The sequence below is a fragment of the Kineosporia rhizophila genome (genome assembly GCF_021277265.1).
In the GTDB taxonomy this organism is placed as follows: domain Bacteria; phylum Actinomycetota; class Actinomycetes; order Actinomycetales; family Kineosporiaceae; genus Kineosporia; species Kineosporia rhizophila.
Genome location: NZ_JAJSOH010000015.1, coordinates 114,671 through 172,341, shown reverse-complemented (window position 1 = coordinate 172,341; position 57,671 = coordinate 114,671). Strand labels below are relative to the sequence as shown.

At 70.6% G+C, this 57,671-nt stretch carries 46 protein-coding genes and 1 pseudogene (2 of these 47 running past the window's edge); 21 read left to right on the top strand and 26 right to left on the bottom strand.

The features are described from left to right. Both LWF15_RS21335 and LWF15_RS21330 read left to right on the top strand, forming a co-directional pair. Positions 1-168: the final stretch of a CBS domain-containing protein gene (locus LWF15_RS21335; protein WP_232812644.1), read on the top strand. The gene continues 327 nt to the left of window position 1, outside the view; 168 of the gene's 495 nt are visible here — the last part of the coding sequence; its start codon lies off the left edge, out of view; it ends in the stop codon at positions 166-168. A gap of 36 nt (positions 169-204) precedes the next feature. Continuing rightward, entirely contained in the window at positions 205-1,137 is a 933-nt protein-coding gene (locus tag LWF15_RS21330; RefSeq protein ID WP_232812643.1) for a TIGR03619 family F420-dependent LLM class oxidoreductase, read from the top strand. 27 nt (positions 1,138-1,164) lie between these two features. Here the strand turns inward: LWF15_RS21330 and LWF15_RS21325 are convergent, their stop codons facing one another. From LWF15_RS21325 to LWF15_RS21310, 4 genes are all read right to left on the bottom strand, one after another. Next, complete coding sequence (locus LWF15_RS21325) at positions 1,165-2,070, bottom strand: heme-dependent oxidative N-demethylase family protein (protein WP_232812642.1); 906 nt, start codon at positions 2,068-2,070, stop codon at positions 1,165-1,167. A 21-nt stretch (positions 2,071-2,091) separates the two neighbouring features. After that, complete coding sequence (locus LWF15_RS21320; RefSeq protein WP_269810565.1) at positions 2,092-3,846, bottom strand: long-chain-fatty-acid--CoA ligase; 1,755 nt, start codon at positions 3,844-3,846, stop codon at positions 2,092-2,094. 21 nt (positions 3,847-3,867) lie between these two features. Then, on the bottom strand, positions 3,868-4,812 hold the full coding sequence (locus LWF15_RS21315; RefSeq protein WP_232812640.1) for an alpha/beta hydrolase: 945 nt from the start codon (positions 4,810-4,812) through the stop codon (positions 3,868-3,870). Positions 4,813-4,884: 72 nt separating this feature from the next. After that, entirely contained in the window at positions 4,885-5,739 is an 855-nt protein-coding gene (locus tag LWF15_RS21310) for a helix-turn-helix domain-containing protein (protein ID WP_232812639.1), read from the bottom strand. A 141-nt stretch (positions 5,740-5,880) separates the two neighbouring features. Between LWF15_RS21310 and LWF15_RS21305 the strand changes: the two genes are divergently transcribed. After that, positions 5,881-6,558: an SDR family NAD(P)-dependent oxidoreductase gene (locus LWF15_RS21305; protein WP_232812638.1), complete on the top strand. Its 678-nt coding sequence runs from the start codon at positions 5,881-5,883 to the stop codon at positions 6,556-6,558. 3 nt (positions 6,559-6,561) lie between these two features. Here the strand turns inward: LWF15_RS21305 and LWF15_RS21300 are convergent, their stop codons facing one another. Continuing rightward, entirely contained in the window at positions 6,562-7,014 is a 453-nt protein-coding gene (locus LWF15_RS21300; RefSeq protein WP_232812637.1) for a nuclear transport factor 2 family protein, read from the bottom strand. 76 nt (positions 7,015-7,090) lie between these two features. On the opposite strand from LWF15_RS21300, the gene LWF15_RS21295 reads away from it, so the two are divergent. Together LWF15_RS21295 and LWF15_RS21290 are read left to right on the top strand one after the other, a co-directional pair. Further along, entirely contained in the window at positions 7,091-7,471 is a 381-nt protein-coding gene (locus tag LWF15_RS21295) for a winged helix-turn-helix transcriptional regulator (RefSeq protein WP_232812636.1), read from the top strand. Between the two features lie 68 nt (positions 7,472-7,539). Next, a complete protein-coding gene (locus LWF15_RS21290; protein ID WP_232812635.1) occupies positions 7,540-7,995 on the top strand; it encodes a lysozyme inhibitor LprI family protein in 456 nt (151 codons plus the stop codon). Between the two features lie 46 nt (positions 7,996-8,041). On the opposite strand, the gene LWF15_RS21285 is transcribed toward LWF15_RS21290, so the two are convergent. The 3 genes from LWF15_RS21285 to acnA form a co-directional block, all read right to left on the bottom strand. Then, positions 8,042-9,676 carry an FGGY-family carbohydrate kinase gene (locus LWF15_RS21285; RefSeq protein ID WP_232812634.1) on the bottom strand — a complete coding sequence of 545 codons (1,635 nt, stop codon included), beginning with the start codon at positions 9,674-9,676 and terminating at the stop codon, positions 8,042-8,044. 77 nt (positions 9,677-9,753) lie between these two features. Then, on the bottom strand, positions 9,754-11,214 hold the full coding sequence (locus LWF15_RS21280) for a hypothetical protein (RefSeq protein WP_232812633.1): 1,461 nt from the start codon (positions 11,212-11,214) through the stop codon (positions 9,754-9,756). Positions 11,215-11,221: 7 nt separating this feature from the next. Continuing rightward, positions 11,222-13,861, bottom strand: coding sequence for an aconitate hydratase AcnA (acnA, locus tag LWF15_RS21275; protein WP_232812632.1), 2,640 nt, complete (start codon positions 13,859-13,861; stop codon positions 11,222-11,224). A gap of 168 nt (positions 13,862-14,029) precedes the next feature. Between acnA and LWF15_RS21270 the strand changes: the two genes are divergently transcribed. Next, the gene (locus LWF15_RS21270) at positions 14,030-14,731 is read left to right on the top strand and encodes a GntR family transcriptional regulator (RefSeq protein WP_232812631.1); all 702 of its coding nucleotides are present in this window, start codon (positions 14,030-14,032) and stop codon (positions 14,729-14,731) included. After that, positions 14,728-15,198, top strand: a complete 471-nt coding sequence (gene rraA / locus LWF15_RS21265) for a ribonuclease E activity regulator RraA (RefSeq protein WP_232812630.1) — start codon at positions 14,728-14,730, stop codon at positions 15,196-15,198. The genes LWF15_RS21270 and rraA overlap by 4 nt, the downstream gene beginning before the upstream one ends. Positions 15,199-15,200: 2 nt before the next feature. Here rraA and LWF15_RS21260 read toward each other — a convergent pair whose 3' ends face one another. Beyond that, positions 15,201-15,794: a hypothetical protein gene (locus LWF15_RS21260; protein ID WP_232812629.1), complete on the bottom strand. Its 594-nt coding sequence runs from the start codon at positions 15,792-15,794 to the stop codon at positions 15,201-15,203. Positions 15,795-15,899: 105 nt separating this feature from the next. On the opposite strand from LWF15_RS21260, the pseudogene LWF15_RS38180 reads away from it, so the two are divergent. Continuing rightward, positions 15,900-16,294 (top strand): annotated as a pseudogene (locus LWF15_RS38180) (nuclear transport factor 2 family protein). A 9-nt stretch (positions 16,295-16,303) separates the two neighbouring features. Here LWF15_RS38180 and LWF15_RS21255 read toward each other — a convergent pair. Further along, positions 16,304-16,780, bottom strand: coding sequence for a MarR family winged helix-turn-helix transcriptional regulator (locus LWF15_RS21255; RefSeq protein ID WP_232812628.1), 477 nt, complete (start codon positions 16,778-16,780; stop codon positions 16,304-16,306). Between the two features lie 31 nt (positions 16,781-16,811). On the opposite strand from LWF15_RS21255, the gene LWF15_RS21250 reads away from it, so the two are divergent. Beyond that, positions 16,812-17,231 (top strand): nuclear transport factor 2 family protein, encoded by a 420-nt coding sequence (locus LWF15_RS21250; protein ID WP_232812627.1) that lies wholly within the window; start codon positions 16,812-16,814, stop codon positions 17,229-17,231. A 151-nt stretch (positions 17,232-17,382) separates the two neighbouring features. Beyond that, on the top strand, positions 17,383-18,561 hold the full coding sequence (locus LWF15_RS21245; protein WP_232812626.1) for a sensor domain-containing phosphodiesterase: 1,179 nt from the start codon (positions 17,383-17,385) through the stop codon (positions 18,559-18,561). Between the two features lie 22 nt (positions 18,562-18,583). Here the strand turns inward: LWF15_RS21245 and LWF15_RS21240 are convergent, their stop codons facing one another. From LWF15_RS21240 to LWF15_RS21215, 6 genes are read right to left on the bottom strand one after another with little or no spacing between them, the layout of a single operon-like run. Continuing rightward, positions 18,584-20,278, bottom strand: coding sequence for an ABC transporter ATP-binding protein (locus tag LWF15_RS21240; RefSeq protein ID WP_232812625.1), 1,695 nt, complete (start codon positions 20,276-20,278; stop codon positions 18,584-18,586). Beyond that, a complete protein-coding gene (locus LWF15_RS21235) occupies positions 20,278-21,999 on the bottom strand; it encodes an ABC transporter ATP-binding protein (protein WP_232812624.1) in 1,722 nt (573 codons plus the stop codon). Before LWF15_RS21235 ends, LWF15_RS21240 begins: the two co-directional genes overlap by 1 nt. Then, positions 21,996-23,384, bottom strand: a complete 1,389-nt coding sequence (locus LWF15_RS21230; protein ID WP_232812623.1) for an ABC transporter ATP-binding protein — start codon at positions 23,382-23,384, stop codon at positions 21,996-21,998. Before LWF15_RS21230 ends, LWF15_RS21235 begins: the two co-directional genes overlap by 4 nt. Beyond that, the gene (locus tag LWF15_RS21225) at positions 23,381-24,172 is read right to left on the bottom strand and encodes an ABC transporter permease (RefSeq protein WP_232812622.1); all 792 of its coding nucleotides are present in this window, start codon (positions 24,170-24,172) and stop codon (positions 23,381-23,383) included. Before LWF15_RS21225 ends, LWF15_RS21230 begins: the two co-directional genes overlap by 4 nt. Then, positions 24,169-25,122 (bottom strand): ABC transporter permease, encoded by a 954-nt coding sequence (locus LWF15_RS21220; protein ID WP_232812621.1) that lies wholly within the window; start codon positions 25,120-25,122, stop codon positions 24,169-24,171. The genes LWF15_RS21225 and LWF15_RS21220 overlap by 4 nt, the downstream gene beginning before the upstream one ends. Then, positions 25,119-26,633 (bottom strand): ABC transporter substrate-binding protein, encoded by a 1,515-nt coding sequence (locus LWF15_RS21215; RefSeq protein ID WP_408623696.1) that lies wholly within the window; start codon positions 26,631-26,633, stop codon positions 25,119-25,121. The genes LWF15_RS21220 and LWF15_RS21215 overlap by 4 nt, the downstream gene beginning before the upstream one ends. A 119-nt stretch (positions 26,634-26,752) precedes the next feature. Between LWF15_RS21215 and LWF15_RS21210 the strand changes: the two genes are divergently transcribed. Next, positions 26,753-27,388, top strand: coding sequence for a TetR/AcrR family transcriptional regulator (locus LWF15_RS21210; protein WP_232812619.1), 636 nt, complete (start codon positions 26,753-26,755; stop codon positions 27,386-27,388). Here the strand turns inward: LWF15_RS21210 and LWF15_RS21205 are convergent. The 7 genes from LWF15_RS21205 to LWF15_RS21175 are packed head-to-tail and all read right to left on the bottom strand — an operon-like array spanning position 27,366 to position 39,847. After that, complete coding sequence (locus tag LWF15_RS21205; protein WP_232812618.1) at positions 27,366-28,622, bottom strand: salicylate synthase; 1,257 nt, start codon at positions 28,620-28,622, stop codon at positions 27,366-27,368. The two genes, LWF15_RS21210 and LWF15_RS21205, sit on opposite strands and share 23 nt — an antisense overlap. Beyond that, positions 28,622-29,374: a class I SAM-dependent methyltransferase gene (locus tag LWF15_RS21200; protein WP_232812617.1), complete on the bottom strand. Its 753-nt coding sequence runs from the start codon at positions 29,372-29,374 to the stop codon at positions 28,622-28,624. The genes LWF15_RS21205 and LWF15_RS21200 overlap by 1 nt, the downstream gene beginning before the upstream one ends. Continuing rightward, complete coding sequence (locus LWF15_RS21195) at positions 29,371-30,150, bottom strand: thioesterase II family protein (protein ID WP_232812616.1); 780 nt, start codon at positions 30,148-30,150, stop codon at positions 29,371-29,373. The genes LWF15_RS21200 and LWF15_RS21195 overlap by 4 nt, the downstream gene beginning before the upstream one ends. Next, positions 30,147-31,376 (bottom strand): cytochrome P450, encoded by a 1,230-nt coding sequence (locus tag LWF15_RS21190; RefSeq protein ID WP_232812615.1) that lies wholly within the window; start codon positions 31,374-31,376, stop codon positions 30,147-30,149. Before LWF15_RS21190 ends, LWF15_RS21195 begins: the two co-directional genes overlap by 4 nt. A gap of 7 nt (positions 31,377-31,383) precedes the next feature. Next, positions 31,384-33,213: a Gfo/Idh/MocA family oxidoreductase gene (locus tag LWF15_RS37720; protein ID WP_232812614.1), complete on the bottom strand. Its 1,830-nt coding sequence runs from the start codon at positions 33,211-33,213 to the stop codon at positions 31,384-31,386. Further along, on the bottom strand, positions 33,210-34,373 hold the full coding sequence (locus LWF15_RS21180; protein ID WP_232812613.1) for an SDR family oxidoreductase: 1,164 nt from the start codon (positions 34,371-34,373) through the stop codon (positions 33,210-33,212). The genes LWF15_RS37720 and LWF15_RS21180 overlap by 4 nt, the downstream gene beginning before the upstream one ends. Continuing rightward, complete coding sequence (locus tag LWF15_RS21175; protein WP_232812612.1) at positions 34,370-39,847, bottom strand: non-ribosomal peptide synthetase; 5,478 nt, start codon at positions 39,845-39,847, stop codon at positions 34,370-34,372. The genes LWF15_RS21180 and LWF15_RS21175 overlap by 4 nt, the downstream gene beginning before the upstream one ends. 180 nt (positions 39,848-40,027) lie before the next feature. Here LWF15_RS21175 and LWF15_RS21170 point away from each other — a divergent pair, with 180 nt between their 5' ends. Together LWF15_RS21170 and LWF15_RS21165 are read left to right on the top strand one after the other, a co-directional pair. After that, positions 40,028-41,707: a (2,3-dihydroxybenzoyl)adenylate synthase gene (locus tag LWF15_RS21170; protein ID WP_269810564.1), complete on the top strand. Its 1,680-nt coding sequence runs from the start codon at positions 40,028-40,030 to the stop codon at positions 41,705-41,707. 17 nt (positions 41,708-41,724) lie between these two features. Next, complete coding sequence (locus LWF15_RS21165) at positions 41,725-48,237, top strand: non-ribosomal peptide synthetase (RefSeq protein ID WP_232812610.1); 6,513 nt, start codon at positions 41,725-41,727, stop codon at positions 48,235-48,237. Between the two features lie 55 nt (positions 48,238-48,292). On the opposite strand, the gene LWF15_RS21160 is transcribed toward LWF15_RS21165, so the two are convergent. Together LWF15_RS21160 and LWF15_RS21155 are read right to left on the bottom strand one after the other, a co-directional pair. Next, on the bottom strand, positions 48,293-48,484 hold the full coding sequence (locus tag LWF15_RS21160) for a ferredoxin (RefSeq protein WP_232812609.1): 192 nt from the start codon (positions 48,482-48,484) through the stop codon (positions 48,293-48,295). Further along, the gene (locus tag LWF15_RS21155; protein WP_232812608.1) at positions 48,481-49,209 is read right to left on the bottom strand and encodes a class I SAM-dependent methyltransferase; all 729 of its coding nucleotides are present in this window, start codon (positions 49,207-49,209) and stop codon (positions 48,481-48,483) included. Before LWF15_RS21155 ends, LWF15_RS21160 begins: the two co-directional genes overlap by 4 nt. Before the next feature lie 151 nt (positions 49,210-49,360). Here LWF15_RS21155 and LWF15_RS21150 point away from each other — a divergent pair, with 151 nt between their 5' ends. After that, complete coding sequence (locus LWF15_RS21150) at positions 49,361-49,669, top strand: ArsR/SmtB family transcription factor (RefSeq protein WP_232812607.1); 309 nt, start codon at positions 49,361-49,363, stop codon at positions 49,667-49,669. Between the two features lie 53 nt (positions 49,670-49,722). On the opposite strand, the gene LWF15_RS21145 is transcribed toward LWF15_RS21150, so the two are convergent. After that, on the bottom strand, positions 49,723-50,019 hold the full coding sequence (locus LWF15_RS21145) for a hypothetical protein (protein ID WP_232812606.1): 297 nt from the start codon (positions 50,017-50,019) through the stop codon (positions 49,723-49,725). A 214-nt stretch (positions 50,020-50,233) separates the two neighbouring features. Between LWF15_RS21145 and LWF15_RS21140 the strand changes: the two genes are divergently transcribed. The 7 genes from LWF15_RS21140 to LWF15_RS21110 form a co-directional block, all read left to right on the top strand. Next, positions 50,234-50,752 carry a PadR family transcriptional regulator gene (locus LWF15_RS21140; RefSeq protein WP_352396598.1) on the top strand — a complete coding sequence of 173 codons (519 nt, stop codon included), beginning with the start codon at positions 50,234-50,236 and terminating at the stop codon, positions 50,750-50,752. After that, positions 50,749-51,471: an ABC transporter ATP-binding protein gene (locus LWF15_RS21135; RefSeq protein ID WP_232812604.1), complete on the top strand. Its 723-nt coding sequence runs from the start codon at positions 50,749-50,751 to the stop codon at positions 51,469-51,471. The genes LWF15_RS21140 and LWF15_RS21135 overlap by 4 nt, the downstream gene beginning before the upstream one ends. Next, positions 51,468-52,940, top strand: a complete 1,473-nt coding sequence (locus LWF15_RS21130) for an FtsX-like permease family protein (RefSeq protein ID WP_232812603.1) — start codon at positions 51,468-51,470, stop codon at positions 52,938-52,940. Before LWF15_RS21135 ends, LWF15_RS21130 begins: the two co-directional genes overlap by 4 nt. 85 nt (positions 52,941-53,025) lie before the next feature. Next, the gene (locus LWF15_RS21125; protein ID WP_232812602.1) at positions 53,026-54,504 is read left to right on the top strand and encodes an AAA family ATPase; all 1,479 of its coding nucleotides are present in this window, start codon (positions 53,026-53,028) and stop codon (positions 54,502-54,504) included. 83 nt (positions 54,505-54,587) lie between these two features. After that, on the top strand, positions 54,588-55,670 hold the full coding sequence (locus LWF15_RS21120) for a Gfo/Idh/MocA family protein (protein WP_232812601.1): 1,083 nt from the start codon (positions 54,588-54,590) through the stop codon (positions 55,668-55,670). A gap of 170 nt (positions 55,671-55,840) precedes the next feature. After that, complete coding sequence (locus LWF15_RS21115) at positions 55,841-56,590, top strand: hypothetical protein (RefSeq protein ID WP_232812600.1); 750 nt, start codon at positions 55,841-55,843, stop codon at positions 56,588-56,590. 26 nt (positions 56,591-56,616) lie between these two features. Beyond that, on the top strand, positions 56,617-57,671 hold the 5' portion of the coding sequence (locus LWF15_RS21110) for a sensor histidine kinase (protein ID WP_232812599.1). It continues 160 nt past the right edge of the window; 1,055 of the gene's 1,215 nt are visible here — the first part of the coding sequence; its start codon is at positions 56,617-56,619; the stop codon falls past the right edge of the window.

Genomic DNA, 57,671 nt, shown 5'->3' with positions numbered 1-57,671 from the left:
CGGCGGCGGGCAGTGGTCGATACCGATGGACGACTGGTCGGGCTTCTGTGTCTGAAGCGCCGGCTCACGGGGTTCTGTTCGGACCGGGACGTCGCCTCCCGGGCTGCGGAGCGGGGCGAACGACCCTGTGCTCCGGCCACCGTTCAGAATTCCGGACATTCCGGATAGCCTGCGGCTTCCGTCCCCGGTCAGGAGGGGCCGCTGGTGATCAAGCTCGGGATGAGCCTTCCGCAGTTGCACTGGTACGACCTGCGCACCGACGTCGCCGCGGTGGCCCGGGGCTACGAGGAGATCGGGCTGGACAGCGCCTGGGCGTTCGAGCGTCTGCTGGTGCCCGAAGACCAGAGCGGGGCCCACGGGCTGTTCCAGATGCCGGACGTGCCCTGGCCGGACTACTACCGCGACGCCCCCGAGCCGCTGACCGTGCTGACCACCGCCGGGGCCGTGACCTCGCGCATCGAGCTCGGCACCAATGTGCTCGTGGCTCCCCTGCACCTGCCCGTGCGCCTGGCCAAGACCCTGGCCAGCGTCGACGAGATCATCGGCGGCCGGCTGATCGCCGGGCTAGGCACCGGCTGGTCGATCGACGAGTACCAGGCCACCGCGCCGCGGCCGTTCGCCGAGCGGGGCGCCGCCCTCGACGAGTTCCTCGACGTGGCCGAGGCGGTGTGGGGCCCGGACCCGGTCAAGTTCCACAACGAGCGCTACGAGATCACGCCGGCCACCGTCGGGCCCAAGCCCGCCCGCCGGATCCCGGTGGTGCTGGGTGGCGGCCGGGGCAGGGCGCTGGACCGGATCGCCCGGCGCGCCGACGGCTGGCTCCCGACCAACCTCACGCCCGCACAGATCGGCACCCAGCTCGCCCAGCTACGGCAGACGGCCGCCGACCACGGGCGCGACCCGGGCGAGATCGGCTGCATCACCCAGGTGATCAAGCGCGACTTCGAGCGGGTCACCACCGCCGGGCGGGCCGCCTACGCAGGCGACTTCGAGCAGCTCACCGAGGACGTGGCCGCACTGGCCGAGGCCGGGGTGGACCACGTCTTCCTGGCCTCGTCCAGCGCTGCCCGTGACCGGGCCGAGCTGCTGGACTGGGCCGCCGCGTTCCACTCCGCCGTGCGCGCGGCCGGACTGTAGCGCGGCCTCCCCCGAGCGATCGGTGCGCTACACCCGTCCATTGTTCGAAAACTGCTGCAACAAGGCCAGAACCGGCTCGCGATAGGGCAGCACACCCTTGTACTCCAGGTCGGCCGCGGGCATGACCTCGATCGTGGAGGCCAGGTCGGCGGCCACCGCCGGACGGTCGGCGAGCGCCGAGAGCGGTTCGTGCGCGGTGCGAATGGTGAACAGCACGCTGTTGCGAGCCGGCGCCGGAAGCAGGCGAAGGGTCTGGTACTCCACCCGAACGTGCAGGGCCTCGGCCGCTTCCTGCGCGGTGCGCACCCGGATCCCCTGCCGGGCGCGGGAATCGGCGGCCGGCTGGTACAGGCGCGGGTCGTCGGTGATCGCCCAGTTGGCCCGGGTCATGATCCGGTTCTCCCGCAGCGAGGTGAGGAACTTGTCCACCGCGGCCGAGAGCTGGTCGGCGTAACCGGGCACCGGCACGTGGATCCCGACCATGTCCTGGCCCAGCTTCTCGGCCAGCAGCCAGCGGTTCGGCATGGCCAGGCTGGCGCCCACCAGCCGGGGGCGGCCGTCGCCGATGTCCACCAGGCACAGGTCCTCGGCCACCAGCCGCCCGGCCACGTCGAGCGGATGCCCCGACGGCGAGGGCGGATCCGGTTCCTCACCCAGCATCGGGCGCAGCAGGTCGAGCAGCACCTGCCCGGCGACCTCGGTGCCCGGCAACGCTGCGAACGCCCGCTCGCCCTCGGCATCGAGCAGCGCCCGGCGCCAGCGCACCAACGGCGCATCCAGCGGCCGAGGGCGCAGCCACTGCTGCGGGGGCAGGGTGCGCGCGCCGACCACGTGCCGGAACGGGCGTGGGGCCGGTTTCGGCCACCACGCGTCGTCCGCCCGCAGCGCCTCGGCCGGGAGCGCCGCCTCGAGCTCTTCGGGCGAGGTCCTCATCGCTCCAGTGTGCGTGAACGCCTAGCTTTTCTTCACCAGATCGGCGACCTCGCGGCGCAGCACCTTGCCCATCGGGTTGACCGGCAGCTTCTCCACCGGCACGAACCGGCGCGGGACCTTGTAGCGGGTCAGCTCCTCACGCAGGAAGGCCCCCAGGGCGTCCTGGTCGATCGACTGGGCCTCGGCGGCCACCACCGCGGCCACCACCTCGTCGTGCCCGTCCTCGTCGGGCACGCCCACCACGGCCGCCTCCTGCACGCTGGGGTGGGAGCGCAGGACCTCCTCCACCTCGCTGGGGTAGACGTTGAAGCCGCCGACGATCACCACCTCCTTGATCCGGTCGACCACCGAGATGTACCCGTCCTCGGCCATGGTCACGATGTCGCCGGTGCGGAACCAGCCGTCGGCGTCGAGCACCTCGGCGGTCTCCTCGGGCCGGTCGCGGTAACCGCCGAACACCTGCGGGCCCTTGACCACCAGCTCACCGCGCTCGCCCAGAGGCACTTCCTGGCCCGGGTTCTCCGGGTCGACGATGCGCACCAGCGTGTCCGGCACGGGGACACCGATCGAGCCGGGACGGGGCTGGTTCATCGGGTTGCCGATCACCAGGGGGGCGGTCTCGGTCAGGCCGTAGCCCTCGACCAGCGAGCCGCCGGTGGCGCTCTGCCACTCCTGGACCAGCTCGGCCGGCAGCGCCATGGCTCCCGAGATGGAGAAGCGCATGCTCTGCATCGAGACTCCGCGCCGCTTGGCCTCTTCCAGGATGCGCCGGTAGATCGGCGGCACCCCGGGCACGAAGGTGGGCTCACGGCGCTTGAGCGCGTCGACCATCAGCGCGGTGTCGGGCTTGGGCAGCAGCACCAGCTCGGCGCCGGCCCGGATACCGCACAGCAGGCCCACCGTCAGGCCGTAGGCGTGGAACATCGGCAGCGACGACAGCCATCGCTCCTGGCCGTACTTGAGCTCCGGTACCCACGCCACACCCTGGGCGCAGTTGGCGACCACGTTGCGGTGCAGCAGCGGGACGCCCTTGGGGGTGCCGCTGGTGCCCGAGGTGTACAGCAGCAGGGCCACGTCGTCGGCGCCCGGCCGGGGATGGGCCGGGTCCAGCGGGGCAGCCTTGACCAGGTCGGCGAACTTCGGGAACCCGGGGGCCGCGGCGGTCATCTCCTCGCGGGTGGCACGGGCCTTGGCCACCGGCAGGCGCAGCGCCAGCCGCTTGGCCAGCGGCAGGTCCTGGGTCATGTCCAGGGTGACCACGGTCTGCAGGGCCATCTGCGGGTCGCGCAGGATCGGCGCGATCGTCTTCACCGCCTTGTCCCAGACCAGGGCCACCTTCGCCTGGTGGTCGGCGAACGGCTTCTTCAGCTCGCCGGTGGTGTATAGCGGGTTGTGCTCGACCGCGGTGGCGCCGAGGCGCAGCACGGCGTGGAAGGCCACCAGGTGCTGCGGGCAGGTAGGCATCAGCAGGGCCACGTGGTCGCCCGCGCGCACCCCGAGCCCACGCAGGCCCTCGGCGGCCCGGGCCACCTGGTCGCCGAACTCGGTGTAGCTGGTGGAACGCCCGAGGAACTCCAGGGCCGGGCGGTCGCCGAAGCGCCCGATCGTGTTCTCGAGCTGGTCGACCAGGGTCTCGTCGCCGTACTCGAGGTGGAGCGGGACTCCTGGTCCGTAGGAACCTGCCCAGATCGACGGGTCGGGCACGCGAACTCCTTCGTGAAGGGGGGTGAACCTACGCCAACGTAGGTTACGGGGTCCTGAGTTCCCGTGCGCCATCGGGACCGTCTGCCCAGCTGTTCAGCCTTCGTAGAGCTCCACGTACAGCTCGTTCACCTCGTCCGCCCGCTCCCCCAGGTAGTCCGGGCGCACGATGTTGTGCGGCAGGGCCTCCTGCTCCGGGAACTCGTGGGTGGCCACCTTCAGGTCGTTGGCCTCGGCGATCCCGGTCGGGATGTCGGTGGCCACGTCCAGGTCGATGTAGGGGTCGGCGTGCGAGACCGCCACCGCGACGTGCTGAAGCCGGTCGTTGACCGGGTCGTCGCGGTAGTTGCGCCGCACCCGCAGGTACTGGGCCAGGCCGCTGAGGGTGAAGTTCAGGTCGCCGACGGTGCGGTCGGGCAGCACCCGGTTGCCGTAGAGAACGATCAGGGGCCGCACCACGAACGGCGGGGCCTGCGAGGCCGCGGGCTGGTAGAACGGCGAGAGCACCAGCAGCCGGCTGACCGCGTCGGAGCGGTACTCGGCCAGCCAGGTGGCCAGGACCCCGCCGCCGGACAGGCCGATCACGCCGGTCTCCTCGCCCAGGCCGGCCGCCACGTTCAGCGCCTCGTCCGCGTAGTCGGCCAGCCCGTCGGAAGCGACCTGGCTGGCCTCGGTCACGTCCTGCAGCCCGTGGTGCGGCTCGCGCGGCACGTAGACGTTGTACCCGCGCTCGTAGAAGACGTCGGCCAGTTCCGCGTAGTCCTTCGGGCAGCTGGTGTAGCCGTGCAGCATGAGCACCGCCCGCGCGGTCTTGCGCGGGTGCACCCGCAGCATGCTGCGGCACTCGCTGCGCACCTGGGGATTCGCCGTATCTTCTTCCACCGCGACGTTTCCGGCCTTGGCGGCCAGTTCGAACGACAGCACGTCCGGCTCGGCATTGCGTAACCGGTCGCTGCCGAGCGGCCAGACGTACAGCAGCCCGACCAGCAGGGCGAGCACCACCACCACGGCCCCGAGGCCCAGCCCGATCCGACGCTTCATTACTCCCCCACCCCAGCAATTGGATGGGAATTCCTAGCACTGCGAGGGCCAGAACTACGAATTAAGGACGATTCAACGCGCCGATGGCGCCGAGGTCGCCTTGGTCACGGGCAGGTCCGCGGAGGCCAGAAGGGCGAGCCGGTCGGCGTCGCCCGAGGCGGGATCGGGGTAGTACACGACCATCCGCAGCCCCTCGGAGCCGTCGATGCTCAGCCGTTCCCGGTTCAGCCGGATCCGCCCGACCTGCGGGTGGTTCACCGTCAGCAGGGTCTCGGTCTGCTCGCGCACCTCGTGCCGGGCCCACAGCCGGCCGAACAGCGGGCTGGCCAGCGACAGTTCGCCGGTCAGCTCGATGAACCGGGGATCGTCGACGTCGTTGCCCACCGCCTTGCGGAAGCCGGCCACGTAGCACTCGGCCATGGCCTCCCAGGAGGGGTAGTACGCCTGCTCGGCCGGGTCGAGGAAAAGGTCTCGCAGCTGGTTGCGCCCGACCTGCAGTCCTGGTGACAGCGCCCGGGCCAGCCGGTTGGAGGCCAGCACGTCGAGGTAGCGGCCCTCGATGAAGGCCGGTTGCACCAGCGAGTCCAGCAGGCGCAGCGCGCCGGGCGGCACGACCTCCTTGCGCGGGCGACGACGACGCTGCCGGGGGCCTTCGGCGGCCAGGGAGAGCAGATGGGCCAGGTGCTCGTCGTTCAGCTGCAGCACCCGGGCGATCGACTCCAGCACCTGCACCGAGGGACGGCGATCGCGCCCGCGTTCCAGCCGCAGGTAGTAGTCGGCGCTGATGCCGGCCAGCATCGCGACCTCCTCGCGCCGCAGGCCGGGCGTGCGCCGCACCCCGACGGCCGGGATCCCGGCCTGCTGCGGCGTCACCAGCTCACGCCGGGCGCGCAGGAAGGCACCGAGGCCACTCGTCGTCTCACTCACCTGGCCACCATAAGACGGCCCGGGCCCGGTAGCCGGGGTCCTGCCAGGCCCCCGGCTCCGCAGGATCCTGGCTGGCCTCCCCGGCCGGTTCGTACGTTTCCCATCGGCCCCCACCGGGGCCCTTGGACACGGAGGAAACGTATGACCATCACCCTGATCACCGGCGCCAACAAGGGCATCGGCTTCGAGACCGCCAAGCAGCTGACCGAGCTCGACCACACGGTCTACCTGGGCGCCCGGGACGCCGAACGCGGTCAGGCCGCCGCCGACTCGATCGGCGCCTACTTCGTGGCGATCGACGTCACCGACGACGCCTCGGTGGCCGCCGCGTTCAAGACCGTCGAGGCGGCCGAGGGCCGGCTCGACGTCCTGGTGAACAACGCGGGGGTGCAGGAGTTCGGGCCGTTCGACGGTCCTTCCGCGCTGCGCACCTTCGACGTGAACGCGGTCGGCATCGTGCGGGTCACCGAGGCGGCGCTGCCCCTGCTGCGCCGCTCACCCAACCCGAACGTGGTCACCGTCTCCAGCTCCGCCGGTTCGTTCGGCGTGACCACCGGCCCGGACTTCCCGCTCAACATCGCGATCTACGGCGCCTCGAAGTCCGCCGCCACCATGCTCACCATGCAGTACGCCAAGTTCCAGACCGACATCAGGTTCAACGCCGTGGAGCCCGGCTTCACCACCACCGACATGACCGAGGGCTTCGAAGGTGGGCGCGACCCGCGGGAGAGCGCCCGCGTGGTCGTGCGCATGGCCAATCTGGGCGCTGACGGCCCGACCGGGACCTTCGTCGACGAGAACGGCCCGCTGCCCTGGTGACCCCTATCGGGTTTCGGGGGCTCCCTCGAGCCAGCTGATGTGCTGGACCACGCGGCTGATCCGCCAGGTGCCCTCGACCCGCACCAGGTGGTGGTCGTACCAGCCGCGCATCAGATAGACCGGCTCGCCCTTGCGGTAGTGCTGGGCGTACAGGTACGACGCGCAGACCGCCCGGTCGTCGCCGTCGAACCGCACCTGGTGGTTGGTGCTCAGGTGCTGGCGGGCGTCCCAGGTCTCGAGGTTCTGGGCGGCGAAGCCGACGAACTGCTCGCGGGGGAAGTCGGCCGGCGGCAGCCCGGCCTCGGAGAAGTCGATGTGGACCGGGTCGGTGTGCAGGTCGCCGTAGGCCTGCCAGTCGGCCCGGTCGATCGCCCGGGCGTACTCGACCACCGCCGCGACGATCGCCTCCCGGTCCTCCAGCTGCTGCACGCGCCGTTCCAGGGCCTCGACGTCCATGTGGGATCCTTTGAAGAGAGGTTTGCTACTCACTTTTTGTAAGTGACTTGTGAAACGTAAGTTGAGGTGACGAGGCATGTCAAGCGACCTGGGTGACGAGGGGGCGCAGCTGTTCGGCCCGGCCGGCGAGGGCGGCGTGTGCGAGACCCTGAGCGAGCCGCTGTCGCAGGTCATGACCCTGCTGGGAAAGCGCTGGACGGGCGTGGTGTGGAGCACCCTGCTGCAGGGCCCGGTGTTCTTCAGCGAGCTACGGCGGGGCATTCCCGGGATCAGCGACCGGGTGCTGAACGAGCGGCTGGTCGAACTGGTCGAGCTGGGCCTGGTCACCCGCACGGTGCTCGACGGCCGGCCGATCCGGGTGCGTTACGAGCTCACCGAGCACGGCGCGGCGATCCGCCCGGCCCTCACCGAGCTCACCCGCTGGGCCGAGGAACACCTACGACCGCGCCGACTCTGAACTTTTCCGGGCCGGGGTGCATCTCAGTAGGTGTTCCGAAGAACCACATCCCGTTCGAGGAGAGACTGATGCGCACGTCCTTCAACCGCAGCGTCACGACCCTGGCCGGCGCCGCCGTCGCCACCACCGCGATCGTCGGCACCGCCCTGGCCACGGCCGGCGGCGCGAGCGCGCAGAACCAGGTCTCGACCGCTGGGACGCTGGAATACAAGCCGATTCAGGAGCCGTTCACCACGCCGGTCGGCGCGTGCGACCCCGAGGGCAACACCCTCGAGATGACGAACTGCTTCCTGAAGAAGGTCGTCAGCACCGACAAGAAGATCAATGCCCTGCAGAAGGAACGCTTTTCCGAGGCCGGCTCCGACCAGCAGCGGCGGGCCTACCTGAAGAACGACGCGCAGTGGCTGAAGAAGCGCGCGGCCGAGGCCCGGGAGGTGCGCCAGGGCGGGAGCATCGACTCGATCCGGTCGGCGCAGAAGATGCTTCAGCTGAGCAAGAAGCGGCTGAACAAGTTGCAGCACTGAGGGAGGGCACCGTCACGGTGCCCTCCCTCAGTGCCGGCGGATCAGGTCAGCTGATGGCCTTGATGGCCGCGTGCTGCACGGCCAGACCGGCCTGCCAGCGCTCGAGGTAGGCGGCGTAGTCGGCCACGTCCTGCTCCGACGGCGTCACCGGCTCGACCGCGGTGGCGGCGAAAACCGTCTCGTTCAGCCAGGTTCCGAGGTCACGGCCGGCCGCCGAGCCGTCCTTGACCGCGCGGGTGTAGGCGGCCAGCAGGGCGATGCCCCACGAGCCACCCTCGCCGGCGCCCTCGCCCACGGCCACCGGGGAGCCGACCGCGGCGGCGAGCACCCGCTGGGCCACACCGCCGGTGCGGAACAGGCCGCCGTGCGCGAACATCGTGTCCACCGCGACGCCCTCGGAGGCCAGGATGCGCATGCCCAGGCTCAGCGTGGCGAACACGCCGTACAGCTGCGCCCGCCCGAAACCGGCCAGCGTGAGCCGGGATCCGGGGGTCCGCACGAACAACGGACGTCCTTCGTCGGTTCCGGCGATCGGCTCGCCGGAGAGCAGGTTGTAGGCGAGCAGGCCGTCGGCGCCGTCACCGGCCTCCAGCGCGTTGCCGAGCACCGCCCCGAAGATCTGGTCGGACTCGGCCTTGACGCCCAGGGCGGCCGCGAACTCGGCGAAGATGCCCCCCCAGGCGCCCAGTTCGCTGGAGCCGTTGTTGCAGTGCACCATCGCCACCGGCAGGCCCTCGGGGGTGGTGACCACGTCGATCTCGTGGTGCATGTTGGCCAGCGGGCGCTCCAGCACCACCATGGCGAAGATGCTGGTGCCGGCACTGACGTTGCCGGTGCGCTTGGCCACAGCGTTGGTGGCCACCATGCCGGTGCCGGCGTCGCCCTCGGGCGGGCACAGCGGGGCGCCCGGCTGCAGGGTGCCGCTGGGGTCGAGCACGGCCGCGCCCTCGGCGGTCAGGGTGCCGGCCTCGGCCCCGGCCGGGAGCACGGGCGGCAGCAGTTCGAGCAGGCCGGTCGGGGCGCCCTTCGCCGAGGCCAGCTCGTCGAAGCGCTGCAGCAGCGTGGCGTCGTAGCCACCGGTGGCGGCGTCGATCGGGAACATGCCGGAGGCGTCGCCGACGCCCAGCACGTTCTGGCCGGAGAGCAGCTTGTGCACGTAGCCGGCCAGGGTGGTGAGCGAGCTCACCCGGGCCACGTGGGCCTCGCTGTCGAGCAGGGCCTGGAAGTAGTGCGCCACCGACCAGCGCAGCGGGATGTTGACCCCGAACGACTGCGAGAGCGTCTCGGCCGCGGGCCCGGTGTTGGTGTTGCGCCAGGTCCGGAACGGCACCAGCAGCTCACCGTCGGCGTCGAAGGCGAGGTAGCCGTGCATCATCGCCGAGACGCCGAGCGAGCCGTAGGTGCTCGGGGTCACTCCGTAGGCCCGGGCGACCTCGGCCGTCAGGTCGGCGTAGGCCTCGCGCAGGCCGGCGTGCACGGCCTCCAGCGAGTACGTCCACAGCCCCTCGACGAACTGGTTCTCCCAGGTCGAGGAGCCGGAGGCCAGGGCCCGGCCGGACTCGTCGATCAGCGTGGCCTTGATCCGCGTCGAGCCCAGCTCGATACCCAGCGCGGTGCGCCCCTCGTCGATGGCCTGCCGTGCCGCCGCCGTGTCGCCGGTGGCCGAGGTACCCGAAGTCATGTTTCTGTCCCGTCCTGGTCTGTCTGTCGGCTGAACTTCAGCACCATGATCATGGTCTTGGCAACGCGGGTCGGCCGTCACCCCTGGCTGCGCCCCCGCAGCCGCCGCCGGAGCCCGGCCAGACCGGCGCCCACCAGCACCGTCGCCACGCTGCCGCTGAGCGCGCCGGAGGTGAACGTGGTCCAGGCCAGGCGGCGGAAGGTGAAGCCGGGGGCGGCCGCGGGCCAGGAGACGATGGTGACGTTCGTGACCCTGACCTTCACCTGCGAGTCGGGGTCGCCCACCACCAGCCGGGCGGTGAGCAGATGGTCGCCCGGGCGGCCGTCGGCCAGCATCACGTACCGCCCGGACGGCGGAACCGGGTAGCGGGCCTGGGCCACGTAGACGGTGATCGCGTCCAGGTCGAGCTGCACCTGCTCGCTGCCGTCGCCGCCCTCCACCTCCACGTCGAACTCGATCAGCCCGTCGCCGGGCAGACTGCTGAGGATCATGGCAGCGGTCGGCCGGGCCGGATCCAGCTGCAGCTCGGCCCCGGTGATCCGACCCCGCCGGACGGCCCGGGCCTCGATCCGCCGCTCCCAGGGCTTCCAGGCCACCTCGGGCATGCGGGTCAGTTCCAGGGGACGCAGGGGCCACAGCGAGCGGTAGGCCGGGTGCAGGCGGGCCACGGCGGCGCCGGCCAGCGGTGACCAGCCGTAACCCACGCCGCGGGTGGCCTCGCGCACCGAGCGGGCGTACCAGTCCACCGCGTACAGGTGGGCGGCGTTGACCGCGCGCACCACGTGGTGGCTGGGGGCGTTGCCGGGGGTGAGCATGACGTCGACCACCCCGGACAGGCCGGGCATGCGGTGGTAGGGGCTGCCGAAGACGGACGAGTACGAGTCGACGAACGTCCGCCCCTCGGTACGCCCCGGCGTGAGGCGCGGCAGCACCACGTCCATCAGGTTGGCCGCCCCGCTCAGCCGGGACAGCCGGTTCTCCGGGGCGTCGAGCAACGTCACCTGTTCGGGCCCCTTCTCCAGGGCCGCGGCGGCGTGCACGGCGACGGCGCTGCCGTGGCTGTGCCCGATCAGCTGGATCCGGGCGTCCGGCTCGCTCCCCGTCTGATGCAGGGCCTGCTGCAGGGCCAGGGCGAGCCGGCGGCCGTTGATCTGGGTGGCCTGACGCGAACGGTAGGCCAGGAACAGTTCGGCGTCGGTGGCCGACTCGTCCAGCCACGAGTAGTGCAGCACGCAGTGCTCGGGCCCCAGGCCGGCCAGGGCCTCCAGCAACTGCAGGTAGTACGAGCTGAGCGTGCGCCCGGTCGGGTCGATCAGCCGCGGGTCCCAGGCGGGCAGGGCGCTGACCAGGTCACCCACGGCGTGGAAGCGTTCCTGCAGCCAGAAGCCGGGCTGCCAGCCGTGCACGAACACGTGGACGAAGCCGGCCTTGACGCTGCCCGGCTCGACCGGGTGGAAGGTGGTGCCGTCGAAGCGGCTCAGCCTCCGCAGGGGCTCGTCGGCCCGGGGCGTGATCCAGGCCTGGTGTTGCGTTGCCATGCCCCCATCATTGCCGGGCCAGCATCGAGCGGAGCACGTAGGGCATGATCCCGCCGTGCCGGTAGTAGTCGACCTCGCGGGGGGTGTCGAGGCGCACAATCATCTCGAAGGTGTGCGAACCGGCCCGCACGGTGACGTGTTCCGGTCGCACCCCCCGGCCCAGCGGTTCCAGGCCGAGCACGTCGAACTCCTCCTCGCCGCTCAGACCGAGCGTCTGGGCGTTCTGCCCGGGCCGGAACTCCAGGGGCAGAATGCCCATCCCGATCAGGTTCGAGCGGTGGATGCGCTCGAACGACTGGGCCAGCACGGCCCGCACCCCCAGCAGCGCCGGGCCTTTGGCGGCCCAGTCACGGGAACTGCCGCTGCCGTACTCCTTTCCGGCCAGCACCACCAGCGGGGTGGCGTCCTGCTGGTAGGCCCGGGCGGCCTCGTAGACCGGCAGCACCTCACCGTCGCGGGCGAAGCACCTGGTCACCCCGCCCACGGTGGGGGCGACCAGCTCGTTGCGCAGCCGGACGTTGGCGAAGGTGCCCCGCACCATCACCTCGTGGTTGCCGCGACGGGAGGCGTAGGTGTTGAACTCGGACGGCTGGTGGCCGAGCCCGGCCAGGTAGCGCCCGGCCACGGTGGAGGTGGGGATCGCACCGGCCGGGGAGATGTGGTCGGTGGTGACCGAGTCGCCGAGCTTCACCAGGACCCGGGCGCCGTGGATGTCACCGACCGGCCGGGGCTGTTCGGTGAAACCGTCGAGGTGGGGCGGGCGGCGCACGTAGCTGGAGTCCGGGTCCCAGTCGAAGGTGGTCGAGGCCTGCGCGGGCAGCGCCTGCCACTCGGCGCCGCCGTCGAAGACGCTCGCGTAGGCGCCGGTGAACATGTCGGCGTCGATGCTGGCGCCGATGACCTGCTGCACCTCGGCCTCGGTGGGCCAGATGTCGCGCAGATAGACGGGTTCGCCGTCGGTGCCGGTGCCGAGCGGTTCGGCGGTCAGGTCGCGGTCCATCGTGCCGGCCAGGGCGTAGGCCACCACCAGCGGCGGTGAGGCCAGGTAGTTCAGGGGCACGTCGGGGTTGATCCGGCCCTCGAAGTTGCGATTGCCGGAGAGCACCGACACCACCCGGACACCCTCGTGCGCGGCTCCCGACACCTCGGGGATCAGCGGCCCGGAGGCGCCGATGCAGGTCATGCAGCCGAACCCGGTCAGGTGGAAGCCCAGTTGCTCCAGGTCCCCGGTGAGCCCGGCGGCGGCGTAGTAGTCCATGACCACCCGGGAACCCGGCGAAAGCGTGGTCTTGACCCAGGGTTTGGAAGTCAGCCCGCGCCGAACCGCATTGCGGGCCAGGAGGCCGGCGGCGACCATCACCGAGGGGTTCGAGGTGTTCGTGCACGACGTGATCGCCGCGATGGCGACCGCCCCGTCCTCAATTTCGTGTTCTTTCTGATCGAGGACGATCGTGCTGCGGTGGCGCTCATCGCCCACCTCGGTGGCGAACGCCTTCTGGGAAGAACTCAGCGCCACCCTGTCCTGCGGCCGGCGTGGGCCGGCCAGTGACGCCTCCACGGTGGACAGGTCGAGGGTGATGTCCTCGCTGTAGCGCACGGGCGAGCCGGGCTCGAACCACAGCCCCTGCTCCTTGGCGTAGCGCTCCACCAGGTCCACGTGCGCGGCGCTGCGGCCGGTCATCCGCAGGTAGCGCAGGGTTTCGTCGTCGATGGCGAACATGGCTGCCGTGGAGCCGTATTCGGGACCCATGTTCGCGATGGTGGCCCGGTCGGCCACGGTCAGGCCGCTCACCCCCGGCCCGACGAACTCGACGAACTTGCCCACCACCCCGTGCCGGCGCAGCATCTGGGTGACCGTGAGCACCAGGTCGGTGCTCGTACTGCCCGGCGGCAGTTCACCTTCCAGCCGGAAACCGACCACCGGCGGCAGGGGCAGCGACAACGGCTGGCCCAGCAGCACCGCCTCGCCCTCGATCCCGCCGATGCCCCAGCCCAGCACCCCCAGGCCGTTGACCATGGTGGTGTGCGAGTCGGTGCCCAGGCACACGTCCGGGTAGGCCCACTCCCCCGCATCCACCACGACCTGCGCCAGGTACTCGATGTTGACCTGGTGCATGATCCCGGTGCCGGGCGGCACCACCACGAAGTCCGGCAGCGCGGCCTGCCCCCACTTCAGGAACCGGTAACGCTCGCGGTTGCGCCGGTACTCGATCTGCACGTTCAGCTGCCGCGCGCCGGGCCGGGCGAACGCCTCGGCGATCACCGAGTGGTCGGCCACCAGCTGGGCCGGGATCATCGGGTTGACCAGCGCCGGGTCGAGCCCGAGATCGGCCACCGCGTCGCGCATCCCGGCCAGGTCGACCAGGGTGGGCACGCCGTTGGTGTCGTGCAGGAACAACCGCCCCGGGTACAGGTCCACCGCCCCGGCCGGCTCGGTATGTGCCCGCCACCCCAGCAACGCCTCCACCTGTCCGACCGCCTGTCCGGCCGGCTGGTGCCGCAGCAGGCTCTCCAGCAGGATCTTCAGGCTGTAGGGCAGGTGCTCGCTGTCCAGCCGGGTCAGGTCGTGGATCGACCAGCTCCGCCCGGCGCCGACGAGCTCGCGCCGGGTGTCGAAGGCGTCTTTGCCGCTGATGCCGCGCGCCATACCCAGGCCTCTTTCCATAAGTCGGAGAGGACGGCGTCATAGATTATAACCTGCAAGCTTCTGACCCTTCTGACACAGGAGCGCGGACCCAAATCCCGTTTCATCGGAACAGATTTCTGCCTGCCCAGCGGTCCGCTCTCGTTATATCCTGGCGATCGTGAGGCGATCATGACCGAGCTCGGACGGCCGTCCGGCACCAAGAGCGACTTCGCCTACGACCGGGTCCGCGAGATGATTCTCGACGGGCGGCTGGAGCCGGGCCAGATCCTGAACCAGGCCTCTCTGGCCGCGCAGATCGGTCTGAGCACCACTCCGTTGCGGGAGGCGCTACGCCGTCTGCGGGGCGAGGGCCTGGTCGAGCTGGGCGCCCACCGCGACGGCCGGGTCACCCCCTTGTCCGCCGAGGAGGCGCGTGATCTGCTGGAGATCCGCCGCAGTCTGGACCCGCTGGCCGCATCACTGGCGGCCGAGCGGCGCACCCGCTCCGACATCGCGGTGATGCGGGCCGCCTACGAAGATCTGGAACCCCTGCCGGCCGACCCGAGCCAGGGCCAGCTCGCCCGGCACCGTCGCTTCCACGCAGCGATCTATTTCGCCTCGCACAACGAAATACTGATCAGCACCCTGGAAGGTCTGTGGACCAAGGCCGACCGTTTCCGGCGGATGGCCCTGCAACCCGGCCGGGGGCGGGCGGCCCAGGAGGCCAAGGCGGCCGAGCACCGGGCGCTTCTCGACTGCGTCATCGCCGGTGACCGCGAAGGCGCGGCCGAGGTGATGCACCAGCACATCGACACCAGCCTCGGCGCCCAGGCCGCCCGGCAGCTGAGCGGCCCTGACCCCATCGACCACGAAGAGGGAGACCGGAGATGACGGCCACCGCCGACCTGTGGGACGAGCACGGCGAGCTCCTGCAGTCCTGTGAGACCCCGTTCCTGCAGTACGGCGCCCACACCAGCTTCAGCGGCCCGATCGCCACCCTGAGTTGCCACGAGGACAACGCGCTGCTGCGGTCGGTGCTCTCCGAGCCGGGGCAGGGCCGGGTGCTGGTGGTGGACGGTCAGGGCTCCCGGGCCTGCGCCCTGATGGGCGACATGATCGCCCGGATCGCGGAGTCCAACGGCTGGGCCGGCGTGGTCGTCCACGGGTGCGTACGCGACGTGGCGATCCTGCGGGGAGTCGGCATCGGCATCAAGGCGCTCGGCTCCAACCCCCGCAAGAGCGGCAAGACCGGCGCCGGCGAGCGGGACGTCGACGTCATCTTCGGCACCGTCACCTTCCGTCCCGGCGACCTGCTGTTCAGCGACGAGGACGGGATCGTGGTCAAGCCGGCCGCCTGAGCTCAGGGGATGTACTGCTCGGCCAGCGCCGTGACCGGCCCGTCCTCGAACTCGGGATCGGGGTGGCGCACCCAGACCGGCACCCTCTGGCCGTCGCCGCGCCTGAAGTTCTCGACCAGCTGCTCGCGGGTGATGTTCTGGCGCTCGACCACGGAGGGGTCGTCGATCAGCATGTTGATCCCGACCAGGCTCGCGTCCTCGGCCAGGACGTACTCGGTCTCGGCGGAGCTCCCGTCCTCGGCGATCAGGTAGCTGTTCGGCGGGACGACCCCACCGTTGATCGTCGCCGCCGCCTTGCCGGTGTAGAACTCGGCCTCCTGCACCGTGAGCTGCACCTTGCCGTCTTTCTGCGCGACCTTGGTGAGCATGCCGAACTGCAGGCCGGGCAGGGCGTAACCGTCCTCGTCCACCGCCTCTTCCGGGATCTCGTCGTAGCTGCTGGTCACGTCGGCCGGGCCGGCCGCGACCGCCTCCTCGCCGCTGACCACCTTGGCCTGGACGTCACTGCCGGAACGCCACTGGCTGCCGACGACCCCGAAGACGCCGACGCTGATCGCTACAACAGCCAGTGACAGCGCGACACGCCTGACGTTCACAAGATCTCCTTCGAGCACCGATGGTCCGGGCGATCCTCCCACGCAAACCGGACAGGTCCGGGATCCGGGCCCTCGGGCTCAGGCCGAGGCGGCATGATGCGGTTCATGACGCTTCCGGAGCCACAGACCTTCGCCCGGGCCTGGGTCGACGCCTGGAACGCCCACGACGTCGAGGCGGTGCTCAGCCACTTCGCCCAGGACGTCGTGTTCACGTCGCCCGTCGCTGCTCAGCTCTTCGACGACTGTGACGGGGTGCTGCGCGGCAAGAGCGCGTTACGCGCCTACTGGACCCGGGGCCTGCAGCTCATTCCCGACCTGCGCTTCGAGGTCGTCGGGGTGTACGCCGGGATCTCGACGATCGTGATCCACTACCGCAACCACAAGGGCGGCCTGGTCTGCGAGGTGCTGCGCTTCGAGGGGGCCTGGTGGTCGAGGGGCACGGCACGTACCTCGATGCCGGCTCGGACGACAACCTGGCCGGCGCGACCGGGCCGCGGTAGCCCACGCACCTACATGGTTCCGCCGGGCGGCTGGACCGTACGTCGCCGGACCCGTTCACCCAGCCCCAGCGTCTCCAAGGCGATGTTGAGGGCGGCCATGGTGGTCTCGAAGCCTTCCGGAGTCAGGGCTTCCCGCAGGCGCGCATCGATCTCGGCCCGGGTGCGCCGCGTGGCCTCGACGGCACTGCGGCCGGTTGCGGTCAGGGCGACGGGGCGTCGCCGGCGGTTGGCCGGGTCGACGGCCGGCTCGACGTGGCCGAGCGCGACGAGTTCCTTCAGCACCTTGGAGACCGCCTGCTGGGTGATGCCGAGCTCCTCGGCGATCTCGGTCGCGGTGGCCGGGCCCGCCAGCAGCCGCTGGATCAGATAGCCGTGGCCCGGGCGCAGGCCCGTGCCCCGCAGCGTCTCGAGCACCTGGCCGGTGACGGCATCGCCCAGCAGGGTGAGGGCCGAGGACATGTCGAGTTCGGGGAGCGGCTCTTCCAACACACAACCATGGTTGTGTATCGTGGCTGACATGGCAACCCCGCAGACCGCCACCGATCCCGGAACCGTCGCGCGGCGCTACTACGCCGTGGTCTCCGACCTCTCCTCCACCGAGGACGACCTTCGCGTACTGCTGTCCCCGGCCGTGAAGGTCGTCGAGCACCCCAACGCGCTCACCCCGCGGGGCGCCACCCGAGATCTCGAAGCCACCCTCGCAGGCTTCCGGGCAGGCAAAGCCCTGTTGTCGCAACAGGTCTTCGAGGTGCACGAGGTACTCGCAGCGGGCCCACGGGTGACGGTGCGGGCCATCTGGCGCGGTGTCATCGCCTCCGACGCTGGGCCTTTCCGCGCCGGGCAGCACCTGACCGCGCACGTTGCCGCGCTGCTCACGGTGCAGGACGCTCAGGTGACCGAGCACGAGACGTTCGACTGCTACGAACCCTTCGACTGACCAACGTCCAACTCGGCCCTAAAGGTCTGGGCCTGCCCGACATCGCAGACTCAAGACGGCCGAGGATCCTGCCGATACGGGCACGGTGACGCGTTCCGACCTGGCTGGGCCTGCCCCAACGGCCGGAACGGGTCTGCCGACGGTGCGATCGGTGTACCAGCCCATCGTCGACCTGCGCAGCGGCGAGGTGGTCGCCTACGAGGCGCTGGCCCGCGGCGAGGGCGGAACCCCGCTGGAGAGCCCGGCCGAACTGTTCGCCTGGGCCCGCCGCAACGACTGCGAGGCCGATCTGGACCTCGCCTGTCAGGCCGCGGCCATGACCGGGGCCCTCGAGCGCAGGCTGCCGGCCTCCGTCCCCCTGTTCATCAACGCCGAGCCGGCCTGGCTGCACGTGCCCTGGCCCGGTCCGCTGGCGCAGGTACGCGACCAGGCCCGCACACGTCTTCAAGTAGTCGTCGAGATCACCGAACGCGCCCTGGTGGCCGATCCGGCCGGCCTGTTCGCCGCGGTCCGCGAGGTCCGCCAGGCCGGATGGGGAGTGGCGCTGGACGACGTGGGGGCCGATCCGGCCTCGCTGGCCCTGATGCCGTTCATCGAGCCGGACGTGATCAAGCTGGATCTGCGGCTGATCCAGCAGAACACCACCGCCGAGATCGCGGCCGTGATCAACGCGGTCATCGCCCAGGCCGAGCGCACCGGCGCGATCGTGCTCGCCGAGGGCATCGAGACCGAGCAGCACCGCTCCCGGGCCCTGGCCATGGGAGCGACTCTGGGGCAGGGCTGGCTGCTCGGACGTCCGGGCCCGTTGCCCGATCGCCATCCCGTCCCCCAGCACGACCTGTCCTTCACCCGCGGGCACCACTGCCCACCGGCAACCCCTTTCGAGGCGGTTCGTGATGTCCGCCCGGCCCGCATCAGCACCAAGGACCTGCTGCTGCCGATGAGCCAATACCTGGAGAATCACGGCCTGGGCGACAGCACACCGGTGCTGCTGTCTGCCTTCGAGGACGTCGCGCACTTCACCCCCTACACCGCGAGCCGCTACGAGAAGCTCTCTCAGAAGTGCGCTTTCGTGGCCGCGCTGGGCGCCGGTATGGGAGCGGCGCCCGTCCCCGGCGTCCGGGGCGCCGATCTGCGCAGCGACGACCGTCTGGCCGGGGAATGGGTGGTGGCCGTCATCGGCCCGCACTTCAGCGGAGCGCTCGTGGCCAAGGATCTCGGCGACGGCGGACCGGACCGCGATCGTCGTTTCGAGTGCGTGATCACCTACGACCGCGATCTGGTGCTCGAGGTCGCCCGGAGTCTGTTCGACCGGATCGCTCCGATCTGAACGGGTGACTCGGCGAAGACGCTCACCGGCTGTGCTGATGCAGCAATCGCTGATACAGCCCGTCCTCCACGGTCAGTTCTTCATGCCTGCCCCGCTGCACGATCCGCCCCTGGTCCAGCACCAGGATCTGGTCGGCCCGGCGGATCGTGTCCAGGTCGTGGGCGACCAGGACCACGCTGCCGTTCTGGGCAAGCCGATAGGCGGTTTCGGTGATCAGGCGGCGGTTCTGCGGGTCCAGGGCCGAGGTTGCCTCGTCCATCAGGGTCAGCGGGGCTGACTTCAGCAGAGCGCGGGCCACGCAGACCCGTTGCCGTTGCCCACCGGACAGTTTGCTGCCGCCGGGCCCGACCGGCGCATCAAGACCGATTTCGGCGACCAGGTCAGTGAGCCCGGCGGCCTCCACGGCCTGGGCCACTTCAGCGTCGTTGGCCTCAGGGCGGCCGGCGCGGATGTTCTCGCCCAGGGTGGTGTCGAGCAGGTAGTCTTCCTGCAGCACCGCGCCGATACCGGCGTAGAGGTCGTCGGCCGAAAGGGCGCGCAGATCCTCGCCATTGCGCTGAACGGAACCAGTGGTCGGGTCCCAGAAGCGGGCGAGCAGGCGGATCAGGGTGGTCTTGCCCGCGCCTGATGGCCCGACCAGTGCGGTGAGCCCTCGCTGGGGCAGGGTGAGGCTGACGTCACTCAGGACCGGGGTCCCGCCGTACCCGAAGGTGACCTGACAGACGTCCACAAACTCTTGGCTGTAGTGCTTTTCGATGTTTTCCACAGCCAGGGGCGGACTGGTCAGAATGTCGGTCAGCCGCGTGAGGGCGCCCTGCTGCAGGCGCAGGCCAGCGGCCAGTTCGGCGCCGGTCGAGGCGATGGCGCTGAGCCGGGCCAGAACCACGACGACACCGATGAACACGGCACTGCCCTCGTTGCCGGTCCAGGCCAGACCGAGGGCGATGAGACCGGCGAAGAGCGCGTTGAGAGTGACTCCGAAAAGCAGCAAACCGGGGACGACGGTGGTCGCCGAACGCCGACCGGCTCGGTGGACCTCGGCGAGAGCACGGTGAAGATCACTGCTTTTGGACGGGGTGGGAGCCCAGGCGCTGTCAGTCCGGATCAGGGGTTGCCGGGTTGCGTACTCGAGCAGGCGGCTCGTGCCCTCGGCCGAGGTCTCGTGGCGGCGATGGTCCACCTCGGCTGCCTTCAGGGTGCTGAAGCGGCTCACCCACCAGCTGATCGCGGCCGCTCCGAGCGCGGCCAGGGTGTAGCGCCAGTCGAGCAGGGCCAGCGTGGCCGCGGCGCTGATCGGGGTGATCACGGCGGTCAGGGCCGGGCGCAGCAGTAGCGCCGGGTAGGACATCAGTGACGTGATTCCGCCTGTGGCCGAGCCGATCACCTCGGCCTGACGGGTGGCGGTGAACCAGCCCAGGGGGAGCCGGGCCACGTGCTCGCCGAGTTCGGTGTGCAGGGCCCGGGCGGTCTCACTGCCCACCCGGAAGGCGATCATCTGGGCGATCCACTGGACCACTACGAAGGCCAGGGTGACCACTCCCAGGGCAATACCGGCCGGGGCGGCCGTCTCCCCCGGGTCGAGCAGGTTCGCGATCAGCAGGCCGGTCAGGCCCAGAGCGATTCCGTGCAGGACGGCAGCCGCGGTGAGCCAGCCGACCAGCGCGCGCAGACTGCGTCGTTCGCGCTCGGGGAGAATGGCCAGTAATTTGCGCAGCATCAGCTGTGGCTCCCTGCCGGGATCGCCCCGTGGGCGCCGGATTCGTCGTCGGTGAGCAGGGCCTGGTAGGCCGGGCAGGTGAGGGCCAGCTGGTCGTGGGACCCGAGGCCGGCCACGCGTCCCTGCTCCAGCACCACGATCAGGTCGGCCTCGCGTACCAGCTGCATCTGGTGCGCGATCAGCAGCACGGCCCGTTCCTGAGCCTCGGAACGCAGGGTCTGCACCAGGCCGGATCGGGTGCGCGCATCAACCGCCGACAGAGCCTCGTCCAGCACCAGAACATCGGGCGCCCGCAGGAATGCCCGGGCCAGGCACACCCGCTGCCGCTGCCCACCGGACAGCTCGGAATCCGCCCCGAGCACCGTGTCGTACCCGTCGGGCAGGGCCTGGATCTCGTTATGGATCAGTGATTTTCGGGATGCTTCGATCACCGTCTCGTCCGGGACCTCGCCGCCGCCCGTCAGATTGTCGCGGACCGTGGCCCGCCGCAGAGCAGTGTCCTGGAAGACGAAACCGATCCGTTCGTAAAGGTGCTGCTCCGACAACTTGCGCAGATCCACCCCACCCAGCAACACCCGTCCTTCAGTGGGGTCAGTGAACCGGGCCAGCAGTGCCGCGATCGTGCTCTTGCCGCTGCCGGATGCTCCGACCAGCGCGATGAGCCCGCGCTCGGGCAGGTCCAGGCTGACGTTCTCCAAAGCCGCGCGCTCACCGTCGTAACGGTGACTCACCTGCTCCAGCCGCAACGCACCCTTCGCCTGCTCGCTGCCCCAGACCAGACGTTCCTGCCCCAGGAAATCGCCGATGGACGCAGCTGCGGCCAACCCGGAGCGCACCGCCTGCAGCCTTGACCCGATCACGGCCACCGGAGCCCCGATCGCCGGGCCCAGCAGCACCCCGGCCACCAGCCCGCCCGGGCCGACCCAGCCCAGTTCCATTCCGGCCCAGCCGATCAGGGCAAACCCGGCGGCGGTCAGACCGGGAGCCACGACGAGCCAGGATGCTGTGGTCACAGCTGCTGTACTCCGAGACCAACTTCGGAAGAAGTCGTGAAAGGCGTTGGTGGCGTCGAGGTAGCGAGTACGCGCTCCCCCGGCCCCGCCGTAGACCTTGGCGCTGGGCAGGCCCTGCACGTAGTCGACCACGGCGGTGCCTATTTCCTGCTGGGTGCGCCCGAACTCGGCGAACCCTCCGCCGGAGGCGTTCAATGCCTTCAGGTACCAGGTGATGCCCAGGGCCAGCGGCACGATGCCGATCAGGGCCAGTTTCCAGTCGAAGACGGCCAGTACCACCAGCCCGACGACCGGGGTGACCACGAAGCCGGTGACGTCGAGCAGGGTGTGCCCGACCAGGTAGTGCAGGGCTTCGGTGTCGTCCTGCACCACCTTCTTGATCCGGGCCGCACCGGTGCCGGTGACAGTGGGAAGCGGAGCCCGGCGGATGGTCTCGGCCATCTGCTCACGCAACTGGTAGGTCAGGTCGGCGTCGGCCCGGTGGGTGAGCACGGTGGCTGCGGCCGACAGCAGCGCCGCCCCGATCGTGGCGATGACCGCAGCAGCGACCAGAGTGCTTCCGGGTAGCGGATCTTCGTCCAAGGCGGCCTGGGCGAAGCGGATCAGGACGATGAGCGGCACCAGCACCAGGGCGCTGGCCAGGGCCTGGAGCGCCACGGCCGCGGCCAGGGCGCCCCGGACCGGCCGGAGCAGTTCGGACGCTTTCATCGAAGTCGGCCTCCGGAGATGGTGAGAACACGGTCGGCGCTCGCCGCAACGCGCTCCGAGTGAGTGATCAGGAGCATGGGAATGCCATGGCTTTCGCGCCAGTTCTGCAGGGCGTCCAGCACATGCTCGATCGTGGCGTGATCCAGCGCGGCCAGGGTCTCGTCGGCGATCAGCACGTCGGGGGCGGCCGCCAGCGCCCGCGCCAGGGCCAGACGATGTCTTTGCCCACCGCTGAGCTCGTCCGGGGTGCGCCGGCTGATCTCTTCGGAAAGAGCCAGGTGCTTGAGCAGTTCGGCCGGTTCGGTGTCGGCCTTTCGTCCTGCTCGGGCGGCTGCGGACGTGGCTCGGTGCAGGGTGCGGTCGACGGTTTCGTGAGGATTGAGGGCTGCGCGGGCGTCCTGGCCGACGTAGGCGATGAATGGCTGACGTTTGCGAGCGCGGGTTGCGGCGTCCCAGTCGAGTGCCTGGCCATCAAGCAACAAGGAGCCGGAGGTGGGAGGAGCGAGACCGGCCAGCGCGCGAGCCAGGGAGGTCTTGCCGGTACCGGAGACTCCCTGCACTGCAACCATTTCGCCGCGACCCAGTTGAAGATCGGCCGCGGTGAGCACAGGACGGCCACCACGGTGCAGGGTCAGGCCCGTAACCAGCAGATGCGCCTTTCCGGGCCCCTGCTGAGCGACCTTCGCCGCGACCAGTGGGGCGGGCGGCGATGGCCGCGACACCCACCGCCCGTTTCTCATCTCCTTCACCTCGTCGGCCGCCTTGCTGATCAGCGCGCGGTCGTGGCTGATCACCAGAACTGCGGGCGCCCAGGGCAGGGTGGTGAAGGCCCGGTGCACCCTCGCTGCGGTGGCGGCGTCCAGGCCGCTGGTCGGCTCGTCCAGGATCAGCAGCTGGGGCCGGGTGACGAAGGTCCAGGCCAGCAGGGCCCGTTGGGCCTGACCGCCGGACAGGCTGTTCGGATGGCGCCGTAACAGGTCCACGTCGAGCGCGGCGGCCTCGGCCGCCTGGCGTACGCGTTCCTGATGCTGCTCGCCGGGATGGGCGATCCGAGAAGCGGTCAGTAGTTGGGCTCCGATCCGGCGCTGCGGGTCGAGCGCGCTGGCCGGGTCCTGGGGCAGGTAGCCGGTGATCCGGCCGCGCAACACCTTCCGGTCCGAGGCCGCGAACGGGTCCCGCCCGGCCACCCGCACCTGGCCACCGGTGACTCTCAGCCCCGGGCCCAGATGGCCCAGTAGAGCGAGTGCCAGGGTGGTCTTCCCGGCGCCGGATTCGCCGACGACAGCGGTGACGGTGCCCGGCCGGAGCTCCAGATCAACGCCTTCAAGCACGGTGGTCCCGTCCGGGGCACACGCGCTCAGTCCTCTTACGGTGGCGAGGGTCATGTCAGGTGCCCCGTCTGCTCCACCCCGCCGGCCCGAAGCCCCGCCGCCCGGTCGAGCACGAGGGTCACTCCGACGGCGAGCACGACGAGCAGGGCGGCGGGGACGATCACGGGAAGCGGGTTCATCGTCAGGCCGGTGCTGTTCTCGCGGACCATGCGGCCCCAGTTGGCGGCCGGGGCACCGGCTCCCAGCCCGAGGAATCCGGCCGTGGCGGCCAACTGGGTGGCGGCGACGAACCGGATGCCGCTCTCGGCCAGGGCGACCGGGGCCAGTCCCGGCAGGATGTCGTGACGGATCAGCACGAGGGTGCTGTCGCCCCGGGCCTGCGCGTCCTGCACGTAGTCGGTTGTGGCCAGCTGGGCAACGCGTTCGTGAATGACCCGCACGGAGAACGGCACGCTCACCAGAGCGATGGCCAGCGCCACGGCGGTGTCGCTGCCACTGAAGCCGGAGGCCAGCAGGAGAAGAAGCAGCAGGGCGGGTACGGCGGCGAAGGCGTCCACGATGCGCAGCACGAACCGGGCTCGGGTGAGGGCAATGGTGATGCCCAGCGCCAGGCCGACGGCACTGCCGAGCAGGGTCGCGCCCGCCGCCTGCAGCACCAGCGCACGTCCCCCGGCCAGCACCCGGTCGAGCACGTCGCGGCCCAGTACGTCGGTACCCAGCAGATGCTCGTCACCGGCCGCCACAAAGGGCGGTGCGACCGGCGCCGAAATGCTTCCACCGACGAGCCACGGCCCGATCAGGGCCAGCAACCCCACCGCCACGGTCGGCAGCCAGCGGTTCATGAGCTCGTCTCCACGGTACGGCGGGTGAGCAGCCGGGCGACGATGTCCCCGCCGAGCAGGATCAGCAGCGTGGCGGCGCCCAGGACCAGGCTGATCCCCTGAACCAGGGGCACGTCGCGGGTGCCGACCGCCCGGGTGAGTTCGTAGCCCAGGCCCGGGAGGTTGAACAGGGTCTCCACCACGATCCCGCCTCCGAGCAGACCCGCGGTCATCACCGAGAAGGCGTGGACAGCGGGCCCGGCGGCGTTGGACACGACCGTGCGCAGGTAACGCGGGCCCCGGATGCCGTTGAGGCGAGCGAACTCTGCGTAGGGGCTGCGGGTGGCCTGAGCCACGCAGGCCCGCAGCAGACGCATGGTCGAGCCGAAGCCTCCAAGAGCAAGAGCCAGAGCGGGCAGGACGATCACGTCGGGGTGCTGCCACAGCGATTCACCCAGGGGCACGACTGCCACGGCCGGAAGCACCGGCCACCACAGCGTGAACAACAGGAGCAGGGCCGTGGCGATGAGGAAGTCCGGGGTGCCGATCAGGCCCAGCGTCGATCCGGACAGGATCTTGTCCAGGCGGCTCCCGGCCCGTACGCCGGCCAGGACGCCCAGCCCTCCGGCGAACACCAGGATGAGCACGGCCGCGGGCACCAGAACGGCCAGGCTGGCTCCGGCCCGATCGGCCAGGACCTCACCGACGTCCCGACCCGACACCAGCGACGTGCCGAAGTCTCCCTGCAACGCTCCCCCGGCCCACTCGAAGAACCGCTCTGGAGCCGGCCGATCGAGACCGAGAGCCGAGCGCACTGCCGCGCGCTCGGCGTCCGTTGCCCCTGGGCCCGAAACTGCGCCGACCGCATCACCGGGCAGGACCTCGGTGGCCCAGAACACCAGGGCGCAGAGCGCAGTGAGAGTCGCCGCACCGGTGGCGACCCTCACCGCGATCCACTGGGGCAGGCTCATTCGGAGACGGTTGCCTGGGAGAGGTCGGGGAACTGCAGCTCTCGCACGCCGCTGACTCCGTTGCGGGCGGCGCTGATGCTGGGCACGAAGACCGCGCCGATCTGGTTGCCCTCTTCCCACAGCAGTTTCTGGGCCTCGTGCGAAGCCTGGAGCCGGGCCTCGGGCGAGGTCGCGCTGCGGGCCTCGGCCACCAGGGCGTCCACCTCGGGGAAGGCCCCCGGGACGTGGTTGGGCTCGAAGGTGGCGGGCGGGTTGTATCCGGCCTTGAACGGGAGCTTCTGGTAGGCCGGGTAGTCGGCGAACAACTGACCGGCGGGCAGTTCCTTGAGCGTGGCCTTCACGCCGACGGCCTTGAGGTCCTCGACGATGAGGGTGGCGGTCTCGAGCATGCCCGGCATCTCCGGTCCGGCGGTCAGTTCGACCTCGATCCCTTCGGCCCCGGCTTCGGCGAGCAACTCCTTGGCCTTCTCCGGGTCGTGGGCGCGCTGCTCGAGCTCGGTGTCGTAGTTGGGGAAGCCGAGGCCGGGCACGTCGTTGCCCACGAATGCCCGCCCGAAGTAGACGTTCTCGACGATCCGTTCCCGGTCGACGGCGAGTTTGAAGGCCTGGCGCACCCTGACATCGCTGAACGGCTCGGCCTGCGGGTTCATGCCGAACTGCAGGTACGAGGCGTAGGGCAGTTCGCTGGAGGTGACGGTGACGCCGTCCCCGCTCTCCAGCGTCTTGGCCTGGGCCGGGGCGACACCGCTGATGTAGTCGACCTGGCCCTGCTGCAGGGCGTTCACCCGGGCGGTGGGGTCGGCGATCGAGACCAGCTCGATCGAGTCCAGCGTGGGGGCCTGGCCGTAGTAGGAGTCGCTGCGCTCGAGCGTGGTGGAGCGCCCCGGTTCGAAGGCGGTGATGCTGAACGGACCGGACGAGGGCGTCTCGGGAGTGAACTCCTTCGTGCCGTCCTTGATGGCCAGCATGCTCTGGCAGATCAGGTCACGCCCGTCGGCGATCGGCGAGAGCGTCGGGAGCACGACCGTCAACGCGTCGGGGGCGCTCGCGTTCTTCAGGTCGAATCCGCGGGACACCAGCTGGGTGAACGGCAGGCCCTGCAGCAGGGCCGGCGCCTGCAGCGAGTACAGCACGTCCTTGCTGGTCAGGTCGGACCCGTCGGTGAACTTGACGCCGCTGCGCACCTTCAGCGCGTATTCGCCGAGATCGTCCGAGACCTCGATGGTCTCCAGAACGCCGTAGGAGACGCCGTTCTCGGCCTCGGTGTCCAGCTCGCACAGCGGCGCGTGCACCAGCTTGGCCCGCACGTAGTCCAGCGCCGTGGGCCCCTGCAGGTAGTTCAGCGTCTCCGACGCCCCGCCGGCGAAGGCGGCCCGCAGGGTGCCGCCGCTCTTGGCGCCGGCCTCGGTGCCCTCGGCCTCGGAGGACTCGCCCCCGCAGCCGGCGACCAGGCCTACGGCCAGTACCGCAGCAACGCCGGCGCCCAGTGCGCGGCTTCTCGTGGCCATCATCCGACCCTTCCGATCCGTTTCGGTCATGCCTTCGAGCCCGGCCGATGCCGGGCGTTTACTATGTATACCACGGTAATGAGAACGGTTATCAAGTACTTCGGGCCACTACTCTCGTGCCGGTGGGAACCCTGAACCAGGACGCGATCGTGCAGGCAGCGCTCGAGATCAGCCGCACCGACGGGCTGCCCGGCGTCACCATGCGGGCGGTCGGTGCGCGTTTCGGGGTCACGCCGATGGCGCTCTACCGGCACATCACCGACCGGCCCACCCTGGCGCGCCTGGTCACCGACCGGATCGGCGCCTCGATCCGGCCGTCGGCCGCCCCGGACGCCCCGTGGGAGGAACGTGTCCGGGCCTGGGCCCAGGCCCAGCGCGCGGTCCTGCGTGCTCATCCCGGCACGGCCACCTGGCTGATCGAGAACGGCCCGTCCGGTCCGCAGGCCTACCGGCTGCTGGAGTACCTGGCCTCGGCCCTGGCCGACGCCGGGCTGGACGACGCCCGCATCGCCCGGGGCACCGCGCTGGTGATGAGCTGGACGTTCAGCCGGATCAGCATCGAGGACGCAGCCGAACTCTCAGCCCGCCGGCCCGGGCGTTCCCAGGCGTTCGTCGACGGCCTGCAGACGGTGGACGAGGCCGCTCATCCCACCGCGACCAGGATCGGACCCGAGTTCTTCACGCTCTCCGGTGAAGTCGTCTTCGAGACCGGCCTGGACTGGATCGTCGCCGGGATCAGCGCCGAGGCGCCGGGCTGAGAACCAGATGGGGGACGACGCTGGCGAGCTTTTCGCACGTCTCCTCCAGTTCCCGCTCGGGCCGGGAAGCGCCCACCACACCCGCCCCCGCACGCAACCACGACCGTCCTTCATTGGTGAACACACTGCGCAGCACCAGGGCCGCGTCGAGCGCCCCGGTGTGATCGGCCACGATCACCGCCCCGGAGTACAACCCCCGCGGGGTGCTCTCCAGCCGCTGGATCGCCGGGTAGGCCGCGACCTTCGGAATGCCCGAGGCGGTGACCGCCGGGAAGAACGCCCCGAACGCGTCCCAGGCGCCGTAACCGGGCCGCAGCCGTCCTCTCACCCGGGAGGCCAGGTGCTGCACCGCGCCGCGCGGCAGCACCCGCATGAACTCCCCCACGTGCACGCTGCCCTCCTCGCAGATCGCCTCGGCCTCGTCCAGCGCCAGCCGCACGCTGGTCGCGTGCTCGGCGATCTCCTTCAGGTCCGAGAGCAGCTCGGAGCGGTTGGCCGCGTCCTTCTCCGGCCCCAGCCCGAAGGCCCGGGTGCCGGCCAGGGGCTGGGTGCTGACCTGACCGTCCGGCGCCACCTCGACCACGGTCTCCGGGCTGAAGCCGGTGGCCTGCCAGCCGCCCAGATCGAGATGGAAGCTTCGCGCCGCCGCGACCGCCCTGCGGCCCCGCCGAAATGTTGCCACCAGGTCGATTCCGGGCGGCAGCTCGATGGCCCGGGACAGAATCACCTTGTCCAGAGCGGTGGTCCGGATCTCCTCGACCGCCTGCGCCACGGCCGAACGGTAGGTGTCCGCACCGGCCAGCAGATCCGGGCTGACCGGGCTGACCGGGCTGCTGGGCTCCTCCGGCTCGTCCGGTCGATCGGCGATCAGTTCGACCTCGGGCACGATCAGGTGCAGCAGGGTCTCGTCCCCCTCGAGCCCGGTCTGCAGACCGGCCCGGTGCAGCGCGAGCTCGAACCGGGCCCAGCCGAAGACCCTCCACTGCGGGTACGGGCAGGCCTCGAGCACTCTGGCCACGTCGCTCAGTTGCGGCCGGCTCACCGGCGCCGCCCACGACGACGTCAGCCTCTGGGCCGAGAACCTCAGTTCGGCACGGACTCCCACGGCGTGCCGGGTGACCGGGCCGTTCTGGTAGACGACGAGCGGGCCACCCGCGGCCATACGCACCGCCGTCTCGAGCACCTCCTCCTCCGAGGCCTGAGCCTGGGCCGGCGAGGTCAGCGTTTCGGACATCAGTGGACCTTTCTCGGATCGTGCAGCACTGCGACCTCGGGCAGGCCGGAGCCGGTGCGTCCGCCGAGCGGCTCGACCTGCAGACCGGACTCCCGGGCCAGTTCCTCGACTCCCACGGCGTGCCACCGGTAGCCGCCGCGAACCTCTCGTTTCACCGCTCCGGCCGGGTCGCGCACCACCCAGCGGGAGCTGAACCGCATCGCGCCGTCCGGCTCAGGGGTGCCGCCGACCCACCACTCGTAGGTCAGATCGCCCACGTGCGAGCGCAACTGGCAGACCTCCGGCAGGGGCCGGTTGCTGCGCACGCCCATCAGTTCCACCACGATCACGCCGCCGGGAACCAGACGCTCCCCCAGCCGCCCCCACAGCCGGGTGCGGGCCCGGGCGTCCAGATGACCAGCCACCCCGAACACCACTGCCGCCCGGATCCGGCGGGGCAACGCCAACTCCGGGGCGGCTTCGGTCGAGACCGTCACCCGCGAGCGCAAGTCGCCGGTGAGCCGGGAGGTCAGTACGGCCCGCATACCGGGTGCCGGCTCCACCGCGAGAATGTCGGCCGCGGGCACGGTGTCGGCGATGATCTCGGTGATGCGTCCGGTGCCGGAACCGATTTCGACCAGGGTTCCGGCCACTGCCGACGAACCGGACAGGGCCTGGCGCAGCAGCGGGCCACTGCGCCGGGCCTGTTGCTCGGCGACCAGTTCGTAGAACTCGGCCATGTCTGCGTAGGCGCCGACGTCCTCGCCGCTCACGGCGTGTCCGGCCAGCTGCGGCCGGCCCCGGTCAGCGCGGGGTCGAGCACGGCCAGCACGTCCGAGACCACCGCCCGGCGCTGGGGCACCAGGTAGAAGTGGTCGCCCGGCAGCATCCGGGTGACCACGCGGCCGGTGCCGAAGCGGGTCCAGCCGAAGGCGCCGTCCTCGCTGGGCCCGGCCAGTTCCGGGTCTTCGCGCCCGCCCAGGACGCGGATCGGGCAGTGCACCGGCGCGCCGGGGATCGGGCGGTAGGTCTCGACCAGCCGGTAGTCGTCGCGGACCGTGCCCAGCACGGCCGAGCGCAGCATCTCGTCGTCGAGGACCTCGGCCGGAGTGCCGCCCAGACGTTCCAGTTCGGCGCGCAGCCCCTCCTCGTCGGAGCTGTGCACGGAGCCGCCCAGCCCTCGGTCGGGCGATCGGCGCCCGGAGACGTGCAGCGACAGAGGCAGGCGGGCGCCCTGGTCCTGGAGCCGGCGGACGGTCTCGTAGGCCACCATCGTGCCCATGCTGTGGCCGAACGCGATCCACGGCCGGTCCAGCAGCGGGCGCAGCGCCTCGGCCAGGTCCTTGCCCATCTCGGCCAGGCCGGAGGCGGCCGGCTCGCCGAACCGGTCCTCACGGCCCGGGTAGCAGGCCGCCAGCAGTTCCACCGAGTCCGGCAGCAGGGCGTCCCAGGCCCGGAAGGAGGACGGGCCGCCCCCGGCGTGCGGGAAGCAGACCAGCCGGACGGCCGCCGCCGGTTTCGGCTTGTAGCGACGCAGCCAGGGGTTCACCAGGCGACCCGCAGCGATTCCAGGCCGTAGGTGGCGGAGTCGGGCTTGACGTCCAGGGGTGCGCCCGGGTCGGCCTCACGCAGGTGCGGCATACGGGCGAACAGCGCGGCCAGGGCCTCGTGCAGCTCGACCCGGGCCAGGTTCTGTCCCAGGCACTGGTGGATCCCGTGGCCGAAGGCCAGGTGGTGCTTCTGCGGACGCTCCGGGTCGACGAGTTCCGGGTCGGGGAACTCGGCCGGGTCGTGGTTGGCCGCGGCGAGCAGCGCGATGATGCCTTCGCCCTCAGGAACGGTTCCGCCCGGCAGGCCGACGTTCGAGCGGGCCACCCGCAGCGGGATGGTGTCGGCCACGCTCAGCACCCGCAGCAGTTCCTCGATCACCGGGGCCCAGAGCTTCGGATCGGCCAGCACCCGGTCGCGCAGCTGCGGGTTCCGGCTCAGGTAGAGCGCGCCCAGGGTGATCATGCTGGTGGTGGTCTCGCGCCCGGCCACGATGGTGATGCCGATGGTGGAGAGCAGTTCCTGGCGGGTGATCAGCTCGGGCATCAGGTAGCGCTGCACCAGGGCCGACATCAGATCCTCGCCGGGCTTTGCGATGCGCTCGTCGACCAGGGCGTTGAGCATGCCGAACAACCGCCCCAAGGCCGCGTTGACCTCTTCGGCGGTGCTGTCGCGCCCGCCCGAGACCCGGGTGACGTCGCGGAAGAACTCCACGTCGTCGGCCGGGGCCCCGAACAGTTCGAGCACGGTGGTGGTGGACAGCACGTTGGCGTAGTCGGTGACCAGGTCGGCCGGGGCGCCGGTCTGCTGCATCAGGTCGAGTCGGCGTTCGGCGGTGGCCCGGATCCTCGGCCGCAGGGCCTCGGTGCGGCGCATGGTGAACTCGGCCACCAGCATGCGGCGGATCTTGGTGTGCTCGGGCGGGTCGGTGCGGATGAACGGCCGGGCCTTGGCCGCAGCCTCCTGCTCCCCCGCCCCCATGGCCGGGAAGGCCGGGATCCGCACGTCCGAGCTGACCGCCGGATCGGCCAGGGCCGCCCGCACGTCCGCGTAGCGGGTGAGCAGATGCGGGGTCTTGCCGGTCGGGATCCGGACCTGCGGCAGCGGGTCGTCCTCACGCATCGTGCGGTAGGCCGCCGGCGGCGCGAACGGCTGTTCGCGGGTGAAGGGGAAGTCGGCCAGGGTCGCGCCGGTGACCGGGCACCGCGGTTCGGGGTCTGTACTCATGGCTCCTCTAGTGCTGGTGAAGGGATGCGGGGCGCAGGACGCCGAGCGGGACGGCGCCGTCGGCGTTGAGAACCTGCAGCTCCAGGCCGGACTCGGCCGCGACGTCGGCCAGGGTGACCGGCCGCCAGATGTGCTGGGCGACGGCGGAACGATGTACGGCCCCGGACCGCGAGACTTCCCAGGCGCTGGTCATTTCGGTGCCGTCGGGGTGCGGGGCGACCGAGAGCGACCAATGGACGTCGTCGCTGCCGATGCGCGTCTCGCCCAGTCGCAGAGGCCCGAAGTTTGCGTCAGGGCCGAGGGCCAGCAGTTCGACCACCAGTGGGGCATTCGGGGCGAGTCTTTCCGACAGCCGCTTCCACAGGATCCGCCGCGCGTCGGCGCTCAGGTGCCCGGCCACCCCGCAGACCACGGCGGCGCCGATCCGCTCCGGCAGTTCCAGGTCGGGGGCTGCGCCGTCGGTGACGGTGACCCGGTCGCGCAGGTGCGGATCGCGGACCACCTTGGAGGTCAGCACCGCCCGCATGATCGGGTCGGGCTCGGCCGCAATGACTTTGGCCCTGGGGAAGGCCTTCGCCACGGCGACGGTGAGCAGTCCGGTGCCGGCGCCGATCTCGACGATCGGCCCGTCCTGATCGGTGAGGCCCGCCAGCGCCCCGACCACGTTGCTGACCGCGTCGGTGCGCTGCCCGGCCACCAGGTCGTAGAACTCAGCCTCCAGCGAGTACCCCTCCGGCACCGTCGCTCCGGCCGGTTCGTGCCCGGTTGTGAGGTCGCGGACCGGGATGATCACCGGAGCAGAAGCGGTGATCCGTTCCGACGGGCCGAGCACCGACGTGAGGTTGTTCCAGATCCGGGCGGTGGAGAGGTCGAGCTGCGCCTGCTTCAGCGGGTCGGCCTGAGCGGCGGCCGCCTCGACCAGACCGTCCAGGGCCCGGGCCACGGCTTCGGGCCACCATTGCCCCATCGCCTCGGCCATGGTCGTGGCCTCGCTGCCGGGAAGGACCGTCGTGCTGGCCTGGTCCAGCCGTCCGTCTCCCCGCAGCACCAGCCGGTGCTGCTCATCGCGGTCGGCGTGCCAGCGCGGGCTCCACAGCACCGGGCCGTGGGTGTCGGCCAGCGTGAGCACCCCGGCCGAGGTCCCCAGGGCGATGCGGTGCCACAGCAGCGCGTGGTTGTCCCGGTCGAGCGGGTCGAGCTGGTTCTGTACCCGCAAGGTGATCGGCACCCCAGCCAGCGTTCCCGTGATCGACCGGAGCACCCCGTCCCCAGTTGGTTCGTTCCAGCTCCACGGCCGTACCCCGCCCAGCGCTGCGGCCAGAACATCGATCAAGGGGTGCAGGACGTGCACAGGCGCGGCCGCGTCCACGAAAAGCGGCTCGCTGCAAGCGATCAACCGTTGAGCGGCCTCGATGAAGACCCGTACCGGCCGCACCTGGCGGTAGTGCAGGTTCACCCGGTGCTGCACGCCGTGCCGGCGGGCGGTGCGGGCGCAGGCCAAGATCTCGTCGGGGTGCAGCGGGTGCTCCTGCAGCACGTGCAGGCCGCGGCCCAGAAGCTGTTGCGCCAGATCCGTTCCCGGGCCGCCGGAGATGGCCGATCCGACCGCCACGCAGGCGATGTCGGCCACGAGCGGCAGGTCGTCCAGGTTTCGAGAGAGATCGAAGTACGGCACGCCGCGGGCCTCGGCCAGTTCGCGGGACGCAGCGCCGCCCTTTCCGGCCACGCCGGCCAGTTCGTAGGAGCCCCGGCGCCCGGCCACGGCTTCGGCGTAGATCCGCCCGAAGCCACCACCTACCACGACCACTCTCGGCACGTCGGCGAGTTCGCCGGTCACAGCGCTCCTTCCTCGTCCTCGGCGCCACCCTGCACCAGGTCGATCCGGGTGTCCGGATCGGCGGTGGCCAGGTCTTTCACCAGCTTCTGGGGATCCAGGACCCGGTCGGCGAAGTGCACGCCGGGCGGCACCTGCCCCTCCAGGACCTGCTGCACCGTGCAGGCTCCTACCGCTCCGGTCAGCCGGTAGCTGTCCGGACTGGTGACCAGGGCCGACCTCTCGGCGCCGGCAGCCTCGGTGAGCGTGAGGACCATGCGGTAGTAGGGGGCCCGGCCGGTCAGGTCGATCTCGGCCGCCCGCAGGATGCGCTCGGTCAGTTCGGCCATCGGGGTGTTCGCCTGCTGGGCGGCCGGCAGGGTGGCCAGAACCGAGCGGACGGCCGGGCCGGGATGGACGTGCCAGGCATCCAGACTGCGCAGCCCGAGGTCAGCGGCCACGCGTTCGGACTCGAGACTGAGGAAGGGCTGGACCGCGACCCGGCCCGGGAAGCCGGGTTCTTCCACATCGTCGTCCGGCACGAGAACCCGGGAACGCCGGGCCCCCTCGCGCCAGGCCGCCCCGGCCTCGCCGAACAGGTTGGCATCGGCCACCGTGCCGAGAGAGAGCACCAGATCGGCGGCCACGGTGGTGGTGGCCCGTTCCCGGCCGCCTGTGTGCACGACCAGACTCGCGCCCGTTCTCGCCGGGGACGTTCCAGAGGTGACCGATCCCGACGAAGGCGCGCTGACTCGTCCATAGTTCTGCCCCAAAAGCCGCGGCAGCAGACCAGACAGGCCGGGCAGAGTGCCCGCGGACAGTACGACCGGCGTCTCGCCCGAAACACCGCCGGCGCCGGTCAGCGCGTCAAAGACCGGTTGCTCCCCCGTCACCACCACGCACGGCACGCCCTCGCTCAGCGCTGCGGACGGTACCGCCTCACCCAACTCGTAACTGGGACCCGTGCAGTCGAGCACCGCAGCACAACCCCGTACGAAGGCGCGCAGTGCCGCCGCGTCGGTCACATCCACGGCAACCACGTCATTCTCACCGGGGAAGGCGGCCTGCAGACGGGCACGGTTGCGTGCTCCGAGCCGCACTGGGCCGAGCCCGAGCCGCCGCAACGCTTCGACGGCGGCTGATCCGACCTCACCCGAGGCACCGAGCACCGCGATCGGCCTCATCGCAGCACCGCCCCGTCGGTGATCCGCACCAGGGTGTCCAGCAGACCGGCCGCATGGTCCACGTCGATGCAGGTGAAGTGGTCTCCGGGCACGTCCACGATGTCCAGGTCGCCCAGGCACAGCTCGGACCAGTGCTGGGTGACCGCATCGCGACTGCCCGGGAAGGGGTAGGCGCCACTGTGGCGCAGGAAGGTGATGTCTCCCGCGTAGGGCTCGGGCTGGTAGCGGGTGATGGCGAAGACGCTTTGGCGGAACGTCTCCCGCAACCGGTCCATGTGCTCGGGCTCGTACATCCCGGCCGTGGCGGGCACCAGCTCGCACAGCCGCTCCACCCGCTGCGCCTTGGGCAGCGCCGACAGCGCGGTGAACCGCTCACGCACATCGGTGAAGTCGTCTCCCAACCGGGTGAACGCGCCGCTCTCGATCACGCCGTTGCCCGCAGCCAGAGCGGCATCGGCAGCGGCTGCCACCCGCAGTTCGTCGGCCGGGAACCCGAGGGCCTGTGGATCGATGCCCATCATGACCGCGAACGAGTACTCGCTGAGCAGCTCGTCGTCCAGGCGGAAACGGGGACTGTGACTGCTGATCGCGGTGAAGGTGGCCACGTCGGCGCCGGCCTCGGCCAGCCCGCGGGCGATCTCGGTGGCGATCAGACCGCCCAGGCAGTAACCGATCACGTGCACCGGCCCGCGAGCCAGGGGCAGGAGCTCCTTCACGTAGCGGGCCGAGACCTCCTCGATCAGGCCCTCCGGTTCGGCCTGGAGGAAGTCCGGCAGGTGCGGCACCTCCACGCCGACCACGTGCCCGGTTCCGGCCGAGCGGCGCCGGATCTCGGTGATCAGGGCCCGGTAGGGCATGACGGTGCCGGTGCCGGCGTGCACCAGCACGGTCAGCGGGCCGTTGCCGTGCGGGTCTCCGTGCAACGGGATCACCGCATTGGTGCGCTTGGGCGCTGTGGCCTGGCCCTCGTTGTCAGTTCTGGTTCCCGAAAGACCGCGCAGGTAACCGGCCAGCGCGGCAATGGTGGGACGGCGCAACATCTCGCGCAGCACCACCTCCCACTCCGCGGTGACGACCCCCGGCACCCGCTCGCGCAGAAGTGCGACCAGGCGGGCCACGAGCAGGGAGTCTCCGCCGAGCGCGAAGAAGTCGTCGTCGCGGCCGACCTGTTCCACGCCCAGCAGTTCGGCCCACAGCTCGGACAGCTGACGTTCCAGTGCGCCCTGAGGGGTGCCTCCGGCGCCGCCTGAACCGGCGGTGGCCGCAGTGGTGGCAACGACTGCGGCCAGGGCGGTGCGGTCGACCTTGCCGTTGCTGGACAACGGCATCCGGTCGAGGACCACCCAGCGGCTGGGCACCATGTAGCCGGGCAGCAGTTCGGAGGCCCGGCGGGTGAGCTCCTGCGGTTCCACCACCGCCCGGGTGGTCTTGGCCTGGGCCAGGATCAGGCGCTGGCCGGTGGCGGCCAGTGGCTCGTCCGGACCCGGAAGTTCGCCTCGGACAATGAATCCGGCCGCGTGAAGGGCCTGCTGCCACTGCGTGTCGCTGAGGAACGCCCGCCCGTCGACGGCCCGGGCATCGTGCACCGGGCCGGCGGCGGCCTCGAGGAACTCGGTGGAGACCAGGAGGGCCGGATCGTCGTCGTGGGTCTGCTCGATCACGGCGATCCAGCCACCGGGTCCGAGGACGCTGTGCACGTGGCGCAGGGCCGCATCGATGTCGGGCAGAGCGTGCAGGTGGTTACCGGCCACCACCACGTCCACGCTGTTCGCTCCCAGCCCCTGGGGCGCCGGGTCCTCGCGCAGGTCGAGACGGGCGGTGCGGACCCAGGGCTGTTCGGGGAAGCGGTCGCTGGTCTCGGCGACGAAGAAGGCCGCCGGGTCGGTGAAGAGGTAGTCGGGCCGATGGCCGGCCAGGGCAGGTACCAGCTTGGAGGTGGTTCCGGCGATGCCCCCGCCCACCTCCAGCACGCGCAGCGGCTGCGGGCGGCGCTCGGCCACCTCGCCCAGGGCGGCCCCGAGGGCTTCGTGCAGGTGGGCGACGGCCAGGTTGTCGCGGTAGGCGCCGAGCATCAGTTCCGGCCGGGCGCCGGGGAAGAACAGTTCACGGACGTCGGTGGTCCCGTCGACGAGGCCACCGAGGTTCTCGATGCCGATGGTCACGATGCGGGCCAGATCGGCGCCGTGCTCCACGGCTGCTGCGACGTGCTTGAGGCTCTCAAGGGCGTCTTCCGGGGCGGTGTCCGTGAACCGCCACCGACCGTTTTCGGCCGCCTCCAGTACTCCGGCCTCTTGCAGGGCCGGCAGCCATCGCCGGACCACCGGTGCAGTCAGAGCGGTGGCCCCCAGCGCCGCACAGATCTCGTCCGGCGTAGCCCCCTTCGCGGGCACCGCACCGCGCTCGCGCAGCAACCTGGTCATCGCCACGACCGATGCCTGTCCCAGCGCCTCTCGAAAGGCCGCGAACGCGCTCAGATCCATTGCCTGCTGGACCCGGGCGGACGCCGATCTGGCCTTGCCCACAATGTCTTCCCACTCAGCGCGCCAAGGGTCGACCGTGCCCGGCTCGAGGACCGCTGGCTCGATCACGCCGACGAGGGTCCGTGCCCCCGAAGGTTCGGTGTCGACCACTGCGGCCGCTGCCCCCACCGCCGGATCGGCCAGGATCGCCGCCTCGACCTCGGCCAGTTCGATGCGGTAGCCGCGGATCTTGACCTGGGTGTCCTCGCGGCCCAGGAATTCGATCTCGCCGTCGGGCCGGTAGCGCCCCAGGTCGCCGGTGCGGTAGAGCCGCTCGCCACTGACCGGGTGAACGATGAACCGTTCGGCCGTCTTCTCGGCATCGCCCAGGTAGCCCATGGCCACCCCCAGGCCGCCGATGAACAGCTCGCCCGGACACCAGTCGGGCACCGGTTCCAGATCTGCGTCGAGCACCTGGAAGCTCTGGTTGGCCAGCGGCTTTCCGTACGGGATGCTCGGCCGGTCCGGATCCACCCCGTCGATGGTGTGCCAGATCGACCAGACCGCGGCCTCGGTGGCGCCCCCCATGCTGATCACCTGAAGTTCGGGCATCAGGGCGCGGGCGGCGTCGGGCAGGGTGACCGGGATCCAGTCTCCGCTCAGCAGCGCCACCCGCAACGAGGCCGGAACCGCACCCGGGTCGGTGCGCAGGTAGTCGATCAGCATCTGCAGCTGGCCGGGCACCGAGTTCCAGACCGAGACTCGATGACTGACCGCCAGTTCGGCCCAGTGCGACGGGTCTCCGCGACGCTGCGGATCGGGCAGGACCAGGGTGCCGCCCCTTCCCAGGGTGGCGAAGACGTCGAACACGGACAGGTCGAAACCCAGCCCGGCCAGGCCGAGTACCACGTCGTCCGGCCCCAGGCCGATCCGGTCGGCCACGTCCTGCAGGGTGTTCAGGGCGGCCCGGTGGCTGATCATCACGCCCTTGGGCACTCCGGTCGACCCCGAGGTGTAGATGACGTAGGCCAGATCTTCCGGCTGGGCCGGGCGTCCCGGCCGGGAGGCGACCAGGTCGAGTTCGTCGACGACCACGAGGCGCCGCGAACCGCTGGGATCGGCATGCACGGCCAGAGCGGAAGACGTGACCACGGTGGCGACCTGAGCACTGTCCAGCACGACCGTGCGCCGGGCGGCGGGCTGGCTGGTCTCCACCGGAAGATAGGCCGCACCCGCCAGCAGAACCCCTAGTACGCCGACGATCTGGTCGGCGCCCTTGTCCAGGTACACCGCGACGGGCTCGCCGGCAGCCACTCCGGTCAGGGCCGCTGCCACGGCACCGGCGCGCTCGTTCAGTTGCGCATAAGTGAGGACGCCGGTGGGCCCGTCGATCGCGATCGCATCGGGAGTGCGGCGGGCCTGGGCGAGAAAACCCTCGTGCAGGAGCCCTTCGGGCACGGGCGCCTGCGTGGCGTTGACCTCGGCCCGGCGAGCCGTCTGCGCCGCGGGCAGACCCGGGCCGTGCGCCTCCCAGGCTGCGTCGTCCTCGGCCAGTTCCATCACCAGGTCGGCGAACGCCTCGAACGCCTCCGGCGCAACCCCTTCGGCCAGCACACCGTCGCGCACATCCCAGGACAGGACCAGGGCATCGTCACGCCGTACGGTCTGGCAGTCGATCCAGACCTGCGGTGTGCGGGTCGAGACGTAGGCCACCTTGCCGGTGCTGGGTGCGACCGGCCCCGCCGGCAGGTCGAGGGTGCTGGTGAACACGACCGGTAGCAGCGGCCGCCGGCCGGTGCGACGGGCGACCTCGGCCGCCACCTCGGTTCCGGGGAACAGGGCATGGTCCAGGTCTTCGAGCAGCCGACCGGCAACGGCCCGGGCGTGCTCGGTGATGCTCCGGCGCGCGGTGAGGTCGACCTCGAGCAGCTCGATCGTGGTGAAGTCGCCGACCAGCCGCGTCACATCGGGATGCAGCGGCAGCCGGCCGAAGGTGGGCACGGTGAGCGTGAACGCACGATTGCGGCTCCAGCGGGCGATGGTCAGCGCGTAGGCCGTCATCAGGACCGACGAGAGGCTGAGGTCGCGCTCTCGGGCCCGGCGCTCCAGGGCCTCCAGGTGGGCGGCCTCGACCGGGCGTTCGTAGCGGCTGAAGGTGGTCACGGACTGGGAGGCCCGTGCGTTTGCGGCGGCCAGGGGAAGCTCCGGCGCACCCGGCAGGGTTTCGGCGCGCTTGCGCCAGTAGGCGCGGTCGCGCTGGAAGTGGGCGGTTTCCGAGATCGCCCGGCGGGCAGTGACGTAGTCGCGGAAAGTGAGCTCCGGAACCGGCACCTCCTGCTGCCGCCCGGAGAGGAGCTGGTCGGACTCGGCAAGCAACTGCTGCACGCCGGCGTAGTCGGCCGCCAGCAGCTCGATGCCCAGATGCAGCACCGTCTGACCGTCACCCCGGGTGAGGTGCAGGTCGATCAGGGGCCAGCGGTCCGGTGGGACGTCTCGGGCCTGAAGGCGCGCACGGGTGCGCACCACCGCCTGCTCGACGACCTCGGAGGCCTGGCCGCGCAGGTCGTCCTCCCCGACCGGGAGTTCCGGCACCTGCTCCAGGACATGCTGAGTTCCGTCTGGGTGCACCACAGTTCGCAACGCCCCGTGACGACGAACCAGCTCCGTCCAGGCCCTCCGGACCGCCTCCGGCTCCAGGTCCGCATACCTGACCTCGACATATGCATGGCAGGCGACCCCTCCGTACTCGTAGGCGGCGCTACGGCCGGTGAGATACGCAGCCTGCACCTCCGTCAGGGGGAAGGGCCGGTGCGCTCCCTGCGGGTCGGGCACGGCCCGGGGCAGCCCGGGCGCGCCATCGAGACGCTGGACCAGGGCCTGCCGGTGAAGCCGCACCTGATCCTTCAGATCCTGACCGAAAACCCCTCGCGGGGCCCGGAACCGCAGCTCGCCACCGTCCACCCAGAGGCGGACGCCGGCGCTCTCGAGACTCTGCACAAGGTCGTCAAGCTCCACGGAGATGGTTGTCCTTTCACGTCGCGGACCACGCCGCGAGACGTCTCCCCCGCTGCTTCGAGCACCCGGCCGGGGGTTGCGCCGGGCGCCTCGGACTGACTACTAATTGAGAATGATTTTCACCTTCAGGTGGCCTCATGCAAGCACAACCGAGCACGATCGCGCCAGAGGGGAACGGGGATGAACCGGACGGGGACCGATTTCTTGACAATCCCGCAGCACTATGTAAAACATTGGCGAACCGTTACTTTCAGCGGATCACTGCGACGCTGGGCCCGGCTCTGGCCAGATACCGTCGCCGTGGTCGATCCACGGCAACGGCTCACCTACCAGGAGCTGGACAAGAGCGCCGACCGCGTCGCCGCCGGGTTCGCGCGGCTCGGGGTCGGGCGCGGCGACCGGGTGGTGGTCCAGCTGCCCAACCAGGTGGAGTTCCTGCAGGTGTGGTTCGGCCTGCAACGCCTGGGCGCCGTGCCGGTGCATGCCATGCCGGCCCACCGTCGTGACGAGATCGTCCACCTGGCCGCTGCTTCCGGGGCAGCTGCACTGGTGGTGGGCGAGCGCCAGGGCCGGTTCGACTTCCGGACCATGGCCGTCGAGGTCGGGGCCGAACTGGGCAGGAGAGGGATGGCGGTTCCCGAGGTGGTGGTCGTCGGCGAGCCGGGTGAGTCCGGGGGCACTGCATTTTCCGAGCTCTGCCGGCTCGCTCCGGCGCTGTCCGCCACCCCTGCGTTTGCCGGCCTCAGCCATCCCACGGGCGCACGCCTGGTCCCGGTGGACGAGCCCGACCCGGACGACCCGCACGGCCCGGCCGCCGGTGACCTCGCGCTGCTGCTGATCTCCGGCGGCACCACCGGCCGGCCCAAGCTGATTCCCCGCAGCCACACCGACTACGACCTCAACGCCCGGCTCGGCGTGCGCGCAGCCGCAATGAACTCCGGCACGGTCTATCTCGCAGTGCTCCCGGCCGGCTTCAACTTCACCCTGGCCTGCCCCGGCATCCTGGGTGCCCTCTCCGTCGGCGGCACCGTCGTGCTGGCGCCCGATCCCGGCCCAGCCACGGCTTTCCACCTGATCGCCACCGAGAAGGTGACCCACACCGCCCTGACGCCGGCCCTCGTCCCCCATTGGCTCACCGAGGCCGAGACCCGCCGTGAGGCACTGGCCACCCTGCAGGTGGTCCAGGTCGGCGGGGCCCGGCTGCCCGACGAGCTGGCCCGCCGGGCCGGACCGGCCCTGGGGGTCACGATCCAGCAGGTCTACGGCATGGCCGAGGGGCTGATCTGCTACACCGCGCTCGACGACGACCCCGAGATCGTCGCCACCACGCAGGGCCGGCCCGGTTGCGAGGACGACGAACTGCTCATCGTCCGGCCCGGCACCACCGAACCGGCCGAGACCGGTGAGCTTCTCGTGCGCGGGCCCTACACCCTGCGCAGCTACTACAACGCCCCGGCCGCCGACCCGGCCTTCACTTCCGAGGGCTTCTACCGCACCGGCGACGAGGTCCGCCGACTGCCCTCCGGGCCCGTGGTCGTCGTCGGCCGGGTGAAGGACCAGATCAACCGCGCAGGTGAGAAGTACGCGGCCGTCGAGGTGGAGGAGCACCTGCTCGACCTCGACGGGGTGAAGGCGGCCGCGATCGTCGGACTACCGGACCCGGACTGGGGCGAGGCCGCCGTGGCCGTACTCGTCCACGACGGCCCCGCCCCCACGGTCCGCGCCCTGGCCACCCATCTGCGCGAGCGCGGACTGGCCGCCTACAAGGCACCGCAGCGAGTCCACAGCATCGATGCCATGCCCCTGACGCCCGTCGGCAAGGTCGACAAACAGGCGCTCCGGGCCCGGCTGGCCCGATGACCACCGAAGGGAAACCCGTGACCGTCCAGCCCGACCCGATCGCCGACCTGGCTGCCGCGCTGCAGCTCGACCCGTCCGAGTTCGACGAGCAGAGCGACCTCTTCGAGCTCGGCCTCGACTCTCTGACCGTGATCCGGCTCACCGGCCGCTGGCGCCGGGCGGGGTTCGAGGTGGGCTTCGCCGACCTGGTCGAGAACCCCACCCCGGCCGGCTGGCGCCAGGCCCTGTCCCGCTCGGCCGCTGCCGCGCCCCGACCGGTTCCGCCCAAGCCCGCCGAGCCGACCGACGGGGAACCTTTCGAGCTGGCCACTTTGCAGCACGCCTACTGGGTGGGCCGGCAGGACGGGCAGCCCTTCGGCGGGGTGGCCGCGCACTTCTACGTGGAACTGGACGGGCACGGCGTCGATCCGGGCCGGTTGCGCGGTGCCCTTCGCCGGATCGTGGCCCGACACGACATGTTGCGGATGCGGATCACTCCGGAAGGCCGGCAGTGGACGGCACCCGCGTCCACCGCCGAGCAGGCCGACGTCACCGTGCACGACCTGCGCGCCCTGGGCCTGGACGAACTGCAGCGAACCCTGGAGCAGACCCGCGAGCGCCTGACCCACCGGCGGATGGCCGTGGACGAGGGTCAGGTTCTCGATCTCCAGTTGAGCCTGCTGCCGCACGGCGCCACCCGGCTGCACGTGGATCTGGAGATGATTGCCGCCGATGCGCTCAGCCTGCGCGTGCTGGTGGCCGATCTGGCCCGGGCCTACGCCGATCCGGAGTGGGCTGCCCCGGCTCCCGGATCCACCTATCGGCAGTATCTTTCGGCCGCACCGGACGAGCGCCGGGCCGAAGACCGAGCCTGGTGGGCCGAGCGCGCCCCCGACCTGCCCGGCGCCCCGATGCTCCCGCTTCTGCCCGAGGCCGGTGCCCCCGGCACTGCGGCGCGCAGTGTGCGGCTGCACCACTGGGCCAGTCCGACGACCGCCGCGGCACTGAACCGGGCAGCGGCAGCCCACGGCGTCACCTTGGCCGCGGCCTTGGCAACGGCCTTCGCCGAAAGCATCGGCATCTGGTGCGAGCAGCCCGAGTTCCTGCTGAACCTGCCCCTGTTCAACCGGCGCCCGATCGTGGCCGACGTGGACAGTCTGCTCGGTGACTTCTCCTCGTCCGTCCTGCTGGCGGTGGATGTCTCAGGCCGCCTGAGCTTCGCCGACCGGGCCCGCCAGGTGCGCACCGACCTGCACGCGGCGGTCGCGCACGGCAGCTACGGTGGCGTGGAGGTGTTGCGCGACCTGGCCCGGTTGCGCGGAGGCACGGTGCTGGCGCCGGTCGTGTACACCAGCGCCGTGGGCCTGGGTGAGATCTACGGCCCGCAGGTGCGCTCATGTTTCGGCTCGCCGGTGTGGACGGTCTCGCAGGGCCCGCAGGTGTGGCTGGACGCCCAGGTCACCGAGCACGACGGCGGGCTCCTGCTGAACTGGGACGTGCGGCTGGACGCGCTGCGCGAAGAGCCGGCCCGGGCCGCCTTCGACGCCTACCAGCGGCTGGTCACCGCGCTGGCCGTGGACCCGGCGGCCTGGGAGCGCCCGGGCGCTGCGCACCTTCCCCAGCAACAGGTGCAGGCCCGGCAAGCGCTGGACGCGACCGCCCGCGCTCATCGTCCGCGTCTGCTGCAGGCCGGCTTCCTGGAACAGGTACGCCGTGATCCGCACTGGCCCGCTCTGCTCTTCGGCAACGAGGTGCTCAGCTACGCCGAGCTGCACGACCTGGCCGCCCTGACCGCGCGCGAACTGGCCGAGGCCGGGGTGGGGCCGGGCGACAGCGTCGTCATCACCCTGCCCAAGGGACCGCAGCAGGTTGTGGCTGCTCTGGGGGTGCTGCTGGCCGGCTGTACCTACGTGCCGGTCGGCATCGACCAGCCGGCCACCCGCCGGGCCCGCATCCATCGGGCCTCGGGGGCCGTTGTGGCGCTGACCGACCCGGCCCACGCCGGGCTCGTCCAGCCGGCCGGGGCCCGGCCTCTGTTCGTGCCCACCAAGGCCGCCCCCAGCCCGATCGGTGCCGACCTGGCCTCGGCCGACGACATCGCCTACGTCCTGTTCACCTCGGGCTCCACCGGCGAGCCCAAGGGGGTGGAGATCTCGCACGCGGCGGCCGCCAACACCATCGACGCGATCAACGAACGCTTCGGCATCGGCCCGGACGACCGTGTCCTGACACTGTCGGCGCTGGAGTTCGACCTTTCCGTCTACGACGTGTTCGGCCTGCTCTCGGCCGGAGGCACGCTGGTGGTGCTGCCCCAGGAGCACCGGGCCGACCCGGTGGCCTGGTACGCGGCCGTGACCCGGCACCGGGTCACCGTCTGGAACACCGTGCCGCCGATCTTCGACCTGCTGCTGCGTACCGCCGAAAACGCCGGCCCCACGGGATTCCCGCTGCGCACCGTCCTGCTGGGCGGCGACCGGGTGACCGGTGACCTGCCGGGCCGCCTGCACACACTGGCCCCGGCCGCCCGGTTCGCCGCACTGGGTGGCATGACCGAGGCCGCCATCCACTCGACGGTGTTCGAGGTGCGGCCCGGTGACGAGATCGATCCGGCCAGTCCGAGCCTGCCCTGGGGGTTGCCGCTCGACGGCGTGGCCTGCCGCGTGGTCGACGCCGACGGGCGGGACCGGCCGCAGGACGTGGTGGGTGAGCTCTGGATGGGCGGTGCCGGCCTGGCCCGTGGCTACCGCAGCGATCCGGAGCGCACGGCCGAACGATTTGTCGAGGCCGAAGGGCGCCGGTGGTATCGCACGGGCGACCTGGCGGTGGTCCGGGCCGACGGAGCGCTGGAGTTCGCCGGTCGCGCCGATCACCAGGTCAAGGTCAGTGGGCACCGGATCGAGCTGGGTGAGATCGAGGTCGTGCTCACCGCCCATCCCGATGTGGAGGCCGCCTCGGTGCAGGCGATCGGCACCGGTCCGGGCGTGCAACTGGCGGCGCTGGTGGTCGCGGACCGGCCGGGTTTCGGCGAACTGAGCAACTGGCTGCGCGAACACCTGCCCCCGCACATGTGGTGCGCCTGGTTCGTCACCGCCGAGGCGCTGCCACTGACCCGCAACGGCAAGATCGACCGGGCCGCAGTACGTTCCCTGCTGCTGGCCGCCCACGAGACCCCGACCTCCGCGGCAGGAGAGCCGCCCCGCACCGACGTGGAGCGGGTCGTGGCCCAGGCCTGGCGCACTCTCCTCGGCGCGGACCAGATCAGCCGCGAGGACGACTTCTTCGCCCTGGGCGGCGACTCCCTCCTGGCCACCCGCCTGCTCGTGGCCCTGAACCAGGCGGGCGTGCGCGGCACCGGTCTGGGCGCCGTCTTCAGCCACCCGAAACTGGCCGACCTGTGCGCGCAACTGTCCCTGGGCACCCCGGCCGCACCCGCGTCCACCACCCTGACCAGCGACCCCACTGGCCGCTTCGCGCCTTTCCCGCTCACCGACGTCCAAAAGGCCTATCTGATCGGACGCAGTCCGGAACTCCCTCTGGGCGGCGTGGGCACCTGGCAGTACAACGAGTTCGACGGCCCTGAAGTGGATCTCGGCCGGATGCAGAGGGCCTGGGACATCGTCCAGGCCCGTCACGACATGCTCCGCGCGGTCCTCGTCGACGGCCGGCAGCGGGTGAACGAAAACCCCGCGCCGACCCGGATCGCGGTGCACGACATGCCCCCGGGCACCGACGCGACGCCGGTTCTGGCCGCACTGCGATCGCGGATGTCGCACCGTGTGGTCGATCTGGCCCGTGGGCCGCTGGTGGAGATCGAGGCGGTGCGCTACCACCAGGACGGGCAGGTCCGCACCCGGCTGGGCCTGGGCTACGACTACATCGTGCTGGACGCCTTGTCGATCATGCGGGTGCTGACCGAACTGGACCGTCTCTACCAGGATCCGGAGGCGGACCTCGGGCCGGTCGGGCCCTCGTTCCGCGACTACGTGCTGGCGCACACCGACCGCGAACCGCACCCGGAACACCTGCGGCACTGGGAGAACCGCCTGGCCGAGCTGCCACCGGCCCCTGCCTTGCCCCGGGCGCCGCACCCCATCGACGTCCCGGTCTTCGAACGCCGCCAGCACCTCCTTGCGCCGAACGTCTGGGCAGCGCTGCAGAACCGGGCCCGCGCTCTGAAGGTCACTGCACCATCGGTCCTGTTCGCGGCCTATGGAGAGGTCCTGGCCCACTGGAGCGGCAGTACCGGCGTCACAGTCACCCTCACCCGCTTCGAGCGCCGCCCGGTCCATCCGCAGATCGACCTGGCGGTGGGCGACTTCACCTCCCTGGCCCCAGCCGGCTACGAAAGGGAGGCAGGCACGAGCTTCGCCGAGGCCGTGCGGGCGGTTCACCTTCGCACCGGTGAGGACCTGGATCACAGTGAAGTCCCGGCCTCGTGGCTGCTGCGCCGTCTGGCCTCCACCAGCGGTGACGGCCAGCCCGTGCCGGTGGTCTTCACCAGTGCGGTCGGGGTTGGCGAACAGGTCAGCATGGACCGCTCGGAGGGCTTTCCGCAGCCGGTCTGGGGCCTGTCCCAGTCGCCGCAGGTCTGCCTGGACAACCAGGTTCTGCCCTCGCGAGGCGGGCTGCAGATCACCTGGGACTCGGCGCAGGGGGTGCTGGCCGATGGTGTGGTCGAGGAGATGTTCCAGGCGTACCTGCGGCTGCTCACCTGGCTGGCCGACCACGACTGGGACGATGAGCCCGATCTTCTTCCACCGGCGCAACGTCAAGTGCGCGAGCTTGTTTCGGCCACCGGTGACGGCGGCCCGCCAGCCACCCTGCTCACCCAGATCCTGGAGCAGGCTGCCCGTCATCCCGATCGTTGCGCACTGGTGGCCGCCGACGAACCAGGCGCGCCTACCACGTCCTTCGGTGAACTACGGGCCGACATCGAACGCTGGGCCGGCCTGCTCGCCCAGAACGGTGTCCGGCGGGGCGATCTGGTGGCCGTGAGCCTGCCCAAGGGCCCGGGCCAGGTGACCGCCGCCCTGGGAGTACTGGCCGCAGGGGCGGCCTATGTACCGGTCAGCCGCACCGCACCAGCCGTGCGACGTGAGATGCTCTTCGCCAGAACCGACTACGTGGTCACAGACGAGGCCGCGCCGACCGCCCCACCCCGCATCGACCCGGCCGATCTGGCCGGTGCCTCGCGCCGGGCTCCGGTGCAGGCGGCTCCGGGCGACCTGGCCTACGTCATCTTCACCTCGGGCTCCACCGGCGAACCCAAGGGTGTGGAGATCACGCACGACGCAGCCGCGAACACCTGCCGGGACATCGTCTCCCGCTATCAGATCGGCCAGAACGACCGCGTGCTCGGTCTTTCCGCCCTCGAGTTCGATCTGTCGGTGTTCGACATCTTCGGCGTGCTGGGCACCGGCGGCACACTGGTGCTGCCCAGCGAGGAGGAACGCCGCGATCCGGCCCGCTGGCTGAATCACGTGCACCAGCACGGCGTGACGTTGTGGAACACCGTTCCTGCACTGCTGGACCTGCTTCTGGCCGAGGGTGACCTGCCCGACACCTTCCGCCTGGCCCTGGTCTCGGGCGACTGGGTCGGCCTGGACCTGGCCGGGAAACTGCTCACGGCAAGCCGCGGTACGGCTCACCTGGTCGCTCTGGGTGGGGCCACCGAAGCGGCGATCTGGTCCAACGCCTACGACGTGGCCGAGATCCCGTCGCACTGGACGTCCGTTCCCTACGGATCTGCCCTGTCTGGGCAGCGTTACCGAGTGGTCGACCCGGCCGGGCGGGATGCCCCCGACAGCGTTGCCGGTGAGTTGTGGATCGGGGGACGCGGGGTGGCCCGCGGGTATCTCGGCGATCCGGTGCGTACAGCAGAGCGATTTGTAGACGTAGCGGGCGAGCGTTGGTATCGCACCGGCGACTTGGGTCGGTTCTGGGCCGATGGGACGTTGGAGTTCCTGGGGCGCGCCGATCATCAGGTCAAGGTCAACGGGCACCGTCTCGAGCTCGGCGAGGTGGAGGCCGCACTGGAAAGCCTGGCCGGGGTCGAGCGAGCGGTGGTAGTTGCCCCCGGGCCGCGTAACCGGCGCACCTTGCATGCTGTGCTGGAATGCCCGTCCGGAGACAGCCAGTCCATCCGCCAGGCGTTGCAGGCAGTGCTGCCGGCGCACGCTGTTCCGTCTCGCATCAGCTTCGTCGAGCGGGTGCCACTCACTCCCAACGGCAAGGTCGACCGGGCCGCTCTCCTGACCCTCGCGGAAGCCACCGACGCCTCCGAAGGCGCTCACGGGCGTCCATTGTCGGAGATCGAAAAGGCCCTGAGCTCGCTGTGGATCGAAGCCACCGGTAACCGTGAGGTCGACCCGGAACAGGGCTTCTTCGCTGCCGGGGGCGACAGCCTGGCCGCACTGAGACTCGTGGCCGCGGTGCGTGAGCGGTTCGCCGTCCCGATCTCGGCCCGGGACCTGTTCGCCACCCCGACCCTGGCCGCGCTGGCCCGGCTCGTCGAGGCCGCGGGGATCGAGGTGGATGAAGGAACGCTGTGAGCGAAGTGAGAAGGGGCCGGTGATCGCCCACCGGCCCCTTCTCATTCTGCCCGGCTCAGTCCTGGAAGCGGATGGCCCCTGAGGGACAGGCCTTCACCGCCCCGCCGACCCCCTTCAGATCGCCGTCGATCAGGTCGGCGACCGGCCGGACCAGCCCGGTCTCCTCGTCCTGATCGAACTGCTCCGGCGCCCACCGCACGCACTGCCCGGCGCCGACGCACCGGTCCTCGTCCACCAGAACCTTCACGCCTGCACCTTTCTCAGCATCCAGAAGGTGCTCTGCCCAAGCCGCTCCAGCGCCAGCCCCACCGACGTGGCCTCCTGAACGACGTCATTAACGGCCGGATGCCGGTACCGGTGCTCGGTGGTCTCCTCGACCAGCACCCGCTCACCCTCGAGCGTGAGATAGCTCATGCGCCAGCGCATCACCTCACCCTCGTGCGGCCAGGCCTCGCCGATGACCTTGTAGGTCAGCTGCCCCACGGACGCGGCCGTGAACTCGAACGGCTCGATGCGCCGCGGGCTTTCCGGAGCCTGGAGATCGATCAGCGCGGCCCCGCCCACCGGCAGCCGGTCAGCCAGTTCGGCCAGCAGGGCCAGCCGCTCCCCCGGGTCGAAATGCCCCAGCACGCCGAGCAACACCGCGCCACCGATCTGCTGCGGCAAGGGCGCCGAGAAGAAGTCCTCCGGCCGCACCGTGACCCGGGAATACCAGTCCGGCCGGGCCGCGATTCGGGTCAGGAGCAGGGAGCGCATGGCCGCGCTGGGCTCCAGAGCCAGCACCTCGACCCCGGGAACCCGCTCCAGAACCTCGGCCACGTTCAGGCCGGAACCGGCTCCCACATCCAGCACCGGCCCCGTTCGTGGTCCGACCAGGGGCAGCCACGCCCGCAAGGCATCCATCTGCCCGGCCCGGGCGGCCGCATTGAAAAGGTCGTAGGCGCCGGCGGTGGCCGCGTACGGGTCGCTCACCGGGCCATGGTCACTGCTCATCGCGGGCCTTCCGGGCGGTCGGATCGATCATTGACGCCACAGTAGCTTACTGGGAATCATTCTCAATGCGATCGACCGAGGTCCGCACCGGCGCCACCGGGTACAGTTCAACGTATTGCAAACTGTTTATGTGGACGCTGGAGTGACTGTGGTGCAGGCGGAACCAGGGCTGGCCGAGGCCGCCCAGTTGTTCAAGATCCTCGGGCACGAGTCGAGACTGAGGCTGCTGCGCCTGATCGGCGACCGGCCCCGCACCGTGGGCGAACTGGCCGACCTGACCGACATGTCCCAGCCCCTGGTCTCCCAGCACCTGCGCTCCCTGCGGCAGGGCGGCCTGGTCACCGCCGAACGCAGCGGCAAGGAAGTCACCTACGAGATCGCCGACACCCACGTCACGCACGTGATCGCCGACGCCGTCGCCCACGTCCTGGAGGAGTGAGCGGCCCGGTGAACGAGGCAGCCGTCGGGCCGTCTCGTTCACCGGACGCGGCCTCAGTGTTCGTCGTAGTGATCCCCGTGAACGGCGTGACGGTGGCCGTCGTGCACGTAGTCGACGTGGTCGCCGTGCTCGACCGACGCGTGACCGCAGTCGCCGCCATGGGTATGGTCGTCAGTGCTGTGCTCGGCCGGCGACTCGTGCTCGTCATAGTGGCCGTCGTGCTCGGCGTGACGGTGCGTGCCGTGTAGGTAGTCCACGTGGTCGCCGTGCTGGACGGCCTCGTGCCCGCAGTCGGCACCGTGACGGTGCTCGGTGACCGAGTGCTCGGCATGCGTGTCGATGACGCTCATCAGGCCCGTTCCTCTCGTTCGGCGACCCTTCGGCCGCTGCGGCCCGGGAGTGGGCCCAAGAGAAGTGGACCAGATACATGCAAACATTGCAATATGACTATGCAACTGAGAGTCACTCTCAGGTGCAGCACGAAACCGCTCCGGCCCCGCCGGGGGTAGCCATCCGACTAGCAACTCGGTTTATAGTTCCTCTGTGTCCTCGCTGAAATACGTCATGCTCGGCCTGCTGACGGCCGGGGAACAGCACGGCTACGAGCTCAAACGCTCGTACGACGTGCGATTTCCGGCGGCCCGGCCGCTGGCCAGCGCCCAGGTCTACGCCACGCTGGCCCGCCTGGCCCGCGACGGGCTGGTCGTGGCGGGCGAGCCCGAGCGGGTCGCCGGGCCCGACCGCACCACGTACACGCTCACCGAGTCCGGGCAGGACGAACTGGCCGCCTGGCTGCAGGAAGTGGAACCGCCCAGCCCGTTCGTCTCCAACCCCCTGGCCATCAAGGTGACGCTCTTCCTGCTCACCGCCGGCCAGGACGGCGCGCGCGGCTACCTGCGCCGGCAGCGGGCCGCGCACCTGCAGCGCATGCGCGAGTACACGCAGGTCAAGACCAACCCGGCCAGCAGCCTGGTGATGGTGCTGGAGGCCGACTACGCCATCGAGCACCTGAACGCCGACCTGCGGTGGATGGACAACGCCCTGACCCGGGTCTCACTTCTGGACAAGGAGATCAACTCATGAACCCACTGCTGAGCTGCCGGGCGGTGGTCAAGTCGTACGGGGCTTCCCCGGCCCTGCGGGGAATTTCGTTCGCCGCCGACCGGGGTGAGGTCATCGCCGTCACCGGGGCCTCCGGCTCCGGCAAGTCCACTCTGCTGCTGTGCCTTTCGGGCATCCTGCGACCGGACTCCGGTGAGGTCCACTTCGCCGGGAAACGGCTGGACACCGCCTCGGACTCCGAGCGTTCCCGGTTGCGCCGCACCGATTTCGGCGTGCTCTTCCAGTTCGGCCAGCTGGTGCCCGAGCTCACCGCCGTCGAGAACGTCGCCCTTCCTCTGCTGCTGGCCGGAGCCCGCCGCCGCGAGGCGATGCGAACCGCCTCGTCCTGGCTGGAGCGGCTGGGGGTGCAGGAGCTGGCAGGCAAGCGGCCCGGGCAGATGTCGGGAGGTCAGGCCCAGCGGGTGGCCACTGCGCGCTCGCTGGTCACCGGGCCGAGGGTGCTGTTCGCCGACGAGCCCACCGGCGCCCTGGACAGTGTGAACGGGGAGGCCGTGATGGCGCAGATGGTGCACGTGGCCAAGTCGGTCGGAACCACCGTGCTGATCGTGACCCACGATGCCAAGGTGGCCGCCTACGCCGACCGCGAGGTGGTGGTGCGGGACGGACTCGTCGAGGGCCCGGACGGCCGGCTCGAGGGCGACCCGTACACGCCGGGAACTGCTGCGGGTGGTCTTCGATGAGCACCTCGCCCCGTCGCGACGGCAGGATGTCCTGGCGGACGGTGCTGTGGCTGGCCGGCAAGGGCGGCCGCGACGACGGCACCCGGATCGTCCTGACCGCGGTGGGTGCGGCCCTGGGCACCATGTCCCTGCTGGCCGCGGCCACGGTGGCGGCCGCCGGTCACGGCGACGGGCCCTACACCAGCGACCTGCTCAACCAGCCCGGCCTGCACCCGGGCATCGTGATCGCCTTCCTGCTGCTGTGCGTGCCGATTCTGGGCTTCGTCGGCCAGTGTTCGCGGATCGGGGCCCCGGCCCGCGACCGCCGGCTTGCGGCCGTTCGGATGCAGGGCGGCACGCCGTTCGACGTGGTGCGCATCGCTGCCGCCGAGACCGGGCTGGCCGCCGTTCTGGGGGCGGCCCTGGGAACCGGCGCGTTCTTCGTCCTGCGGGTGCTCCTGGGCAATCCGGTCACCGCCACCTACCGGCTGCGGGAGCAGGACGGCTACACCGAACGCGAGTACACCGGCCCGGCGCTGCGCTTCCCCACCGATGTCCTGCCCCCCACCCCCGTGCTCGTCCTGGTCGTGGTGGTCATTCCGCTCCTGGCAACGTTTTTCGCGGTCTACGCGCTGCGCGGGGTCACGTTCTCACCGTTCGGGGTGGTCCACCGCGAGCAGCACCGCCCCAGCCGCTTCATGGCATTGCTGCTGTTCGCCGGGGGAACGCTGGCGCTGGCCAGCTTCTCCACCGTTGTCGACGCCCTGGGCCTGGATGACGGTGCCGCGGCCGGGATCGGTCTGCTCTTCCTGGTCCTGTTCCTGGTCACCGGCATCGGCCTGCTGATGAGCACCACTGCTCTGGCCGCAGCCATCGGCCGGCTGCTGGTGCGCTTCGGCGAGCGGCCCAGCCTGCTGATCGCCGGGCGCCGGCTGCTGGCCTCCCCCAGCCAGAGTGCGCGCACCAACGCCGCCCTGCTGCTGGTGGTGCTGCTGTGGGCCTTCACCCAGGGCTTCGGGGCCAACCTCCTGGCCGGCGTCGAGCGGGACGAGGCACTGTTCCGGACCAACGGCTCGTTCTACCGCGGCGCTCTGGCTCTGGTCGACCTGGGCTTCGCGGTGGGTGCGCTGATCACTGCGGCCGGTCTGCTGGTCGGCTGCGTGGAGAGCGTGCTGACCCGCCGGCGCATGCTGGCCAGCCTCGCCGCCGTGGGCGTCCCACGCTCGGTGCTGGCCCGGGCCACCGTGATCGAGTCGATGGCTCCCCTGGTGCCCGCGGTGCTGGCGGCCACGGCAGCAGGCATCTTCGCGGCTCGAGGCGCGCTGGGCACCACCGTCGGCAACAACGGCGCCGAGTTCGAGGTGGGCGTGCCCTGGGGCGGCCTGGCGGCGGCCAGCTTCGGCACCCTGCTGGTCGTTCTGCTGCTGATCCTGCTCACCCTGCCGCTGCTGCGGCGCAGCACCGATCCGGCCGAGCTGCGGGCTGAGTGATGCTCGGTACGGACTGAGGGCCGGTCGATCCCCTCACAGAGGTATACTTCTGGGAACTATACTTCTGTAACTTGAAGAGGTTGTCGTGAACAAGCCGCCCCAGATCTTCGGCCGGGCCCGTGAGTGGCAGGGCCTGGTCTCCTTCGCCGACAGTCCCCTGGCCGTGACCCAGAACGCTGCATCCTTGGGCGTGGTGAGCGGTCGGCGCCGGCAAGGTAAGAGCTTCCTGCTGCAAGCCGTCGTCGAACAGTCCGACGGGTTGTACTTCGCGGCCACCGAGGCCACCGAGGCCGAGTCCCTCCGCCTGTTCTCCGAAGCCCTGGCCAGACACACCCAGCAATTCATCGCCGAGCCCTTCCGGGACTGGAATGACGCCATAGCGCACATGTTCCGGAGCCTGAAGGGGCGGCCGACGGTGGTCGTCATCGACGAATTCCCCTTCTTGACCAAGGCCTCCCCGGCACTCCCGTCGATCATTCAGCGTGAACTGGGCCCGGGCGGCAGCGGCCGCTCGAGTTCGGTGCGCCTGGTGCTGTGCGGCTCGGCGATGTCAGTCATGGGCGGCCTCCTGTCAGGCCAGGCTCCACTGCGCGGGCGGTCCAGCCTCGAACTCGTCGTGCAACCGTTCCGCTACCGCGAGGCCGCGCAGTTCTGGGGGATCACCGATCCCCGGCTGGCCGTTCTGGTCCATGCCGTCACCGGAGGCACGCCCGCCTACCGCTACGAGTTCACCCGAGGGGACGTCCCTGCGTCGACCGAGGATTTTGATGCCTGGGTGATCCGAACCGTCCTGAACCCTCAGACGCCTTTGTTCCGGGAGGCGCGCTACCTGCTGGCCGAAGAGGCTGCCATCCGCGATCCCGCTCTCTACCACTCGGTGCTCGCCGCAATCGCTTCGGGAAACAACACCAACGGCGGGATCGCCGGCTTCATCGGCCGCAAGTCGGACCAGATCACGCATCCGCTGAACGTGCTGGAGGACTGCGCGCTGATCGCCCGCGAACCGGACCTGTTCCGTCCCGGCCGGTCCCGCTACCGCATCGTCGAGCCGCTCATCACCTTCTACGAAGCGATCATGCGTAAGCGCTGGGCAGAACTGGAGATCCACCGGGCCGAGCGGGTCTGGGCCAGCACCCGGCAGACCTTCCTCACCCAGGTGGTCGGCCCACACTTCGAGTCCCTCAGCCGGGCCTTCACCCTTGAGTCGGGAGACGACCTGTTCACCGAGCAGCCCTCCGAGGTCGGATCCGCGACGGTCAACGACCCCGCCAACCGCTCCCAGATCGAGATCGACGTGGTCGCACTGGCGGCGCCGGAGGGCAATCGAGCGCGCCGCGTCCTGTCGTTGGGTGAGACCAAATGGGGGGAGGTCATCGGGCGTCATCACGTTGCCCGTCTCGCCACTGCTCGTGACCTACTGCAGGCCAGAGGTTTCGACACCAGCGAAACGGTACTGACGGTCTACGGTGGGGCCGGCTTCACCGACGAGTTGAAGGCCGCAGCCGCGAACGACAACAGCATCCTGCTGGTTGATGTCGAACGCCTGTATTCCGCGGCAACGTAGTGCCGGCGCGAGGCCTGCGCCCAGGCCGATGCAGCGGCATGCCACCCTCACTACGGTCGGGCCCTCTCTCGAAGGAGCTAACTGTGAGCCAGAGCCCAGAGTCACCCGTCCGCTTCGGCGTGGTCGGCACCGGATGGCGGGCGGCGTTCTTCGTTCGCCTGGCCCGGCTCCGGCCCGACGCCCTGCAACTGGCCGGGGTGGTCTCGCGCAGCCCCGACAAGGCCCGCCGGCTGGGCTGGGAAGTACCCGTCTTCGGCGCCGTGGACGAGATGATCGCCCAGACGGATCCGGCTTTCGTGATCAGCTCGGTCACCTGGGACGCCAACCCCGAGGTGCTGGAAAAGGTGGTCGCAGCCGGCGTCGCCGTGCTCAGTGAGACCCCGCCGGCCCCCGACCTTCCCGCGCTGAAGGAACTGTGGAACCGGGTCGGGGACAGCGGACTGGTGCAGGTCGCCGAGCAGTACCCGCTGATGCCGATGCATGCCGCCCGCTTGGAGGCCACACGGCGGGGGCTGATCGGGACACCGACGTCCGTCCACGTCTCCTCCACCCACCAGTACCACGCGATCGCCCTGATCCGGGCCTTCCTGGGGGCCGGACTCGGCGACGTGCAGGTGCGGGCCTCCACCTCCAGCGCACCGTTGCTCGACCCGATGACCCGCGCGGGGCTGCGCAAAGACCCGGGCCCGCACCCGGCCACCACCACGATCGCCACCCTGGACTTCGGGCCGGGGCGCTCGGGGCTGTACGACTTCACCGACAACCAGTGGCACAACCGGCTGCGCTCGCGCCGGCTGCTCGTCCGCGGCACGCACGGCGAGATCAACGACGAGAGCGTGATCCGCTGGGACGGGCGCGTTCTCACCTCACCGCTGCTGCGCCGGCAGAGCGGGTACGACCTGGACCTGGAGGGTTACGACAGCGAGTGGATCGCCCTGGACGGGCAGCTCCTGTGGGAGAACCCGTTCGTCGGGCTGCGCCTGCCGGACGAGGAGATCGCCATCCTGACGCAGATGCTGGCCATGGCCGCCTGGCGGCGCGGCGAGGGCCCGGCGCCCTACCCCCTGGCCGAGGCCTGCCACGACCACGCCGTGAGCCTGGCCGTGGAGCAGGCGGCAGTCACCGGCGAGACGGTTGAGGTCTCGGGAGTGCCTTGGACGAGCTGAGGTAGAGCTAGCTGTACCGCGGCGGTGGCCCAGCCTCACCCGGACCGGCTATCCCGGAGGCCATCGCCCGCCCAGCGCCCCTTGCCTACCTTCGTGTCATGCGATTTCGACCGATCACAGCAGGTTCCGGACGTGAAACTGTACGGCTGCATCCGAGGTTCAGGATCGGGGTGCTGCTGGCCGCCGTCGTGGTCTTGGTGGCGGCGTTCATGCTCGCCCCCGCCGCCCTCCTGAGGCCTGACTTCGGGGCGTACGACAGTGAGACCTACCTTCAGGACGACCTCGGGCACGCCTTCGTCGAGTTCTGGCGAAGCGGAACCCCGGCTCTGAACGGCCACTTCACAACGCTCGTCGACTACTGGTTCCAATGGCATGCGATCAAGGTGGCGATCAGCGCGGCGCTCGTCGTAGTCCTCGCCCTGCTCAGCACCGCGCTGTGGCGCACCTACCTGTACGCCCGGACCTGGTACGCAGCAGCTGCCACGGCCACGACGGTACTGACCGTGCTCGCCGTGGGTGTGCTGATCGTGAACGTCCAGGCCACGGCCGTGCCTCTGGTCGCGTTGCTGCCGCTGCTGCCCGAGGGCACCGGCGACGGCGAACTCGCACGGGTTCTGGGTGAGGTGCGCGAAGGGCTGCCCGCCGGTCCCAGCCCACTGACGGTCCTGCTCGGTGAGGTCGCGCGATACAACTGGATCATGGCAGCGATCTGCGCCCCGCTGATGATGGCCACCGGTCTGGCGAGCGCCCGGTTCTGGAGACGGCGCATCACCGGCGACCCGAGCGCCAGATTCATGCACAGCACCCTGGGTGTCATCTCGGCCCTGACCGCGGGTCTGCTGCTGCTCATGACGGTGGCCAGTACATTCTCGGCGCTGCAGCCCGACACCGCACTGCTCGGCGTCATCGGGGCAGGCTGACGGTGGCGACGAGCGTGTGGCAGGCGATGACCGGGAGCCCCGTCCGGTTCGCCCGGTCGGGGTGGCCCTGGCGCAGCCTGGCCTTCGTGGTCAGCAGCGTGGCGGTCAGCTCGATCGCCTGGCTGGCCGTCCTGCCGCTGCTGCTCTTTCCGCCACTGCTCCTGCTCGTCGGTATACCGATCGGAGCCCTGGAGCGCCACCGACTCGGCCTCATGGAGCCGCGCGCAGTTCCTGACCCGCACGCCCCGGCTCCGGTGAACGGCTGGGCGTGGGTACGGCTGCGGGTGACGGAGTCGGCCACCTGGCGCGAACTGGGCTACTGCGCATGCCTGCTCACGGTCCTGGCGCTCCTCGACCTCGCCGCGTTGCTCGTCCTCTTCGTCGGCCTCCTGCTGCTGACGCTGCCGCTGTTGCTCGCGTTGGGCGCAGAAGCCCACGTCCAGGTGGGCACCTGGACGGTCGAGACCTTCGGCCAGGCGTGTGCCGTCGCCGGTCTGGCCGGGGCGCCGGCAACGATCGTCACCCTGTACGGCATCAGCGTGCTCGCAGGCGCCCAGGCTGCCTTCACCAGATGGCTGCTTGCACCGAACGGCACCGAGATGCACCGCCAGGTGGAGGAACTGGCCCAGTCGCGCAGCCGGCTGGTCAACGCCTTCGACGCCGAACGTCGTCGGATCGAGCGAGACCTGCACGACGGCGCCCAGCAACACCTGGTGCTCCTGACGATGAAGCTGGGCCTGGCCGAGCGGCATCTGGCCGAGGCCGACGAGCGCGTCGGCGACCTGGTCCGTGAGGCGCACGAACAGGCCCGGCTGGCGCTGACCACCCTCCGGGACCAGATCCGCGGCATTCATCCCCAGGTCCTCACCGACCTCGGGCTGACCGAGGCGGTACGTGAACTCGCCGAACGCTGTCCGCTCCCGGTCGAGGTCGACCTCGACGTGCCCGGCCGGCTGCCGCCCGGGATCGAGTCCACCGCCTACTTCGTGGTCTCGGAGTGCCTGACCAACGCGATCCGGCACGCTGCAGCCACGCGTATCCAGATCAGCGGCAGGCTCGCTGAGCAACGCCTGGCCCTGAC

What these genes read in the sequence shown, in the direction of transcription:
- LWF15_RS21325 (WP_232812642.1), bottom strand. Translation starts at nt 2,070, where the DNA reads ATGAGGACCTCGCCCGAAGAGCTCGAGGCGGCGCTCCCGGCCGAGGCG.
- LWF15_RS21320 (WP_269810565.1), bottom strand. Translation starts at nt 3,846, where the DNA reads ATGGCGCACGGGAACTCAGGACCCCGTAACCTACGTTGGCGTAGGTTC.
- LWF15_RS21315 (WP_232812640.1), bottom strand. Translation starts at nt 4,812, where the DNA reads ATGAAGCGTCGGATCGGGCTGGGCCTCGGGGCCGTGGTGGTGGTGCTC.
- LWF15_RS21305 (WP_232812638.1), top strand. Translation starts at nt 5,881, where the DNA reads ATGACCATCACCCTGATCACCGGCGCCAACAAGGGCATCGGCTTCGAG.
- LWF15_RS21300 (WP_232812637.1), bottom strand. Translation starts at nt 7,014, where the DNA reads ATGGACGTCGAGGCCCTGGAACGGCGCGTGCAGCAGCTGGAGGACCGG.
- LWF15_RS21295 (WP_232812636.1), top strand. Translation starts at nt 7,091, where the DNA reads ATGTCAAGCGACCTGGGTGACGAGGGGGCGCAGCTGTTCGGCCCGGCC.
- LWF15_RS21290 (WP_232812635.1), top strand. Translation starts at nt 7,540, where the DNA reads ATGCGCACGTCCTTCAACCGCAGCGTCACGACCCTGGCCGGCGCCGCC.
- LWF15_RS21285 (WP_232812634.1), bottom strand. Translation starts at nt 9,676, where the DNA reads ATGACTTCGGGTACCTCGGCCACCGGCGACACGGCGGCGGCACGGCAG.
- LWF15_RS21280 (WP_232812633.1), bottom strand. Translation starts at nt 11,214, where the DNA reads ATGGCAACGCAACACCAGGCCTGGATCACGCCCCGGGCCGACGAGCCC.
- acnA (WP_232812632.1), bottom strand. Translation starts at nt 13,861, where the DNA reads ATGGCGCGCGGCATCAGCGGCAAAGACGCCTTCGACACCCGGCGCGAG.
- LWF15_RS21270 (WP_232812631.1), top strand. Translation starts at nt 14,030, where the DNA reads ATGACCGAGCTCGGACGGCCGTCCGGCACCAAGAGCGACTTCGCCTAC.
- rraA (WP_232812630.1), top strand. Translation starts at nt 14,728, where the DNA reads ATGACGGCCACCGCCGACCTGTGGGACGAGCACGGCGAGCTCCTGCAG.
- LWF15_RS21250 (WP_232812627.1), top strand. Translation starts at nt 16,812, where the DNA reads ATGGCAACCCCGCAGACCGCCACCGATCCCGGAACCGTCGCGCGGCGC.
- LWF15_RS21240 (WP_232812625.1), bottom strand. Translation starts at nt 20,278, where the DNA reads ATGCTGCGCAAATTACTGGCCATTCTCCCCGAGCGCGAACGACGCAGT.
- LWF15_RS21235 (WP_232812624.1), bottom strand. Translation starts at nt 21,999, where the DNA reads ATGAAAGCGTCCGAACTGCTCCGGCCGGTCCGGGGCGCCCTGGCCGCG.
- LWF15_RS21230 (WP_232812623.1), bottom strand. Translation starts at nt 23,384, where the DNA reads ATGACCCTCGCCACCGTAAGAGGACTGAGCGCGTGTGCCCCGGACGGG.
- LWF15_RS21225 (WP_232812622.1), bottom strand. Translation starts at nt 24,172, where the DNA reads ATGAACCGCTGGCTGCCGACCGTGGCGGTGGGGTTGCTGGCCCTGATC.
- LWF15_RS21220 (WP_232812621.1), bottom strand. Translation starts at nt 25,122, where the DNA reads ATGAGCCTGCCCCAGTGGATCGCGGTGAGGGTCGCCACCGGTGCGGCG.
- LWF15_RS21215 (WP_408623696.1), bottom strand. Translation starts at nt 26,633, where the DNA reads ATGATGGCCACGAGAAGCCGCGCACTGGGCGCCGGCGTTGCTGCGGTA.
- LWF15_RS21205 (WP_232812618.1), bottom strand. Translation starts at nt 28,622, where the DNA reads ATGTCCGAAACGCTGACCTCGCCGGCCCAGGCTCAGGCCTCGGAGGAG.
- LWF15_RS21190 (WP_232812615.1), bottom strand. Translation starts at nt 31,376, where the DNA reads ATGAGTACAGACCCCGAACCGCGGTGCCCGGTCACCGGCGCGACCCTG.
- LWF15_RS21180 (WP_232812613.1), bottom strand. Translation starts at nt 34,373, where the DNA reads ATGAGGCCGATCGCGGTGCTCGGTGCCTCGGGTGAGGTCGGATCAGCC.
- LWF15_RS21170 (WP_269810564.1), top strand. Translation starts at nt 40,028, where the DNA reads ATGAACCGGACGGGGACCGATTTCTTGACAATCCCGCAGCACTATGTA.
- LWF15_RS21145 (WP_232812606.1), bottom strand. Translation starts at nt 50,019, where the DNA reads ATGAGCGTCATCGACACGCATGCCGAGCACTCGGTCACCGAGCACCGT.
- LWF15_RS21140 (WP_352396598.1), top strand. Translation starts at nt 50,234, where the DNA reads ATGCTCGGCCTGCTGACGGCCGGGGAACAGCACGGCTACGAGCTCAAA.
- LWF15_RS21135 (WP_232812604.1), top strand. Translation starts at nt 50,749, where the DNA reads ATGAACCCACTGCTGAGCTGCCGGGCGGTGGTCAAGTCGTACGGGGCT.
- LWF15_RS21130 (WP_232812603.1), top strand. Translation starts at nt 51,468, where the DNA reads ATGAGCACCTCGCCCCGTCGCGACGGCAGGATGTCCTGGCGGACGGTG.